We start from the raw sequence: 57,671 nt of genomic DNA, 5'->3' as shown, positions 1-57,671 counted from the left end.
GTACTCCTCTGGTGCTATTGGCGCCACATATGGCCAAGTTTTGGGCTATGAAAGCAGCCTTGCCGCAGGGCATTACGACCTTACCTTCTCAGGCACAGCATCAAGAGCCGGTAACTTCGTAGTGGCCTTGGCCGCACCAGTGCCAGAACCCGAAACCTATGCCATGCTGCTGTCGGGTTTGGCACTGCTTGGCGTTGTGGCACGTCGGCGCAAAAAGCACCAAGACACGCTCGCGGCTTAAAACCCCGCCGCTCTTAAAAAGGATTGCGCTGCAATCCTTTTTTTTCGCCTGCACCCACCATCAAAACAACTTTATGGCGTGAAAAAGCCCATCGCCACACACAATCAGATACAAGTCGTAAGTAAATAGAAACGCCCAATCGACCATGCATAATGACATGCAATTAGGTCAAACCCGTACCCGATACCCTGCAAGTCAGGTCTGAAAAAATAGCCACAAGGGAGCGCTAGAATTTTGAAAGCGATACAGCATCGCCCTGCCCCAAGAATCTACCTTCGGCCCCAAACCTAAAATCCAACCATCTAAAGCATGTTTGCCCAACGCGTTTGTTCTCTTGCAGTGGCACTGCTAACTTGTCTCTGCATGGCACACGCCAGGGCAGAAGGTGACGACACACTAACGCTCAATGCAGCCTACGCGCTGCAAACCGACAGCAACCTATTTCGCCTGCCGTCCAGCACACGCTCCAGCACACCCAACGCCTCGGAAAAAATTGGGGTCACCACATTCGGACTCAACCTCAACAAAGCCTATAGCCTGCAACGCGTTGAACTCGCCGTCAGCCTGATTGACTCGGAGTACCAAAACAACAGCTACCTCAGCTTTGTGGCACACAACTACGCCGCCGCATGGCGTTGGAGCGCCAGCCCGGAACTCCAAGGCAACCTAACCCGAACCTACAAAGAAACCCTCAACAGCTTTGCCGACAACCCCGCCAGCAACATACGCAACCAGCGCACCGACACCAACACCCGTCTAGACGCCACCTACGGGCTTGGCGGCCCTTGGCGCGTGGTGGGTGGTTTTTCAACCACCGTTCAAAACAATGTGCAGCCCATCGCCGCAGAGGGCAACACATCCACCACAACGGCAGAAGCCGGGCTCAGCTACGTATGGGCATCCGGCAGCGCGCTAACCTACGCATTCAAAGAAAACAGCGGCGAATACACCAACCGCGCACTGCAACCGGTCGCCCTGTTTGACGACAGCTTTCGCCAGCACGACCATGAACTCAAGCTACGCTGGCTGATCAGTGCCAAAAGCACAGCCGAAATCACCGCCACCCACATCAACCGCACCCACCCACACTACGGGCAGCGCAACTACAGCGGCATCAACACCCGTGCCCGCATCGACTGGGCCATATCCAGCAAATACAAACTCACCGCCAACTGGACGCATGAACTGGCCAGCTACCAAACGGGCAATACCAACTACACCAGTACAGACCGCCTGACCCTCGGCCCTGTATGGCAAATCAGCCCCAAAACCACGCTACGCCTCAGCTATGAAATGGCCTTCCGCCACTACCAGGGAACGCCCACCAGCGCCGCCGCAAGCCAGCGCAGCGACACCGTGCGCGATGCCAGCCTGTCACTCGATTGGCAGCCCTACCAGTCGCTCATCTTGAGCACCACGCTGCAAAACTCCAAACGCACCTCAAACCAAGCCAACCTGGACTACGACAGCAACATGGCTACGTTTTCAGCCCAATACAGCTATTGACGTGCTAAAACCAATGGACATCCCCCGCAAACTGGTCCCCACACTCTTAGTGGCCGCCCTCACCCTCGGGCTGGCAGCATGTGAAAACAAAAACAAGCAAGAAGTCGTCACACAAGTAGCCGCAAAAGTGGGTTCTGAAGAAATATCGGTCCACCAGATCAACCAAGTACTTCGCCACGCCAACACCGACGCCCCCCAAACGATGGGCCCCGAAGTGCTGGAAAAGCTCATTGACCAGCAACTCGCCATCGGCCAGGCCATAGCCCAAAAACTAGACCGCGCCCCCGACGTAGTGGCCGACATAGAAGCCGTCCGGCGCGACATAGTGGCCCGGGCCTATTTAAAACAAATCACATCGGGCCTTACCCCATCCAGCGCAGCCGATGTCCAAAAATACTATGCCGAACACCCCGCCCTCTTCACAGAACGGCGCATATTCAACATAGAAGAAATTGTGACCCCCAACACCACCGACACGGAGGCGCAATTAACCCGCCTGGCAACAGACGCAAAATCCATAGCCGAAGTATCAGACTGGCTAAAAAGTAAAAACATCCAGTTCACCGGCGGCAACACCACCCGAACAGCAGAGCAGCTTCCATTAGAACTACTGGCAAAAGTGCACGCCCTGAAAGACGGCCAAAGCACCATATTAACCAGCCCCAAAACCATTACCTACCTGCGAATTGCATCATCCCAACGCGCCCCCCTGGCAGAAGCCGTGGCATTACCGCGCATAGAACAATTCTTAAATAACCAGCTAGCCGCTCAAGCCATCGCAACCAAGCTCAAAGAACTAAGAGCCAACGCAAAAATAAGCTACATGGGTGAATTCGCAAAAATAGATGCGCCGAAATCCCCAGCAACCGCCGCCACACCAACAGGAAACACCCCATGACACAGCGCCTACTTCAGCATGCCAAACTGGTATTTTCTTTACTGCTTATTCTGCTGCTGGGTCAACAAGCGCAAGCGCAAGCGCTACCCGACTACCCCTTAGGGGCTGGTGACTCCATTCGCATACAGGTTTTCCAAAATCCCGACCTTACGGTGGAAACCCGTGTATCTGAAAATGGCGCCATTACCTACCCCCTCATTGGATCGGTCAAATTGGGCGGAATATCCATCACAGAAGCCGAAAAAATCATTGCCAATGCTTTGCAAAAAGGTGGCTTCATTCAAAAGCCACAAGTCAACATCGTACTGGTGCAAATACGCGGCAACCAAGTTGCCGTACTCGGCCAAGTCAACCGCCCAGGCCGATTTCCACTAGAAACCGCCAATACCCGGCTCAGCGACATGCTGGCTATGGCCGGTGGCGCAACCCCCGTAGGCGACGACATAGCCATCGTCACCGGCATGCGCAGCGGCAAACCCTTCCGCCAGCAAATCGACATCCCCTCGATCTACCTGACAAACAAAGTACAAAACGACCTCGTTCTGCAAGGGGGCGACAGCATTTACGTACACCGCGCCCCGGTTTTTTATATCTACGGCGAAGCACAGCGCCCTGGGGCCTACCGCATAGAACGCGACATGACCATCATGCAAGCCCTGGCCCTGGGTGGCGGCCCTACCGTCCGTGGCACAGAAAAGCGCCTGCGCCTGCACCGCAAAACAGCTGACGGCAGCATCCAACAGCTTGAGCCACAGCTCACAGACCCGCTCCAGCCGAATGATGTGATTTACGTCAAAGAAAGCTTGTTCTGACCCGAACACCTATACCATGACACTGCAACAATTTCTACTCATACTGAGCGCGCGATACAGAATAATTTTATTAACGCTTTTACTGACGGTAACCGTAGCAACGTCTTTAAGCTTAATACTCCCAAAACAATACAGCGCAAATGCAGCCATAGTGGTTGATGTTAAGTCGCCAGATCTTGTTACAGGCCAAGCTATTCAAGGCCTCATTGCGCCAAGTTATATGGCGACGCAGATAGACATCATCAACAGCGACCGAGTCGCAGTAGCTGCCGTAAAACTCTTGCACATGCAAGAAAATCCATCCGTCAAAGAAAAATGGATACTGGCCACTGGAGGCACGGGAAAAATAGAAGACTGGCTTGCCGAATCTCTTCAAAGAAATCTTGACGTAAAACCTTCGCGGGAAAGCAATGTCATCAATATTTCATACACTGGCACAGACCCAAATTTTGCGGCGGCCGCAGCAAATGCATTTACCCAGTCATACATAGATGTCAATCTGGATTTGCGTCTTGCACCCGCACGCCAATATGCAGCATTTTTCGAGGAGCAAACCAAGACTGCCCGAGAAAAACTTGAAACATCACAACAAGCACTATCAAATTACCAGCAAAAAAATGGCATTACTTCTGCCGATGAAAAATTCGATTTTGAAACTGCCAAACTCAATGAGACTTCAAGTTTACTAACAGGCGTTCAAGGTCAAACAACTGATAGCCAAAGTAAACGTCAAAATATTAAAAGTGACACAGTCGCGGAGGTAATGCAGAGCCCCCTAATTAACGGCCTGAAATCAGATATTGCCCGCCTAGAAGCAAAACTTAATGAAAGCAATGGAAACCTGGGCAAGAATCATCCTCAAACCCTGCGAACAGAGGCTGAGCTTGCAACACTAAAAAATCAATTAAATACAGAAATCAGAAAAATAACAGCATCTATAGAAACTGCATACCAAGTTGGAAAACAACGTGAGCAGCAAATTCAGGGAGCATTAGCTGCACAAAAAGCTCGCGTACTCATACTCAACAAGCAACGCGACGAACTAAATGTATTGCGTCGAGATATTGAATCTGCACAACGGGCTTTTGAAGTCGTAAGTCAACGCGCCTCACAGACAAAAATAGAAAGCAAAACTGATCAAACAAATATTTCACTTCTAAACGCAGCATCACCCCCAAGAGCCCCATCCAAGCCGCGTGTTTTTCTAAACATTTTATTATCCATTTTTCTTGGAGGCTTCATGGGAATTGGTTTTGCGATTACAGCAGAATTACTTAAACGCCGAATTCGATCAACCAATGATTTGGTTGAGGCATTAAATATCCCGGTACTTGGTGCCATCGCATCCACTCCTCGCGCATTTAAAAAAACCAAAAATGGTGCTCGGGCATGACCAATTCAATTACAGGGCCAACCCGCTCCATTGGCGACATATTAATAGCCACTGGAAGATTAAGTACCGAAGATGCGTCACGTATCATGACGCTCCAGAAAACGGATAAACTAAAGTTTGGCGATGCTGCGCTTGCACTAAAGCTTCTAACAAAAGAAGACATTGACTACGCCCTCTCTCAACAGTTTGATTACGCATACCTCTCAGACCAAGATAAAAGCCTGAGTTCCGCACTAGTTGCCGCATACAAGCCATTTAGCCGCATCGGTGAAAATCTGAGGGCACTACGCAGTCAATTAATGCTGCGTTGGTTTAATACCGATCCTTCGAGAAAAATGCTGGCCATAGTAAGTCCAGGAAAATCCGAAGGCCGCAGTTTTATAGCCGCCAATCTAGCCGTGGTATTTGCACAGCAAGGACAACGGACCCTCTTGATTGATGCCGACTTACGTACGGGTAGCCAACACACGCTTTTTAAGCTGGGAAATAATGCTGGCTTATCCGGGGTATTGGCTGGGCGCGCAAGATTAGAAACCATTGTGCGCGTAGTTGGCTTACCTAGTTTGGCCGTCTTACCCGCAGGTGCCACCCCACCGAACCCGCAAGAACTGCTGGGTCGCCCTGCTTTTGAGGGCCTTCTGAGGCTGGTTACGCAACAGTTTGACGTTGTCATTATTGATACTCCCGCCGGTTCTGATTTTGCTGATGCAGAAATAATTGCCGCTCGTGCTGGTGCTGCGTTAGTGGTTGCACGAAAAAATAAAAGCTCACTTCCGCAGACGACTTTACTAGCCCATAGATTACAAAACAACGGCGTAACATTGGTTGGTTCAGTGTTGAATGATGATTGAACATCAACCAACAGTTTCAAAGCATCTAAAAGGCAACCAAAATCTTGCCGTTTTGGATGACTCAATACGACTAGGTGGGTGATGCTATTTTCCCGCGCACAAGCGCAGACCCTTCGCCCCTGGTTTGGTATTTTTCTCACCTTTTTACCCGTTATTTTTGGCATTTTTTTGCTGTACATCCCAAGTTTGATTGACCTTTTTCAAGGCATCTGGACTACAGAAACACAAATCCACGGACCTATTGTCTTGGGCATCTCATTGTGGTTACTTCACCATAACTGGGACGAGATGATTAAAAAAACAAAAAAAAATTCACCCCAACTATGGGGATGGATAGTAATTTCTTTAGGTTTATTGCTATATGCAATAGGTCGATCACAAGGAATATTAAGTCTTGAAATAGGCTCGGTTATTTGGTTTCTGGCAGGAACCATACTAATCTACCATGGCGCAGCAGCACTCAAAGTCCAATGGTTCGCACTATTTTTCATGCTGTTTATGGTGCCATTGCCTAGTGGATTGGTTGATGCCATCACAATGCCAATGAAACTTGCCGTCTCCTATGTGGCGGAACATTTTTTATACGGGTTGGGCTACCCCGTCGCACGCACAGGAGTCATGCTACAAGTTGGCCAATATATGCTGCTGGTGGCAGATGCATGTGCGGGCCTGCACACACTACTCACACTAGAAGCTCTTGGTTTACTCTATCTAAAATTAGTGCAGCGAAAATCCTCCATTCGCAATTTTGGTTTAGGTCTACTCATTATTCCAATATCCTTCACGGCCAATGTAATCCGCGTCATTACGCTCTGCATGATTACATACTATTTTGGTGACGCAGCAGGTCAAGGTTTTTTACATGGATTTGCTGGCATCTTATTATTTATTAGTGCATTGCTATTAATCATAGGAACCGATGCCCTCTTGCACACCTGCTTTTCCCCAAAGATTATCCCGAACACTGCTCCCCCCATGTACGGGCAACCGCGCTTAGCCTCAGAAGAAAATATACAGGCATTTCGCAAACCAATAAGCTATGCAGTGGCCTACGGGTTACTAATGCTATTAACTACTGGATTAGCTTGGAGCCTTACCCCTACACATCGCATTTCATCCATGAATCCGATTCGGATCGAAAAGGCTATCCCCGCAATATTTGGCGACTGGCAAATGGAGCCCAATACACTCCAAGCCATCGTTAACCCGCAACAAACGGAACTACTCAAGCAGATATATAGCCAAACCCTGTCTCGCAGTTACAAGAACACACGTACAGGCGAGAGAATAATGCTCTCTATCGCTTATGGTGAAGACCAACGCGACAGTATGCAATTGCACTACCCAGAAGTGTGCTATCCCGCCCAAGGCTTTCAGGTGCTAACGAACCATCAAGGCACCGTACAGACAGCGCAGGGGGATATACCGGTGCGACGACTGGAAACGGTGTTGAACAACCACCACTTAGAACCCCTTACCTACTGGGCCATGATCGGTAGCACCGTGGTGCTTGAGGGTACACACAAAAAGATAGCAGAATTACGTTATGGACTTCGCGGTCAAATCCCAGATGGCTTGGTATTTCGCGTGTCATCTATTGATACCGCAACCCCGCATGCATTCCTGCAACACGAAACCTTTATAAATGCACTGCTGAATACTTTACCAGCCGACTATAAACTTAGATTTGCAGGCATTACGGCAAAACGCGTCATCGCATCGGCAGCTATTGGGATCTAATATGGTGAATAAATTTTCCCACTGGCTTGCTGGAAAACCAAAAAAATTATTATCAACCCAACAACATACTGCAACAATAACATTATTTCTTATATTCGCGAACTGCTTAAATATCCTCCCCCCAAATTTCACATTTGATGGAGCATCAGAATCTGGAGTGGATGGAAGTTTTTTCAATCAAGCTTTTTGGCTAATAGTGTTAGCCACATCACTATTCACCCTTACAAACACATCCCGTATAGACAGCGGCTTTTATATAAAAGCTATACCATTATTTGTTTTTTGTGCACTGATGATTTTTAGTACATTTTGGTCGCTTGCACCAGAAATTACTTTTCGACGCGCCATCTTACAATTAATTGTAGTAGGAAGTATTTTAATAAACATATCAAAACTCCAACGCACGGAGCAAGTATTCATAATACTTTACCACGCCGCCTTTACTACATTATTTTTCGAGCTCATTATGGTAATGCGCCCCAATGGGTTTGACGAGGATGGACTTTTTCGAGGAATTCATCCTCAGAAAAATGTTTTAGGATTAGTAGGTGCAATATCAATTATTACAGGCTTCTGGATTCTTAAATCCGATGAACTCTGCAATAAAAAATGGAATATCATTTACTTACTTACATGGGTAGTACTTCTAGCATTATCTCGATCCAAAACATCTTTAGGCCTAATATTAATTGCACCAGCTATTGCACTCAGCTCACGAGAAATATCACGCCGTATCGGCATAGGGATTGGTGGATTGATATTTATTTTTACAGCAATTTTATACAGCATATTTTCAATATTTTTCATTCTTGGATTTGATGTCCTAAATGAAATTGGAAATATCATTCGTAAAATTGGATTTACTGGCAGAGATGGTATATGGCAATTCTTAATCGCGCGATTTCTTGAAAACCCTTGGATTGGTCATGGTTACGGTGGATTTTGGGACATCGGCCCTAACTCGCCAAATATTCGCTATGGCACAGGTTTTATTCCAATGATAAATCAAGCTCATAATGGATATCTCGACATACTACTATCTCTCGGCATGCTAGGCTACCTCACTTACACCATAGTTTTTATTGGCTTCCTTATCTGCCTAAACACTTCAGAAAAAAATAAAAAAAGCAGCGTCATATCTATTTCATGGACGCTCATGATATTTTCACTCTTGCATAATTTCACAGAAAGTTCACTAATTAGAGGGAACTCTTTAGCATGGATTATCCAAATTATTGCAATGGCAGTCATTTACAGAATGGCAAATAATGTACGAAATTGACGTGAAAATCTCGATATGCCTTTGCACATTCAAGCGGCCCAGCCTCATGGCAACCCTGGAAGGAATTGCGCAACAAGTTTTGCCGCCGGGCTTGGCCGTGGATGTGGTGGTGGTCGATAGTGACCTGGCAGGCTCTGCCCGGTCAATGGTGACCTTAGCCCAAGCACAACTACTGCCCACCATTCACTATGCGGTTGCAGCACGGCCTGGTGTGGCCGAAGCGCGTAATGCCGCCGTCGCGGCGGCCCAGGGAGATTGGCTCGCCTTTATTGACGACGACGAAGTTCCTAACGCCGACTGGTTGGCCGCACTGGTCGCCTGCGCAGCAAAGTACAAAGCACAAGTCGTATTCGGTGCCGTGCAAACCCTTTATCCAGAAGGCTGCCCAGACTGGATCAAAGCCAACGACTTGTTCGGCAAAACCATTGCCCCAACAGGTACGCCAGTGGCGCATGGCCCCACCTGCAACACCTTGGTGGCACGCGCAGCCTTGGCAGGCGAGAGCCATATATTTGACGTCGCATACGGCACTACAGGCGGAGAAGATACCGAACTGTTCAACCGCTTGTCGGGCAAAGGCATACGCATGGTGACCTGCCGCGAGGCCATCGTCAGCGAAACCGTAGAAGCCCACCGCCTGAACCGCACATTCCTGCTGCGCAAAGCCGTGCGCGTGGGGGAAACCTACTTCCGCATCTTTTTTGCCGATGCGCCGCCCTTGCGCCGCAACACACTGCTGCTCAAAGCTGGTGTGCAATGGCTGGTCGCCAGCGCCATCGCCTGGGGTATGCGCCCCTTCGGCTTAGGCCGCTCCATGCAGTTTCAAATCAAAGCAGCAGCCAACCTGGGCAAGCTGCGTGCGGCCACCGGCTCAGCCGCCGTAGAACTCTACAAAGGTTAGTAGATGCGCATTCTGCATATCGTTCGCCAATTTAGCCCCGCGATTGGCGGCCTAGAAAACTTCGTTCAGTGTTTGGCTAAAGCCCAATTAACCGCAGGGCACCAACCCGAAGTGCTAACGCTCAACACCGTATTCCACCTAGACAGGCCACCGTTAGCGGCCACGGAAACGATCCAGGGCATACCTGTTCGCCGCATTCCCTGGCGGGGTGGCAGCCGGTATCCGCTGGCCCCGTCCGTAGCGTCGCATCTGCAAGGCTACGACATCATCCATGTGCATGCGGTCGACTTTTTTGCCGACTTTCTACCCCTGATCCGCCCACTGCACAAAACACCCTTGGTGCTATCGACCCACGGCGGGTTTTTCCACTCCACCTATGCGTCGCGCCTGAAGAAAATTTTCTTCAACACCGTGACCCGCTGGAGCGTGCGTGGCTACCAACTTGTGATTGCATGCAGCGAAGGCGACCACGCCATGTTTCTACCCCTCTGCCAGCCTTGGCTGCGGCTCATTGAAAACGGGGTAGATATTGAGAAATTTGCCGACCTGGGTGCACCCCACTTCGCCAACCGCCTACTGTTCATTGGCCGATTTTCCAACAACAAGCGGCTAGACCTACTGCTACAAACCCTGCACCACCTCAGACAACAGGCACCGGATGCCTACCTGACCATCATTGGCCGCGATTGGGACAACAATTTGCAGCAAATGCAGCAGCGCATCAGCCATCTGGGGCTGCAAGCACATGTCAGCATCTTGCTGAACCTGGACGACAACGCCATCCAGGCCCAGATTGCCCAGCACTGCTTCATCGCCAGTGCCTCCGACTACGAAGGCTTTGGCATGACCCTGGTAGAAGGCATGGCCGCCGGCCTAGTCCCCATTGCATCGCCCATCAGCAGCTTCAAAAAAATTATTGACGCAGCGGGTATTGGCCATTTGGTGGACTTTCATGCACCCGAAGCCGCTGCAAACAGCATATTTACCTACACCCAGCAGCTAAAGGCGCACTACCCAGCCGCACGCGCCAAAGCCATGCATGCTGCCGCCCGCTACGGATGGCCGGGCACCGCTGCGCGATTCATGCAGATATACGAAGAAGTGCTGGGCACACACACACGCAACATACAAGGTGTGGCCATAGATGCCCGCAGCGGTGCCGAGGTCATACAGGCCATTGAACAAGCCGTAGAGCAACGCAAGCCACTGCACATCGCCATTGCCAACGCACACACCATCAACCTGGCACGCCAAATGCCAGCCTACCGCGACCTGCTGAAACACACACTGGTGCTCAATGACGGTGCAGGCGTCAATATTGCAAGCAAGTGGAAATACCGTCGGCCATTTTGTGAAAACCTCAATGGAACCGACTTTGTGCCACGCCTGCTAGCCACCACCCAGCGGCCACTTCGCATTTTCTTGCTCGGCGCACGGCCAGATGTGGTCGAGCGTGCGCACACACAATTTTCACAACGCTATCCACAGCACCAATGGCTGGGCTACCAAGACGGCTTCATCGCCCCCGCAGACGAAGCCGCCGTGTGCGCCCGCATCCGCGCCACCGTCCCCGACCTGCTACTGGTAGCAATGGGCAACCCACTACAAGAAAAATGGATAGCACGCTGTGCAAGCAGCACGGGCGCTAGCGTATGTATTGGCGTAGGAGCCTTGTTCGACTTTACCGCCGGGCAGGTCCATCGCGCACCGCTATGGATTCGCCGCATCCAGTGCGAATGGGTGTACCGCCTACTCCAAGAACCTGGCCGCATGTGGCGCCGCTACCTAGTTGGCAACCTCACATTTTTATGGGCCGCAGCACGCGACAAAGTATGAACACATCCAACCCCAAACCCTTGGTGCTGCACCTGGCAGTCGATTACCCCAACACATACCGGCCTGAAAACACCCTTGCAGTGCGCAACTTTGTGCAGGCAAATGAAGAGCTTGACTACCTCGTGATCGCCTTGACCCGCACCGCCAACCCCATGCTGGCAAGCCAAACCCAAGGGGACGGCAAAGGCGACGAGCGCGTCATCTCTATGCGCTATTGGGGTTTGCCATTTGGCATATTGCTGGCACTGTCCATGTTCATCGTGGCTTGGCGCGTGCACCGCGAAATCAAGCGCAGAGGCCTACAGCCCGCACTGGTACATGGCCACAAACTCACATTTGAAGGCTTGGCCGCATGGTGGCTGGCCCGCTGGCTACACATCCCCCTGGCCTTATCCATCCGTGGCGAAGCCGAATCCAAAATCCTGCGCTTCAAGCCGCACTACCGCCCGTTTCTGCAAAAAATCTTGTCAGACGCCGTGCGCGTGTACTACGTATCGGCCTGGTTCAAGCCGGTGCTCAACCAGCATTTCCGCATGCGCGCCGACCAGCAACGGCTACTACCCAACTTTGTCGCCCGCAGGCCCGCAGGCGAACCCGCGCCGCTGCAGCCAGACAGGCTGCTCACCGTGCTCGACATAAACGTCTACCGCAAAAAAGGCCTGGACCGCTTGCTACCCGCCTTCCGCGATTGCCTAGCCACCTACCCCCATGCGCATTTGGATGTAATTGGGCGTGGAGAGCCCGCCGCCATCAACGAAGTGAAAGCATTGATTGAAAAGCTGGGGCTGAACGACTCCGTATCGCTATTAGGCCCCATGCCCAACAGTGCATTGCAAACCAAACTTCCCGCCTATGCAGGCATGGTGCTGCCTAGCCACAACGAAACCTTTGGCATGGTCTATGTAGAGTCGCTATTGGCTGGTGTCCCTATACTGCATTCAAAAAACACTGGGATTGATGGATTTATTAATTCTGTTAGTGCAAGGGTCGCAGTAAATCCGCTAGAACAATCATCCATATATAACGGACTTATTAAATTACTTGAAAATCAAATTTTTTTCAGAAAATGGTTAACAAAAAATTCAATTAATATAGCCCAAGAATTTCACGCAGATCAATACAAAAAAGATTATCTTGAAATTTTCAATAAAAAACTAATAAATAAAAATGACTGAAAAAAAAATAAAAAAAAGAATAATAGATGGCCTCGACTCTCTTCGTTTCATTGCCGCAATTTGGGTGATATTTTCACATGGAGCACGACTACCACTAGCGGAAATTTTAAAAAAAGAAAATCCTCTAGAACTAGTTTTAATCTCAATAAATAATGGCTTATTTAACGGGGTTGCAGCAGTAGTAGTCTTCTTCATAATATCAGGCTTTGTAATACATTGGCCCAACATACAAAAATCTGAATTCGATACATCAAGTTACTACAAACGAAGACTAATAAGAATAGCCCCCCCGGCATTAATTCTTTATTTAATTTGCTTTGCAAATGGGCCAATCATAGCGCATCAAGCAGAAGAAGTCTTATGGAGCATTTATTGTGAAATCGCATACTACTTACTTTATCCGGCACTACACAAATTATTCAATAAATTTAACATCAAAAACATCCTCGCACTAACATTTATAATATCGCTTGCAGCAATATCACTAAACCTTAAAACCCTTTACTTCGGATCTCTATATTTTCCGGCCCTAATATTAATAGGATTACCAATATGGATTTCAGGCTGCCTCTTAGCTGAAGTTGTTTTTTTACAAAAAAAAACAACTTCCATTGGATTAAAAATATGGCAATGGAGATTGTTAGCAATTATTATTTCCGCAGCATTAAAGGTGCCAGTTACACATGGATCAATAAAATTAGGGTACCCTGCAACCCATTGGATTTTTGCCATTTACGCATTCTTTTGGATAAAAAATGAAATTGAATACTACTCACAGAATCCAACCAATCGCTTCACAGAACTGGGTGGCAGAGCATCATACTCACTTTACTTAGTCCACAATCCAATAATATACATATACTCAGCCACAGGATTTTTAGGCATTTACTTTTATGAAAATATAGAAAAAACAATAGCAACCATAACAATCCTCTGGATAATTAAATTAATTTCAATCTTAATAGCATCATATGCATTCTATTCCATGATAGAAATCCCATTCCACAGGATGGCCCGAAATTTCGGAAAAGAAAAACAAAAAAATCAATGAGAAAAAAAATTGCGATCTCCATTTTCGACCAAGCCGTTATTTCCGCATTCAACTTCGGATTAACCTTGTACTTGATTAGATTATGGTCACCAGAAGATTTTGGAGTTTTTGCATTAATTACTGCGGCATCTATTTTTGTAGCCATGCTGCAAAATGCATTGGTCAACACGCCCCTGGCGGTACACCTGCCCCTGGCCCACTTAGAAGCAGATAAAGATGTATTGCGTCGGGTTTTTTCTGCTGCAAATATAGTTTTATCGCTACTGATTTTGCTTGTCAGTGGGGGCGGCTTACTGGCTTGGCTTGGGGCATCGCACATGGCGCTCGTGCTCGGAGCCAGCCTGTATATGGCGACCCAAAGCGTGCGGGAGTATTACCGTGGATTACTAGCGGTAGAAGGCAAACTAGACGCATTGCTGCTGGCAGACTTGGCCTACGTGATTGTGTCTATAGCTTGCCTAGGCTATCTGCACTGGCGGGGTGACGCACTTTTACAAACTGTATCAACTTTTTTATGGGTGCTGGGTGCGGCAGGCTTTTTGACCATATTGCGCCACCTAGTTCCACGCAGCATGCCTGCACTGCGGGCTCTACCAAAAGAAATAGTGGGCGTTTTCAGGCCACAAATGCATGAAATTCGCTGGAGTTTGTTAGGGGTAATCACAACCGATGTGCAAAATAGGGGTTATATTTTTATTGCTGCGGCTGTTTTTGGCCCCGCAGCCGTAGCGCATTTGCAGGCCGGTCGAATTTTCTTTGGCCCGCTTAATTTGATTACGGGTTCTTGGGCGCGCATTGCCCGCCCCCAGCTGGCAGGAATGATTGGTAAGGGTGAGATTGAAAAATTCCACGCCACATTACACCGGGCTTTATGGGCATTTTTTGCTTTTAATATTTTATTTTTGGTTTTTTTATGGGTGGCATGGCCACATTTATCAACCCTTGTTTTTGGAAACAAATACCAAGGCTTAGGCACCATGATCGCTGCTTGGGGCGTGGCCAACATAGCATTTCAAATTCGATCGTGTCTTAGCATTGGCGTACAGGCCTTACGGCGCTTTCGGGATTTGACGCTGGCCACAATTTATGGTGCTGTTGTTTCCGTGGCGCTGGTGGCCGTGGCATGCTATGTGCATCAACAAGAATGGTTAATTGCGTCAGTCATCGGAGGCGAGTGCATTGCAATTTTTGTAGTGGTTAATATTTTGCGACGCCATGTACCAAAAAGTTAAAAAATAATTTCTTCAAAAAGTTGCATATTTACGATTGCACATTTCATATAGAAATTATTTTCCATCAGAAAAAATATAATTTAAAGCCAGCGGTGCAATCTATGGTCAATTATCGGGGTTGTGTGTCCGGCCACAGCCGCTCTCTTAATCGGTGCAACGGGTGCCGATTGGGTTATTTTGCCGGACATGGAGAAATCTCATGAAGATACGAATCTCTAGGGTTCTTTTGTCTGCGGCACTGGTGTTTGCCCCTCTGGCGTCTGCATACGCAACTTGTGCCGCCCCGATACGCGGCATTAATTTAGTGCCCTTACCCACCGGTTGGTACAACGGTGCTGTGGAGTTAAAATTTCCTTCTGCCGCACATATTGCTTATTACAAAAGTGTTGGCATAAATACCATCCGCCTGCCTATTGTTTGGGAAACCATTCAACCCACCTTAAATGGTGAGCTCAACGCCCGTTATCTTAAGAATGCAGTTGATTTTCTGGATATTGCCAATGCCCAAGGCATGAAAGTGCTAATTGATTTGCACAATTATGGCCGCTACCAAGAGAAAATCATTGGAACAGCAGATGTCCCTGCTACGGCCTTTAATGATGTATGGAGGCGCTTGGCAGGTGCATTTATATTGCATCCTGCTGTATATGCCTACGGATTAATGAACGAGCCACATGACACCAACGGTCTATGGCACACCGTGGCGCAATCCGGAGTCAATGGTGTTCGTGCCATTGATACAAAAAAACCTATTTATGTTGGCGGCGACAGCTGGAGCAACTCGCAACGCTGGCCCCAAGTCAACCCCACACCATTTGTCAATGATCCTTCCAATTTGATTGTTTATGAGGCCCATATTTATTTTGACGATGATTTCAGTGGCCGTTATAAAACACCCATTGGCAGCACCGATATGACAGCCCGCGCCGCCCAGCGCCTGCAACCATTTATCACGTGGCTGGCCACTACCGGACAACGCGGTGCAATAGGGGAAACAGGTGTCCCTATGGATGACCCACGCTGGTTATTAGCATTGAAAAAATTTTTAGATATGAGCGATGCAGCCTGTTTAGACTGGTTCATTTGGGCCGGAGGTGGATGGCGTGAAACCTATGAGTTGTCACACGAACCGATTGGGGGTGTTGATCGCCCTCAAATGACGTTAATCCGTTCTTGGATAAAAAACAAATAAACTACTATAAATCTGCAATTCCAACTACGGGATTGCAGATATTAAAAACCCAAAGGGAAACATGTACTCAGGAACTAAAAAACTACTTATCGTCGCCCCCTATCGGGATGAAGATGCTTTTTTAGAAAAAATGGCGCAAAAACTTGGCGCAAAAATTGACTTCCTAAATTATAAAACTAATTTAAGTGTATCGCGTAGCACTTGGCGCAGACACCTCGTCATATTAGCAATGGCTTACAAATCCACCCAAGTCAGCAAAGACAAAGATTACATTATTTTTGGCGAACAATTTGTAGGTTTGTATTACGCATTTTTCAAGAAGATTTTATTCTGGCAAAGTAGCAAATCTCGCAGCATGGTTCTGCAATTAATTTATAATCGAAAAAATGGGTTTTTAGGCAGTGTTTATAAAAAAATATACAAATGGCTAATATCATCATCTGATCTTAATTTCCTCATCTGCCACGCATCCCTGGAACGCGAATATTACAATAATGAATTCGGGAAAAAAGTAGGCGAAAAAATATTCTTCGTACCCTTCGGCAGAAACGAATCCATTAAAACCCCTGCGATTGAAGTGTCCGCTAAAAATAGCTACTTTTTCTCAGGCGGTACAAGCAACAGAGATTACAAAACCCTCATCAATGCATTCAGGGGTATTTCTGAAAACCTCACCATCGCATGCCATGCCAATGACATCAAGGGTATTGAATTACCTCACAACGTAACGGCATTGCACAATGTGTTTGGCGCCGACTTTCAGAAATATATTGATGGAAGTTATGCAGTGATACTACCCATCTTGCATACCGATGTTTCGGCCGGTCAGCTTGTTTTAATAGACGCCATGCGGTCGGGCAAAGCATCTATTGTGACCACTGGCAGTTGTATGGATGACTATATTGATACCACATCTGCAATTGGCGTACCCAAGCAAGATGTAAATGCACTGCGTGCGGCAGTGGTGTCTTTGGGTAGCAATGCCGAATTTTGCAAATCTTTGGGTACTTCTGCAAAAAAACAATACCATCAAAGCTTTACCCGACGTGCTTTTGCGGAGCGGCTATGCGATGTAATGCAAGCACAAAATTAATATTCATTTCTGCCCCATTCAAGTGAATAAACTTGACGGCAATAATTAACTGGTTTTTCGTTTTCAACAGGATGATTTCATGAAAATTACTGTCATTGGCACTGGCTATGTTGGCCTGGTATCAGGTGCATGCCTCGCCGAAGTCGGCAACGACGTTCTCTGCCTAGATGTAGACCCCGCCAAGATCAAGACGCTGGAAGACGGCGGTATCCCGATTTTTGAGCCGGGCCTGCAAGAAATGGTGCACCGCAACGTCGCTGCGGGGCGCTTGCACTTCACCACCGATGTGGAAAAGGCGGCGCACTTTGGCACTATCCAGTTCATTGCGGTGGGCACACCACCGGGTGAAGATGGTTCGGCTGATATGCAATACGTTACGGCGGCCGCACGCAATATCGGCAAGTACATGACCGACTACAAGGTGGTGGTCGATAAAAGCACGGTGCCGGTGGGCACGGCCGATGCGGTGAAAGCGGCCATTGCCCAAGAGCTGCAAAAGCGCGGTGTAGACACGCCTTACAGCGTGGTGTCGAACCCCGAGTTTCTGAAAGAAGGCGCGGCCATTGAAGATTTCATGAAGCCAGACCGCATCATCGTGGGCTGCGACGACGAACAAGCCGCACTGAACATGCGGGCGCTGTACGCCCCGTTTCAACGCAACCACGACCGCCTGATCGTGATGGATGTGCGCAGTGCCGAGCTGACCAAATACGCGGCCAACGCCATGTTGGCCACGCGCATCAGCTTCATGAACGAGCTGGCCAATCTGGCCGAAAAGCTGGGTGCCGATATTGAGCAGGTGCGCAAAGGCATTGGCAGCGACCCGCGTATTGGCTACGACTTTTTGTACGCGGGCGCGGGCTATGGCGGCTCTTGCTTCCCCAAGGATGTGAAGGCGCTGATCAAAACAGCGGCTACCGACGCGGGTATCGACATGCAGGTGTTGATGGCCGTAGAGCTGGCCAACGATGCGCAAAAGCATGTGCTGGGCAACAAGGTAAAAGCGCGCTTTGGGGCCGACCTGACAGGCAAGCACTTTGCACTGTGGGGCCTGGCTTTTAAGGCCAACACCGACGATATGCGCGAAGCCACTAGCCGCGAGGTGATTAAGGATTTGCTGGCCGCCGGTGCCACGGTTACCGCCTACGATCCGGTCGCCATGCCAGAGGCCCAGCATTGCTTTCCCAACGAGCCGCGCCTGCGCTTTGCCGACAGCCAGACGGCGGCGTTAGAGGATGCAGACGCCCTGGTGATCGTGACCGAATGGAAAGAATTCCGCAGCCCCGACTTCGCCACCATCAAGGCCAAGCTCAGGCATCCCTTGATTTTTGATGGCCGCAACATGTACGACCCCAAGCTGGTGCGTGCGATGGGCTTTGAATACCTGGCAATTGGGCGCTAGTTGGGCGCTAGCCGCACAAAAAGTTACCCAATATGGGGGAAAACCGCCTTGCATTTATCCATATTGCGGTAACTTCAACGCCAAGCTTGGGGCATGATGCCGAAGCTTCGTTCACGGAAGTTTGTACAACTTGTAAGGAATAACAATGGCTAAGGGAATGATTCTGGCGGCTGGTCAAGGAACGCGCGTACGCCCCCTGACCAAGAACATGCCCAAACCGATGGTGCCGATTCTGGGCAAGCCGGTCATGGAGTACCTGATCGAGCATTTGGCCAACTACGGCATCAAAGAGATCATGGTGAATGTGGCCTACAACCACTACAAGATTGAGCAGTATTTTGGCGACGGCCACCGCTGGGGCGTGCAGATTGGCTATGCCTACGAGGGCGTGCGCGAGCATGGCGACGTGATCCCGAAGCCGTTTGGCTCGGCCGGTGGCATGCGGCGTATCCAGGATTTCAGCGGTTTCTTTGACGAGTCCACGCTGGTGCTGTGTGGCGATGCGCTGATTGACCTGGACATTGGTGCGGCGCTGCACGAGCACAAGTCCAAGGGGGCGATTGCCAGCGTAGTGACGCTGGATGTGCCGCGATCGGACGTTTCCAACTACGGCATTGTGGTGGCCGATGCGGAGGGGCAGATCCAGTCTTTCCAAGAAAAGCCCTCGCCCGAAGAAGCCCAGTCCACCCTGGCCAGCACGGGTATCTACATCTTCGAGCCCGAGGTGATCGACATGATTCCGGCGGGCAAGGTGTACGACATCGGCTCTGAGCTGTTTCCGCAGCTGGTGGCAGAAAAGCTGCCGTTCTATGCCCAAAAGCGGTTTTTCAACTGGATCGACATTGGCCGTGTGAGTGACTATTGGGCGGTGTTGCAGCGGGTGTTGCGCGGCGAGGTGGCGCAGATGAATATTCCGGGCCGCGAGGTAAGGCCGGGTATCTGGGTGGGGCTGAATACCGCGATCGCCTGGGACCAGTGCAATATCCAGGGCCCGGTGTATCTGGGGTCGAGCGTGCGGGTGGAGCCCGGCGCCACCATCATCGGCCCCTGCTGGATTGGCCACGGCAGCCATATCCGCTCGGGCGCCAAGGTGACCCGCAGCATTCTGTTTGAGTACACCCGCATTGCGGCGGACATGCATTTCAACGAAATGATCGTGTCGCCCAACTACTGCGTAGACCGCAACGGCGACACCTTGTACCGTGGCGACGAAACCGCCCAGCTGCGTTGGGGGGATGCCCGGGCCTGATTGGGCACGCACCGTAGGTGGCGGCCCGCCCCTCACCCCAAAACCCTCTCCCCGAAGGGGCGAGGGAGCCATACCGGGGCCCGCATGACTCCCTCCCCTCCCCGGGGGAGGGTTGGGGTGGGGGTTTGCCAGGCTCCACTACGGCATTGCAGGAAGGTAAATCTCATGCCTTTTATGCCGCTAGCGAATATAGCGCCTACGCAAGCAGCTACTTAATTTGTAGCACCCCGGTATTAGCAATGATCTGGCTTTTGGCGGCAGGCAGAACGGGTTTTGCTAGCACCCCTTCGGGCCAAAATAGGCACGCACCGTGTATGCCCGCCCGCCCCCACCCCGGCCCTCCCCCGAAGGGGGAGGGAGCCACACGGAGTCCGGCTTCACTCCCTCCCCTCCCGGGAGAGGGTTGGGGTGGGGGGCTGCCAGACTCCACTACGGCATAGCAGGAAGGTAAGTCTCATACCTTTTAGGCCGCTAGCGCATATTCCACCTGCGCTAGCAGCTATCTAATTTGCAGCACCATGACCGATGGCACTATCTGTGTCTTTCTCACTTTCAAAGCCTGCTTGTTGTAGGTTTTTTTTCATGGTTTGTGGTGCGGCAGCGAGCAAGCGCCCCTCTCCAGCAATCACAATACACCACTGAATGTACCGATATATAGGCACAATATAATACATTTTGTGCTAATATATCGGTATGCCTAAAGCCACCAAAGCCATCCAACAGCTGCCTCCGGCCACCTTGGGCGCCCTCCAGAAACTGGGGGCCGACCTAGCGGTGGCCCGTTTACGCCGCAAGGAATCGTTGCGCACCTGGGCAAAGCGTTTGGGCGTCACGCTCTCCACGCTCCAGCGTCTTGAAGCGGGCGACCCGACGGTGAGCATCGGCATCGTCGCAAGTGCCTTGTGGCTCATCAACCGCGATGGCGGGCTGGGCAACCTGGCCACACCGGAACATGACCAGGGCGCGATTGAGCTGAGCGTTCGAGAAGCGGTAGCACTAGGCCTTGCCCGTGCGCAGGCCTCTGCGGACGCCCGCATGCGCGCAGCACCCCCCAACAACCACCCAAAGGACGGACATGCGCCTAGATGACTTGTACCTTTGGTATCTGGGAGACCCTGCGCCTCGCTACGTGGGTGCGTTGAAGCTGGTTGCGGCTGGCAAGGGCGTTTCGCTCCACTACGCCGGAGACTGGCTGGCCCATGGGTTCGCGCTCAGCGAGGACCTGCCCCTTGTAGACAACGAGTTCTCCCCGCCCGGGCGACTGAGCGCCAACGCGCCACGCGCAGTCGGTGCGGTGGATGACGCACGCCCGGACCGCTGGGGAGAAAAAGTCATCCGGTTCGTCGATAAACCCAAGCGCATGTCGGTGATGGAGTTGCTCTATTACGCGGGTGATGACCGCTTTGGTGCGTTAGGAGTCTCCACCTCGCCCACCACCTACGCTCCCCGAAAAGGCGGTCCCCTGCCACGCTTGGCGCAAGCCCAAGCACTCAGCGAGGTTGTGGCCAAGATTGAAGCGGGCGATGCCTTGACGGCGCTCGAAGCCAAAATCATGGAAGGTGGTGGCAGCCCTTTAGGCGGCGCGAAGCCCAAGGCGCTGATCGACATCGAGGGCGAGCAGTGGGTCATCAAATTCTTCAACAACGAGTACGTTGACGCTCCGCTCATTGAGCACGCGACCATGACGCTGGCAGCCCAGGCCGGCATCTCCATCGCCCAGACCCAGGTCATTCGTCTTGTGGCGGCGAATGCCGTGGCTATTCGGCGATTCGACCGCGTGGACGGTCGGCGGATTCACAGCATCTCGGCGGGCACTGCGATCCGAGCCGCCACTCCGGCCGGTAACGAACCCGAAATGGGATATCCGCAGCTCGCCCGCATCCTGCGCAGAGTCGGTGTCAGCCAGGGCGACGCGCATCTGGCCGATGCCCAAGAGCTGTTCCGCCGAATGGTGTTCAACATCCTGATCGACAACACCGACGACCACGAAAAGAACCACGCGCTGTTGGTCGTGGACCCCACCGCCCATGGACGGCTAAGGCTGGCACCGGCGTATGACGTACTCCCCACCAACTCCGGCCAGGGCTATCAAGAGTTCATCTGCGGGGCGGACGGACAAGAGTCCACACTGGCCAACGCGATGTCCCAGTGCGATGCGTTTGGGCTTCAGCCGGCCCAGGCCGCCGCGCAGGTGGTCCAAGTCATCGGGGTGGTCAACACTTGGCGCGCGCACTTTGCATCCATCGGGGTATCGAAAAGCGACCTGGACAACCTGGCAGAACGCCTGGACGGCGACGCATTGCGGGGCCAGCGACAGACGTTTGATGCCAGCCAATACCAGGGAGCCGCGCCTAAACACAAACCGACAAGCCCATTTCGCCGGACTTGACGCGAAGGCGAGCGTGTGTCGCCATTCCGATCGGCGGCAGACGCAAAAAAGCCACCTCGCGGTGGCTTTTTTGGGGGTGCTAACTAGGGATTAGTTCAGCGCGACCTTCTTGCCGTCTTTGTAGACGGACAAGGTGATCGATGGGTTCTTCAGTTCGCCGTTGGACTCGAAGGCGATGGTGGTGGTAACGCCCTTGTAGTTGGTTTTCAACAGTTCGGGGGTGTAGACCTTGGGGTCCGTGGAGTTGGCACGCTTCATGGCATCGACCAGCACCATCGTGGCATCGTAGGTGTACGGGCTGTAGATCTGGAACTGGCCAGGGTACTTGGCGTCGTAACGCTTCTTCCACTCTACGCCGCCGGGCATCTTGGCCAGCGATGCGCCGCCTTCGGCGCAGACCACGTTTTCCAGCGTCTTGGCACCGGCTGCCAGCTTGGCAACTTCGTTGGTGCACAGGCCGTCACCGCCAAAGTACTTGACGTTGCTCATGCCAAGCTGTTCCATCTGGCGCAGCATGGGGCCGGCTTGGGGGTCCATGCCGCCAAAGAAGATGGCGTCAGGGGCCTTGGCCTTGATGGAGGTCAGGATGGCCATGAAGTCGGTGGCTTTGTCGGTGGTGAATTGTTCGTCCACCACGGCCATACCCTTGGCCAAAGCGGTTTTCTTGAACACTTCGGCAACACCTTGGCCGTAGGCGGTACGGTCGTCGATGATGGCGACTTTTTTCAGCTTCAGCGCGTCAATGGCGTAGAAGGCCAGTCCTGCACCCAACGAGTTGTCGTTGGCGATGATGCGGAAGGTGGTTTTGTAGCCTGGCTTGGTCAGGTTGGGGTTGGTAGCCGCGCCGGTAATGTGGGGGATACCGCAGTCGTTGTAGACCTTGGATGCAGGAATGGTGGTGCCCGAATTCAGGTGGCCCACTACGCCGTTGACCTTGGCATCGCACAGTTTTTGTGCGGCAGCGGTGCCTTGTTTTGGATCGGCGGCGTCGTCTTCGGCCATCAATTCAAACTTGATCTTCTTGCCACCGATCACCACGTTTTGGGTGTTCAGGTCTTCCACGGCCATGCGGGCACCGTTTTCGTTGTCTTTACCGTAGTGGGCTTGTCCGCCCGACATGGGCGCGACGTGGCCGATCTTGACGACCTGCACGTCTTGGGCAGAAGCCATGCCTGCCACCGCCGTAATGGCAGCAGCTACCGTCAATTTCAACTTCATTTGCATAAAAACTCCAATAGACAAAATGGCTGGTTAGCGTGATCGCTGTGAATGGAAAAATCCACCGCCGAACCATACCGCAATTTTTAGGCCCGAAACATAGGGAACACACGGACAACCCTTTTTGCACCCACTTTGGGCATACAAAAACTGTTTTTCAGGGGGTTTTGGGGGCTATGTCGGGCTGCGGGTGGCCAATTCGTCGGCCACCGCATCGGACACCGATTGGCGCACCACAAACTCGATTTCTTCGCGCAGGCGGGGCACCAAAGACTGGGTTTGCTGTAGCACCATCGCGGCTACGGCATCGTGCAGGCGGCGCTCTAACGACAGGTCGATGCGCTGCATCACGCGGTGGATGATTTGGTCTTCCAGGTGCTCAGTGGAGATGAAGCCCGGCGGTGTCGCGGGAGCGACAGGCACCGGTTTGGACTGCACCACTTCGGTGAGTGTGGGCACAAAACGCGGCGGCTGGCGGGGCGGGGTCGTCGTCATGCGGGGTCTTTCAGCTCTAAATCTTTGCGTTGGACCGCGTAGCCACGGCCTGCGTAATGCTTCCAGCGCTGGCGGGCCAGGATGCGGTCGTCCTCATCCAGAGTGACCACTTCGATCAACCGCTCAAAGCGCTCGAATCCGGCGGGCACCGCGTCGCCCAGTTGCAGCAAGACCTGCTGGTGCGGGGCCTCCAGCGCCGTCTCCAGCAGCAGCACGGGCGAGGCGGCCAGCAGCGTGGCGTCGGTTGTGGCCAGGGTGTGGGCCACAAAGTCGGTGCCGCTAAAGCTCCACAAGGCGGCGTCCAGCGCCTGCAACACAGGGGCCTCGGCCACCACTACCACCCGCCCGCCCTGGCGGCTGGCCTTGCGCAGCAAACGGCAGGCGTAGGCGATTTTGTCGGGCGCGTTGAAGTGGAACTCTACGTGGGTCATGTGCGGGCCGTCGGACTTACTTGGCCACCGTTTTACGGGCCGCCTTGGCGGGTACAGCGCTGGCGCGTTTAGCTACTGTTTTAGTAGCTGCCTGCGCAGGTACAACGTGCGCCAGAGGCTGATTTAGCATGTAATCTAGCAGCAAGCCCACGGGCCGCCCGGTGGCCCCCTTGGCGGCCCCGCTCTTCCAGGCGGTGCCCGCGATGTCCAGGTGGGCCCAAGGCATTTTGGCGGTGAACTTCTGCAAGAACTTTGCGGCGGTGATGGCCCCACCGGCGCGCCCGGCCACGTTGGCCATGTCGGCAAAGTTGGATTTCAGGCCTTCGCCGTATTCGTCGTCCAGCGGCAGGCGCCAGCAGGGGTCAAGCGACGATTCACCGGCAGCTTGCAGGGCAGCGGCCAGCGTGTCGTCGGCCGAAAACATGCCGCTGCGCACGTTGCCCAGGGCCACCACGCAGGCCCCGGTCAGGGTGGCGATGTCGATCACGGCGCGGGGTTTGAAGCGGGCGGCGTAGGTGAGCGCGTCGCACAGCACCAGGCGGCCTTCGGCATCGGTGTTGAGGTTTTCAATGGTCTGGCCGCTCATGCTGGTGACCACGTCGCCGGGCTTGACCGCGCCGCCGTCGGGCATGTTTTCGCAGGCCGGAATCAGGCCCACTACGTTGATAGCGGGCTTCAGGTCGGCCAGGGCGCGGAACACGCCCAGCACGCTGGCGGCACCGCACATGTCGAACTTCATTTCGTCCATTTCGGCGGCAGGCTTGATGGAGATGCCGCCGGTGTCAAAGGTGATGCCCTTGCCCACCAGCACGGTGGGGGCCACCGATTTGGCCGCGCCGTTGTAGTGCAACACGATGAAGCGCAGCGGCTCTTTGGAGCCCTGGGCCACCGACATGAACGAGCCCATGCCCAGTGCCGCAACTTCTTTGGGCCCCAGCACCTCGCACTGGATTTTGGGGAAGCGCGCCAGGGTTTTGGCGGCCGTGCCCAGCAGGGTGGGGGTGGCGTGGTTGGCCGGGCGGTTGGCCCATTCTTTGGCCAGTTCGACACCGGCCACGGTGGCCATGCCCAAAGCCAGCTCGGCCTGGGCGGCTGCCGCATCGGGTGCGCAGAGCCAGACGGTGCGCAGGGTGCGGCCTTCGGGTTTGGACTTGGTGGTGGTGTAGACGTAGGTGGCCTCGGCCACGGCTTGCACCACGGCGCGCACTGCGGGCTGGGCGGCGGCGGCAAAGCTGATCAGGATTTTGTGCAGCGCGGGGCCTTTGGCGGCGGCAACCGCTGTGGCCACCGCCTGGCGCACGTGGCGCACCGAGCCATCGCCCACGCCCACCAGCAGCACCCGCGTGGCGGCGGCAGCGGCCGGGCGGTACATCTGGAGCAGCTTGCCCGGTTTAGACTCTAAATCCCCGGACGTGCGGGCCTGTGCAATCAACTGAGACAATGCGCCCTTGCCGGGCAAAAACGCCTCGGACACCAGCACAATCAGCGCATCACATTTCTCGGCAGCGCAGGCAGCCAGATCCAACGATTTCAGTTCAAAGTTCATAAAATTTAGTGTGTTGTCTTGTGGATGGAGCCAAATCTGGCCAGTCACTTGCATAGCTTGCAATCCGCCAACGATGTTATTCCATTCTTCTATACGCAAAGAGCTGGCACGCGGTTTCGGTGCCACGCTGGTGGCGCTGGTCACCATCGTGATGACCATGATGCTGATCCGCACCCTGGGCCAGGCCGCCAAAGGCTCGGTCAACCCGTCCGAGGTGATGATGGTGCTGGGCTACACGGTGCTCGGCTACTTGCCCACCATCCTCACGCTGAGCCTGTTTGTGGCCATCGTCAGCACGCTCTCCAGGATGTACAGCGACAGCGAAATGGTGATCTGGTTTGCCAGCGGCCAGGGCTTGTTTGGCCTGCTGCGGCCGCTGTTTCGCTTTGCCTGGCCGATTTTGCTGGCCGTGGGGGCGCTGGCGCTGGTGGTGTGGCCCTGGTCCAACCAGCAGATCCAGGACATGAAAAACCGCTACGAGCAGCGTGGCGACCTGGAGCGCATTGCGCCGGGGCAGTTTCAAGAGTCGGCCAACGGCAACCGGGTGTTTTTTATCGACAAAGACTCACCCGACAAACGCAGCGGCAACAACGTGTTTATCTCGTCCCTGGAGCACGGCAAGGAAACCGTCACCTCGGCCCGCAGTGCTTCGATTGACCGCATCGACGCGCAGACGTTTTTGATTCTGCGCAACGGCCAGCGGCTGGAATCCACCGTGGGCCAGACTGACCTGAAGGTCAGCGAATTTAAAGAATACGGCACCCGCATCGGCAGCAACGCGATGGGCAACGTAGATGCCCCGACCTCGCGGGCGCGCTCCAGCCTGGAGCTGCTGCGCGAGCCCACGCCGCTGCACCTGGGCGAGCTGGCCTGGCGGCTCAGCCTGGCGCTGGCGGCGATGAATTTTGTGGTGATTGCGCTGGCCTTGTCGGGCGGCAACCCACGCTCGGGCCGGGGCGGCAATGTGCTTTTCGCGCTATTTGCCTTTGTGGTGTATTACAACTTGCTGAACCTGGGGCAGAACTGGATTGCCAATGGTGCCGTTCCGTTTGGCCGCTTCATGCTGGGCCTGCACGGCGGCGTGCTGGTGCTGGCATTGGCGTGGTTGTTGGCCCGGCATAACCATTGGACGTGGCGCAACCTGCTGCCCCGCAACCGCACCGGAGCCGCAGCATGAGGACCATCCGCCAGCTTTTGTACAAAGAAATCCTCACCGCCGTGGGCTTTGTGACGCTGGGCTTTTTGGCGCTGTTTTTCTTTTTTGACTTTGTGGACGAACTGCGCTGGGTGGGTAAAGGCGGGGCCAACGGCTACCAAGTCAGCCACGCGCTGATGGTGGTAGGGCTGATGGTGCCAGGCCATTTGTACGAATTGCTCCCCATTACCGTGCTGATCGGCACCATCTTTGTGATGGCCCGGCTGGCGCAAAGCTCGGAATACACGATTTTGCGCACCAGCGGCCTGGGCCCTTGGCGGGCCTTGCACACCTTGCTGCTGCTGGGGCTGGCGTTTGTGCTGCTGACCTTTGCGATTGGCGACTACCTGGCCCCGGTGTCGGGCCGGGCCGCGCAGCTCATCAAAGCCCGCTACCAGGGCGGCATCACCATCGGCCAGACGGGGGCCTGGCTCAAGGAAAAGCAAAACGACCATTCGTTTGCCGCCAACGTCAGCGCCCTAGGGACCCAAGGTTTGATGCAGGGTGTGCGGATTTTTGAGTTTGATGCCAACGGCCTGCTGGTGTCGCTGATGCACGCCGAATCTGCCGAAATCGCCAGCGGGGGTGCCTGGACGCTGACCAACGTAGAACGCAGCAGCTTCCACACCCAAGACACGCAAGCCACTGACACCGCCAGCGTGGAGCGTTCGCGCCTGCCCAGCTACCGCTGGCCCACCGAGATCAGCACCGAGATGGTGGCCACCGCCTTGCTCAAGCCCGACCGCATGGGCACGCTGGATTTGTTCCAGTACATCCGCCACCTCAACGCCAATGGCCAGTCGGCCCAGCGCTATGAAATCGAGTTCTGGCGCAAGGTGTTCTACCCCCTGAGCTGCCTGGTGATGGTGGTGCTGGCCCTGCCATTTGCCTACCTGCACTTTCGCGCCGGGGGCATCACCACCTACGTATTTGGTGGCGTGATGGCGGGCATCAGCTTCTTTTTGCTGAACAACGTGTTTGGCTACATCGGCAACCTGCAAAACTGGCAGCCGTGGCTGACGGCTGCTGCGCCAGGGCTGATTTATTCGTTTTTATCGCTAGCCGCATTCGGCTGGCTTGTTTTAAGGCGTTGACATGCAAAGAGCAGTGATTTTGTTTGCCCACGGGTCGCGTGATCCCCTCTGGCACCTGCCCATGCAGGCAGTGGCCGCCCAAGTGGCCGCCAACGACCCGCAGGTGCAGGTGGTGTGTGCATTTTTGGAACTGACCACGCCCGATCTGCCCACGGTTGCCGCCCAGTTAGTCGCACAGGGCGTACAGCAGATGACCGTGGTGCCTATGTTTCTGGGCGTGGGCCGGCATGTGCGCGAAGACCTGCCCGTGCTGATGGCCGGCTTGCGCCAGCAGCACCCCGGTGTGGACATCGTGTTGCAAGCAGCCGTGGGCGAAAACCCGCAACTCGTAGCCCTGCTGGCCAAAATCGCGCTAGAACCCGTTCTATAGACACATCCGGCATAATGAATTTCAATTTTTATTGAAATTTGATATGAACCTCCACCAATTTCGCTTCGTCCAGGAAGCCGCCCGGCGCGGCCTGAACCTGACCGAAGCCGCCAAAGCCCTGCACACCTCGCAGCCCGGGGTGTCCAAAGCCATCATCGAGCTGGAAGAAGAACTGGGCGTAGAAATTTTCGCCCGCCACGGCAAGCGCCTCAAACGCATCACCGAACCCGGCCAGCACGTGCTCAGCAGCATTGAAATCATCATGCGCGAAGTGGGCAACCTCAAGCGCATTGGCGAACAGTTCAGCGCGCAAGACAGCGGCACCTTGTCCATCGCCACCACCCACACCCAGGCGCGCTACGTGCTGCCGGTGCCAGTGGCCAAGCTGCGCGAGGCCTACCCTAAGGTGAATGTCAGCCTGCACCAGGGCGCGCCCGACCAGGTGGCCCGCATGCTGATCGACGAGGTGGCCGAAATCGGCATTGCCACTGAATCGCTGGCCAACTACACCGAACTGGTCACCCTGCCCTGCTACGAATGGCAGCACGTGATCGTCTTCCCGGCCAATCATCCGCTAGCAAAAAAAGAGCGCCTCACGCTGGAGGATATTGCGCTAGAGCCCATAATCACTTACCACCCGTCGTTCACCGGCCGGACCAAGATCGACCAGGCTTTTGCTGCCCGCAAGCTGGTGCCCCGCATCGCCCTGGAAGCCATCGACTCGGATGTGATCAAAACCTATGTGCGGCTGGGCCTGGGCATCGGCATCGTGGCCGAAATGGCCGTGCGTGACGACGTGAACTCGGATTTGGTGGTGCGCCCCGGCGGCATTTTGTTCGGCACCAATGTGGCCCGTGTGGCCTTCAAGCGCAGCGCCTATCTGCGCAACTTTGTCTATAAGTTTGCCGAGTTGCTGAGCGACCGGCTGGATCGCAATTTAGTCGCCCAAGCCATGAGCGGCCACGTCAACGACTATGAGCTTTGATATGAACCCACGCACCCCGGTCATCCAAACCAAACTCCCGTTAGTGGGCACCACGATCTTCACCGTGATGTCGGCGCTGGCCACCGAACACCACGCGGTGAACCTGGGCCAAGGCTTCCCCGATTTCAACTGCGACCCCGCCTTGGTGCAGGCCGTAACCGATGCCATGCAGCAGGGCCTGAACCAGTACCCGCCCATGCCCGGCATCCCGGCGCTGCGCGAGGCGGTTGCTGCAAAAATAGAAGCACTCCACGCCCGAAAATACAGCGCTGCCACCGAAATAACCATCACCGCCGGGGCCACCCAAGGCATCATCACCGCCATCCTGGCTGTTGTGCATCCCGGCGACGAGGTCATTGTGCTGGAGCCCTGCTACGACAGCTATGTGCCCAATATCGAACTGGCCGGTGGCACGGTGGTGCGGGTGCCGCTGACGCCCCACACGTTCCGCCCCGACTTCGACAAGATCGCGGCCGCCATCACGCCAAAAACCCGCGCCATCTTGGTCAACTCGCCGCACAACCCCAGCGCCACCATCTGGTCACGCGCAGACATGCTGCAACTGCAAGAGCTGCTGGAGCCCACCGAGGTGCTGCTGATCAGCGACGAGGTGTACGAGCACATGGTCTTCGACGGCCGCCAGCACGAAAGCGCGGCCCGCTACCCCGGCTTGGCGGCGCGGGCCTTCATCGTCAGCAGCTTTGGCAAGACATACCACGTCACCGGCTGGAAGGTCGGCACCGTGGCGGCCCCCGCCCCGCTGATGGCCGAGTTCCGCAAGGTGCACCAGTTCAACGTGTTTACCGTCAACACCCCCGTGCAGCACGGCCTGGCCCGCTACATGGCCAACCCCGCGCCCTATCTGGAACTGCCAGCCTTCTATAGCGCCAAACGCGACCTGTTCCGCGCCGGGCTGGCCACCACCAAATTCAAGCTACTGCCCAGCGAAGGCAGCTACTTCCAGTGCGTGGATATCTCGGATGTCAGCGACCTCAGCGAGGCCGATTTCTGCCAGTGGCTAACCAAGGAAGTCGGCGTGGCCGCCATTCCGCTGTCGGCCTTTTACGGCGATGGGTTTGACCAGCGCGTGGTGCGCTTTTGCTTTGCCAAGAAGGATGAGACGCTGCATGCCGCACTGGCACGCTTGGCCAAGCTGTAAAAAATGCTCTTATTTTTACCATCAAAAATAGGAGCATTTGGCGCAGACAATATATGCGCTAGAAGGTCTTTAGTCACATAAAAACTGCGCGTTTTTATGCTTTTCCGGTTGATCCGTAGCCGCCCTCGCCGCGCACCGAGGCGGGGAACTCGGTCACCACGTTGAACTGCACTTGCAGCACCGGCACGATGACCAGCTGGGCCAGCCGCTCCATCGGCTCGATGGTGAACGGCACGCTGCTGCGGTTCCAGGCGCTGACCATCAGCTGCCCCTGGTAGTCGCTGTCGATCAAACCCACCAGATTGCCCAACACGATGCCGTGTTTGTGGCCCAGGCCGGAGCGCGGCAGGATCATGGCGGCAAAGCCCGGGTCGGCCAAGTGGATGGCGATGCCGGTGGGCACCAGCTTCCAGGCGTTGGGGGCCAGCAGCAGGGATTCATCCAGGCAGGCGCGCAGGTCCAGGCCGGCGCTGCCGGGGGTGGCGTAGGCCGGCAGCTGGTCTGCCATGCGGGGGTCGATGATTTTGAGGTCGATGATCATGGAAAAAATTAGGCTAAGCGTTTTGCAATCTCGGCGACCAGTTGGCGCGCCAGGGTGAGTTTGGAGGCACGGGGCAGTTCGGTGGCGTTGTGCGCATCGACCAGCAGCAGCGCGTTGTCGTCTTTGCCAAAAGTGGCCGGGCCGATGTTACCCACCAGCAGCGGCACGCCTTTGCGCGCGCGCTTGGTTTGGGCATTGGCCAGCAGATCTTGGCTCTCGGCCGCAAAACCTACACAGAACAAGGCACCACTGAGAGCGCGGGCCGATTGGGCCAGCGTGGCCAGGATGTCGGTGTTTTCCACAAACTGCAGCTGGGGCGTGGCGCCAGACCCGTCTTTCTTGATTTTGTGGTCCGCCGCCACGGCGGGCCGCCAGTCGGCCACGGCGGCAGTTGCTACAAATATAGTAGCCTTCTGCGCATATGGAATAACGGCTTCAAGCATATTTTGTGCAGATTTCACATCCACACGGGCGACACCGCGCGGGGTCGGCAAGGCCACCGGCCCGGCCACCAGGGTGACCTCGGCCCCGGCCTCGCGGGCGGCGCGGGCGATGGCAAAACCCATCTTGCCGCTGCTCAGGTTGGTGATGCCGCGCACCGGGTCGATGGCTTCAAAAGTCGGCCCGGCGGTGACCAGCACGCGGTGCCCGGCCAGGGTTTTGGGCTGAAAGAAGGCGATCACGTCCTCCAGCAGCTCAGCGGGCTCCAGCATGCGGCCATCGCCGGTTTCGCCACAGGCCTGGTCGCCCGTGCCCACGCCCAAAATCACCGCGCCGTCGGCTTGCAACTGCGCCATATTGCGCTGGGTGGCGGGGTGGCTCCACATTTCGCGGTTCATGGCAGGCGCAACCAGCAGCGGCACGGTAGCGATGGGCCGGGCCAGGCACAGCAGGCTGAGCAGCTCGTCGGTGCGGCCCTGCACCAGCCGGGCGATGAAGTCGGCGCTGCACGGCGCAATCAGGACCAGATCGGCCTCGCGGCTCAGGTTGATGTGCGGCATGTTGTTAGGCTCCCGCGCATCCCACTGCGAGCCATACACGGGCCGGTTGCTCAGCGCCTGCATCGTCACCGGGGTGATGAACTGCGTGGCCGCCTCGGTCATCACCACCTGCACGGTGGCGCCTTGCTTGAGGAGCAGGCGGCACAGCTCGGCCGATTTGTAGCAGGCAATGCCGCCGGTCAGGCCCAGCACGATGTGCTTGCCCGCCAGATCGCCAGCGGCCAGGGGAGAGGTATTGGGGTTCATGGCGGGCAATGTAGCAGAGCCAGAGTGCCCATTTGTCGCCCTTATAATCTTGTTTTACCACCTCCCCCGGGATCACCTCCCGACTTTGAGATGACCAAATTTGTCTTCGTCACCGGCGGTGTCGTGTCTTCCCTCGGCAAGGGAATCGCTTCAGCCTCTCTTGCAGCACTCCTCGAATCGCGGGGACTCAAAGTCACCCTGATCAAGCTGGACCCCTACCTCAACGTAGACCCCGGCACCATGTCGCCGCTGCAACACGGTGAAGTTTTCGTCACCGACGACGGCGCAGAAACCGACCTCGACCTGGGCCACTACGAGCGCTTCATCGAGACGCGCATGCGCAAGTCGAACAACTTCACCACCGGCCAAATCTACAAAAGCGTGCTCGACAAAGAGCGCCGGGGCGACTACCTCGGCAAAACCGTGCAGGTGATTCCGCATGTAACCAACGAAATCCAAGAGTTCATCAAACGCGGTGCGCGTTTTGGCGAGCCCGACGCGGTGGATGTGGCGCTGGTGGAAATTGGCGGCACCGTGGGCGACATCGAATCGCTGCCCTTCCTGGAAGCCGTGCGCCAAATGAGCCTGAAACTGGGCCCGAACAACACCGCCTTTGTGCACCTGAGCTACGTGCCCTGGATCGCCGCAGCCGGTGAACTCAAAACCAAGCCCACCCAGCACACCGCCAAGCAACTGCGCGAAATCGGCATCCAGGCCGATGTGCTGCTGTGCCGCGCCGACCGCCCGATTCCGCAAGAAGAGCGCTCCAAGATCTCGCTGTTTTCCAACGTGCCCGAATGGGGCGTGATCTCCATGTGGGACGTGGACACCATCTACAAAGTGCCGCGCATGCTGCACGAGCAAGGCCTGGACGGCCTGATCTGCGACAAGCTGCGCCTGAACACCCCGCCCGCCAGCCTCAAGCGCTGGGACGACCTGGTGTATGAAACCGCCCACCCGCGCGGCGACGTCAACATCGCCATGGTCGGCAAGTACGTGGACCTGAGCGACAGCTACAAGTCGCTCAACGAAGCGCTGCGCCACGCCGGTATGAAGAACCATGTGCGCGTCAAGATCAGCTACATCGACTCGGAAACCATCGTGCCCGACACGGTGGACACGCTGGCCGCGTTCGATGCCATCTTGGTGCCCGGCGGCTTTGGCAAACGCGGCATTGAGGGCAAGATTTGCGCTGCCCAATTCGCCCGTGAGCACAAAGTGCCCTACCTGGGCATTTGCCTGGGCATGCAGGTGGCCACCATCGAATTTGCCCGCCACGTGGCCGGCATGGCGGATGCCAACAGCACCGAATTCGAGCCACTCACCCCGCACCCGGTGATCGCGCTGATCAACGAATGGAAAGATGCCGACGGAACCATCAAGACCCGCGACGAAAACTCCGACCTCGGCGGCACCATGCGTCTGGGTGCGCAAAGCTCCGACGTGGCCCCTGGCACCGTGGCGCACAGCATCTACGGCGACGTGGTCACCGAGCGCCACCGCCACCGCTATGAAGCCAACGTGCACTACCTGGACCGCCTGCGGGCAGCCGGGCTGGTGATCTCGGCCCTGACGCAACGCGAGCAGCTGACCGAAATGGTCGAGCTGCCACAAAGCGTCCACCCCTGGTTTGTGGGCGTGCAGTTCCACCCCGAATTCAAATCCACCCCGTGGGACGGCCACCCGCTGTTCAATGCGTTTATCAAAGCCGCCGTGGTGCACCAAGGAGATAAAAAATGAAACTGTGCGGATTTGACATCGGCCTGGACCAGCCCTTCTTCCTGATCGCAGGCCCCTGCGTCATCGAGTCTGAGCAACTGCAAATGGACACCGCCGGTACGCTGAAAGAAATCACCAGCGCTCTAGGTATTCCGTTCATCTTCAAAAGCAGCTTCGACAAGGCCAACCGCAGCAGCGGCAGCACCTTTCGTGGCCCCGGCATCGACAAAGGGCTGGAGATTCTGGCCAAGGTGAAACGTGAACTGGGCGTGCCGGTGCTGACCGACATCCACGACGAATCGCAGATCGCCCAGGTGTGCAGCGTGGTCGATGTGCTGCAAACGCCCGCATTTTTGTGCCGCCAGACCGACTTCATCCGCGCCGTGGCCCAGTCGGGCAAGCCGGTGAACATCAAAAAGGGCCAGTTTTTGGCCCCTGGCGACATGAAGAACGTGATCGACAAAGCCCGCGCCGCCGCCCGCGAACTCGGGCTGGAAGAAGACAACTTCATGGCCTGCGAACGCGGCGCCAGCTTTGGCTACAACAACCTGGTCAGCGACATGCGCAGCCTGGCCATCATGCGCGACACGCTGGCCCCGGTGGTGTTTGATGCCACGCACTCGGTGCAATTACCCGGCGGCAACGGCACCAGCAGCGGTGGCCAACGCGAAATGGTGCCGGTGCTGGCGCGTGCGGCAGTTGCCGTGGGCGTGGCAGGCCTGTTCATGGAAACCCACCCCAACCCCGCCGTGGCCATGAGCGACGGCCCCAACGCCGTGCCCCTGAAGCACATGCGCGCCCTGCTGGAAACCCTGGTGGCGCTGGACCGCGTAACCAAGAAAAACGGCTACCTCGAAAACAGCTTTTCAGCCTGATCTGGTCGGGATAGCGGTTACGTACCCCAAACAATCAGAACCTGGCGCATGCGCGACACAAAAGCCATGCAAAAATCGAAAGCCAAGGCCCGTGCATGCCACGGGCCTGATTTTTAACTACTGAGGAAGACAAAAATGAGTGCCATTGTTGACATCGTCGCCCGCGAAATTCTGGATTCACGCGGCAACCCTACCGTCGAATGCGATGTGCTGCTGGAATCCGGCACTATGGGCCGTGCGGCCGTGCCGTCGGGTGCGTCCACCGGTTCGCGCGAAGCCATTGAGCTGCGCGATGGCGACAAGAAGCGCTATTTGGGCAAGGGCGTGTTGAAGGCCGTTGAGCACATCAACACCGAAATCGCTGAAGCCATTCTGGGCCTGGACGCGGCTGAACAAGCCTTCCTGGACAAGACCCTGATCGACCTGGACGGCACCGAAAACAAATCCCGCCTGGGCGCGAACGCCATGCTGGCCGTGTCGATGGCCGTGGCCCGCGCCGCTGCCGAAGAGTCTGGACTGCCCCTGTACCGCTACTTTGGCGGCATGGGCGGCATGCAAATGCCCGTGCCCATGATGAACGTGGTCAACGGCGGCGCGCACGCCAACAACAACCTCGACTTGCAAGAGCTGATGATCATCCCCGTGGGTGCTCCGAGCTTTCGGGAGGCTCTGCGCTACGGCGCCGAAGTGTTCCACGCCTTGAAGAAAATTTTGCACGACAAGGGCATGAGCATTGCAGTCGGCGACGAAGGCGGCTTTGCCCCCAACGTGCCCAGCCACGAAGCTGCTATCCAGATGATTCTGCAAGCCATCACCGACGCGGGCTACGTGCCCGGCGAGCAAATCGCCCTGGGCCTGGACTGCGCAGCCAGCGAGTTCTACAAGAATGGCAAGTACGAGCTGGCCGGTGAAGGCTGGTCGCTGACCAGCCAGGAGTGGACCGACATCATGGCCACCTGGGTCGATAAGTACCCCATCATCAGCATCGAAGACGGCATGGCCGAAGGCGACTGGGACGGCTGGAAGATTTTGACCGACCGCCTGGGTAAAACCGTGCAAATCGTGGGCGACGACCTGTTCGTCACCAACACCAAGATCTTGCAAGAAGGCATCGACAAGGGCATCGCCAACTCGATCCTGATCAAGATCAACCAGATCGGCACCCTGACCGAAACCTTCGCCGCCATCGAGATGGCCAAGCGCGCCGGTTACACCGCCGTGATCAGCCACCGCTCGGGCGAAACCGAAGATTCGACCATTGCCGACATCGCTGTGGGCACCAATGCGGGCCAGATCAAAACCGGCTCGCTGAGCCGCTCGGACCGCATGGCCAAGTACAACCAGCTCTTGCGCATCGAAGAAGACCTGGGCGACGTGGCCACCTACCCCGGCCGCAAAGCGTTCTACAACCTGAAGTAAGGTTAGTTCATGGCTTCCCGTGTCGTACCGATAGTGCTGCTGGCATTGCTGGCGATACTGCACGGGCAGCTGTGGTTTGGGCGTGGCAGCATTCCCGAAGTGACGCGTCTCCAGCAAAAACTGGAGACGCTCAAAGAACACAACGCACAGGCGCAACTGGCAAACGACCAGCTCAGCGCCGAGGTGCGAGACCTGAAAGAGGGTCTGGAAATGGTCGAAGAACGTGCCCGCTTCGAGCTGGGCATGGTCAAATCGAACGAAATTTTCGTCCACATCTCCACCAAGTAAGTTGATCAAAATTGCTTTGCTGGGTGCCGAGAGCACCGGCAAAACCCAGTTGGCTCTAGGTCTTACTGCTGGCTTGCGCAGCCAAGGGCACAGCGTCTCCCACATCCCCGAGTTTTTGCGCCTGTGGTGCGACACCGCTGGCCGCACACCGCGTACGGACGAGCAACAAGGCATTGCCCTGGCGCAGACCGCGCAGATCGCGCAAGCCCCCTCCTCCACATATTTGCTAGCCGACACCACCGCGCTGATGACGGCCGTGTACAGCGACCTGCTGTTTGGCGACGATTCGCTGTATGCATCGGCCTTGGCGCAGCAACGGGGTTTCGACCTGACCCTGCTGACCGGCCTGGACCTGCCCTGGGTGGCCGACCCGCAGCGCGACGGCCCGCACAGCCGCGCCCCGGTGGATGCCGCCTTGCGCGCCGCACTGGCCCGGGGACATCTGCCCTACCAGGTGGTTTACGGCAAAGATGTGGCCCGCACCCGCAACGCCTTGCATGCTATTGAATCAATAGCTACTAGCGCAGGAGGAATAAGCGCTAGAGGCCGATTTTCTTTAAACCAAGGCCCGGACTGGAAATGGAACTGCGAGAAGTGCAGCGACCCCGAGTGCGAGCACAAACTGTTTAGCGGCTTATTGAACAGATAACGGGCCGGGCAACGTGGCATCCGGCGTGGTGAATAACTGCGCCGCATCCACCGCGTCAAAGCGGTACTGCTTGCCGCAGAACTCGCAGCCCACCTCCACCTCGTTGCGCTCGGCCAGGATGCCCTCGACCTCGTCGGTGCCCAGGCTGCGGATCATCGCGCCCACGCGCTCGCGGCTGCAACTACAGGCAAACTTGGGCGCGGTGGGGCCGATGTGCGGGCTGAACATCAGCACCTGCTCTTCCCAGAAAAGGCGGCGCAGTATGGTGTCCACGTCCAGCGTCAGCAGCTCTTCGCGCTTCAGGGTACTGGCCAGGGTGGCGATGCGGTTGTAGTGCTCGTTGCGGCCAATTTCGTCCTCGTTGGCCTCACTGGTCACGCTGCCCGCCAGGTTGTTTTCGCCCTTCACCGGCAGGCGCTGGATCAGCAGCCCGGCGGCGACCTTGTCGTCGGCAGCCAGCACCAGCAGGGTGTCGAGCTGCTCGCTTTGCAGCATGTAGTGCTGGAGCACGTCGCTGAGCTTTTCCAGCTTTTCATGCTGGTCGCCAAACAGCGGCACCACGCCCTGGTAGGGCTGCTGGCCGGGGAACTTGTCTTTGGGGTCCAGCGTAATCGCGCAGCGGCCCTGGTTGTCCACGTTGACCATCTGGCTCAGGGTGGCATCCAGCGGCACCTCGCCCATCACGCTGGCGGTGGTGCGCACGCTGAAGTCGGGCTGCACTTCCACCACGGCCAGCTTGACCGGGCCATCGCCAAAAATCTGCAACACCACCGCACCATTGAACTTGATGTTGGACTGCATCAGCACGCCCGCTGCCGTCATTTCGCCCAGCAGTTCGGCCACCGGCGCGGGGTAGGCCCCGGTGGTGGTGTTGGAGGCGCGGCGTTGCAAGATTTCTTGCCAGGCATCGGTGAGGCGCACGATGCAGCCACGGACGGGCAGGCCGTCGAATAAGAATTTATGGAGTTCAGACACGGTGGTCCTTTTGCAAAACCCCAATTGTAAGAACGCAGGCGGAATCAGTCCGGCAGCAGCGCCGGGGCGGGGCCGCTCTCATCCTTCAGCCCCACGCCGCTCAGGCCCAACTGGCCCGCCCGGCCCAGCAGCCAGGCCAGCTTGTGCGCCGCAGCGGCGTACGACAGACCCTCGGGCCGCACGTTGGAGATGCAGTTGCGCTCGGCATCCGAGCGGCCCCGGCGGGGTGCGTGGGTGAGATAAATGCCTAGGCTGTCAGGTGAGCTTAAGCCGGGGCGCTCGCCAATCAGCATGACCAGCAGGCGTGCGCCCCAGATTTCGCCAATCTCGTCGGCCACCGCCACCCGGGCCTGGGTGACCAGCACCACCGGGGCGATGGTCCAGTCAGGCGGAAGCAGCGGGCGCAGGGCGGCCAGCAAGGGGGCGGCGTGGCGCTGCACCGCCAGGGACGACAGGCCGTCGCCGACCACCAGGCACAGGTCTACCGGCTTGGTGCTGCCGCGCTGGGTGTGCAGCTGCTGGGCATCATCCAGGCGCAGCTGGCGGCCCAGGTCGGGGCGGCGCAGGTAGGTGGTGCGGTCGTCGGCCTGGCTGCGGGCGTGCAGCACGCTCCAGCCCTCTAAGCCCAACCGGGCGTGCAGGGCCGGTGCATCCAGCGGGGCGTGGATGGCATCGCGGGCCATCGCGTGGGCCCAGCCAAAGCGCAAGGATTCATCGGTAGGAATGGCGGCCCCGGCCCGGCCCAGGGCGATGCGGGCGGGGGTTTGGCTGCGCCAGGCATCCCAGGGATTCAAGGTGAGGCCCGTGTCCACGGGCTTGGGTACGGTCATGCGGCCACCAAGCTATCCATGCCTTGCAGCAGCCCGTGCCCGGCACCCGCAGGCAGCATGCGCCCTGCCCCGTCGCTGATCTGCATGCGTTGCAGCCAGGCTTCAAATTCAGGGGCGCGGCGCAGGCCGATGGTGTCGCGCAAAAACAGTGCGTCGTGGAACGAGGTGCTTTGGTAGTTGAGCATGATGTCGTCGGCCCCGGGCACGCCGATCAAAAAGGTGAGCCCGGCGTTGGCCAGCAGCACCAGCAGGGTGTCCATGTCGTCTTGGTCGGCCTCGGCGTGGTTGGTGTAGCACACGTCGCAGCCCATCGGCAGACCCAGCAGCTTGCCGCAGAAGTGGTCTTCCAGCCCGGCGCGGATGATTTGCTTGCCATCAAACAGGTATTCGGGGCCGATGAAGCCGACCACGGTGTTGACCAGCAGCGGCTGATAGCGCCGGGCCAGGGCGTAGGCGCGGGCCTCGCAGGTTTGCTGGTCTACACCGAAGTGGGCGTTGGCCGACAAGGCGCTGCCCTGGCCGGTTTCAAAGTACATGACGTTTTGGCCCAGCGTGCCGCGTTGCAGCGACAAGGCGGCGGCATAGGCTTCGTCGAGCAGTTCGGGGGTCACGCCGAAAGAGCGGTTGGTTTTTTCGGTGCCGCCTATCGACTGGAACACCAGGTCTACCGGTGCACCGGCGTCGATCAGCTGCAAGGTGTTGGTCACGTGGGTCAGCACGCAGGTCTGGGTGGGGATCTCGAAGCGCTGCACCACCGCGTCCAGCATGTGCAGCAGGCCGCCCAGGGTGGCCAGGTTGTCGGATACGGGGTTGATGCCGATCACCGCATCGCCCGCACCAAACATCAGCCCGTCCAGCGTGGAGGCGGCCACGCCGCGCAGGTCGTCAGTGGGGTGGTTGGGTTGCAGGCGCACCGCCAGGTGGCCGGGCAGGCCCAGGGTGTTGCGAAAGCGGGTGAGTACGGTGCATTTGCGGGCCACCGCGATCAGGTCCTGGTTGCGCATCAGCTTGGATACCGCCGCCACCATCTCGGGGGTCAGGCCGGGGGCCAGCGCGGCCAGGGCGGCGGTGGTGGCCAGCGGGCCGAGCAGCCAATTGCGAAAGTCGCCCACCGCCATGTGGGCCACCGGGGCAAAGGCGGCGGCATCGTGGCTATCGATGATCAGGCGGGTGATGTTGTCGTCTTCATAGGGCACCAGCGCCTCGGTGAGGAACTGCTTCAGCGGCAGCTCGGCCAGCACATGGCGGGCGGCCATGCGCTGCTGGGCGGTGGCCGCGCCCACGCCCGCCAGGTAGTCGCCTGAGCGGGCCGGGCTGGCCATCGCCATCACCTGGCGCAGGTCGTCAAAGGCATAGACCTGGGACGCGATGGTGCAGCGGTAGCGCATGGTGCTCCTGGTTCAATGCTGGGTGCCGAGCATGGCATCCACCGGTGCATCGTTGCGCGACTGGCGGGTGAGTAAAAAGTAGCCATAGGCCAGGGCCATCAGGCCCAGGAACAACATTGTCAGCATGGTGTTGAACCATACCATCGCCCCCAGGCACACGCAGCCAAGGCCCAGCGCGATGATCGGGAACACCGGGTAGAACGGAGCCCGGTAAGGGCGCAGCAGCAGGGGTTCGCTGCGGCGCAGCTTGAGCAAAGAAGCCATGGAAATCATGTACATCACGATCGCGCCCAGCACCGACAGGGTAACGATGTTGGCGGTCAACGTCTGGCCGCCAAACTGGATGAATTCGTCGCTAAAAATCGCCGCTATGCCCACCACGCCACCGGCCAGCAAGGCGCGGTACGGGGTGTTGAAGCGCGGGCTCAGTTTGGCAAAGTAGGCGGGCAAATAACCGGCCCGGGCCAGGGCAAAAATCTGCCGCGAATAGCCCATGATGATGCCGTGGAACGAGGCAATCAGGCCAAACATGCCTATCCACACCAGCATGTGCAGCCAGCCGCTGTTTTCGCCCACCACCACCTTCATGGCCTGGGGCAGCGGGTCGTTGATATTGGCCAGCTTGCGCCAGTCGCCCACGCCACCGGCAAAAATCATCACCCCAAAGGCCAGCACCACCAGCGTCAGGATGCCGGTGATGTAGGCCACCGGAATGGTGCGGTGCGGGTCTTTGGCCTCTTCGGCGGCCATCGCCGCGCCTTCGATAGCCAGAAAGAACCAGATGGCGAACGGAATAGAGGCAAAAATGCCCGCCACCGCCGCACCGTTGAAGGTGTCGGTACCGGCCCAGCCGTTGGCCACAAAGTTGGCCATCGACCAGCCGGGGCTGACCACGCCCATGAACAGCAGCAGCTCAAAAATGGCCAGCAGGGTGACCACCAGCTCGAAGGTGGCGGCGATGCTCACGCCCACCCAGTTCAGGCCGATGAAGATGAAGTAGGCCGACACCGCAATCCACTTGGGGTTGAGCGTCGGAAACTGCACGTTCAGATACGCCCCGATGGCCAGCGCAATCGCCGGTGGGGCAAACAAAAACTCCACCAGCGTGGCAAACCCTGCAATAAAGCCGCCGGTAGGCCCAAATGCCCGCCGCGCATAGGCAAACGGCCCGCCCGCATGCGGAATGGCGGTGGACAGCTCGGTAAAGCTGAAGATAAACGTGGTGTACATGGTGGCCACCAGCATCGTGGCTACCAAAAAGCCCAGCGTGCCCGCAGTGTTCCAGCCGTAGCTCCAGCCAAAGTATTCGCCCGAGATCACCAGCCCCACGGCGATGCCCCAAAGTTGAACGGTGCCGAGCACTTTTTTCAGGTGCGGTGCGGGTGCGGATGTAGACATAGACGATTTCCTCCTAAAGTTGTACAAATTGGAGCAAAAGCGTGATGAATGTCCTATCCCGAATCGGAAATCTCCGTTCACTTATCTGATTTTTGCCATTTTGGGATAAACCAACACCTTGGCATTGGTTTTGCATAGACGGCGGTATGACCCTCGCACCCACCCCTATCGAACTCCCTGTGCGCTACCTGGCCCGCTCCAGTGCCGATGTGGACGAGCACGCCAGCCACCTGTCGCGCTGGCACCAGGAGTACGACCAGCTCAGCGGCGGCCGCTTCCAGGGCCAGGTGCGCGAGGTGTGGATGGAGGCCCCGCGCCTGCAAATCTTCCACGAGCACACGGCCCAGCCCACCAGCCAGCAATGCCGGCCCTGGCAGGGTTCGGTGTGGTTTGGCATCCCCGATGCGGTGGCCCCCGATGCATTGCACTTTTGCGGCCACAAACACGACCTGGCCCAGGCCCCGGCGATTTTGATGGCCCGCGCCAGCGAGGGCTTTAGCCTGCGCACGCCCCACAACTTCGGCATTTACGGCGTGGTGGTGGATGCCGCCTGGCTGGATGCCAGCTTGCCCAGCGTGCAGGCCACGCCGATCTCGCCCCACCACCACGCAGCGGTGTGCGCCAGCATCGAGGCCATCCTGCACTGCGGGGACCAGGCTGACAGCGTGGCATTGACCCGCCGCGTCCACCAGCTACTCACGCTGCTGTGCGCACCATCGCCACGCACGGTGCCCCCTGCCCCACTCGGCCCGCACGCCCACCAGCGCCGCTTTGCCACAGTGCTGGCGGCCCGCGCCCTGGTCAGCCAGCCACTGCACCAGGCCATCACGGTAGACGATGTGTGCGCCCGGCTACACCTCACGCGGCGCACGCTGCAAAACCATTTCCTCAGCGTCGTGGGCCTGTCGCCTGCCGACTTTTTGAAGGCCGTGCGCCTCAACGCCTGCCGCCGCCAACTGCGCGCCGCCAGCGCCCACGAGCGCAGCGTGCAGGATGTGGCCGCGCAGTGGGGCTTTTTCCACATGGGGCACTTTGCGCACGACTACAAAGAGATGTTTGGCGAGCTGCCCTCGCACACCTTGCGCAGTGCGGAGTGGCTGCACTGATGGTGGTTTCTACAATGGCGGAATGGAACTTAGAACCCTCGCGCTACAAGCCCTGCGCCTTAACGACCCAACACAAAAAGTGGCCGCAGCGCAATTAATATATGCGCAAGCAGCTACACTTTCGATAGCACCCCTACAACCCGAGCCCCACACCCCTGTGCCCGGCCGCCCGGCCCGTCCGGTACTGGTAGAGCGCGTCACCAAACCCCACCGCTCGCCCTTCACCCCTGACGGCCTGGCCACGCTACTGCACACCGTGGCGCATATCGAGCTGAACGCCATCAATTTGGCCCTGGACGCAGTGTGGCGCTTTGACGGCATGCCCGATGCGTACTACCTTGACTGGGCGCGGGTGGCCGGTGAAGAGGCACTGCATTTCAGCTTGCTGCGCACCCATCTGCAAAGCCTGGAGGGGCCAGGGGGCGAGAAGGGCCAGCGCTGGGATTACGGCGATTTTCCCGCCCACGACGGCCTGTGGACGGTGTGCGCCGCTACCGCAGGCGACGTGGTGGCCCGCATGGCCCTGGTGCCGCGCACGCTGGAGGCACGCGGGCTGGATGCCACGCCGCTGATCCAAGCCAAGCTGCGCCGGGTGGCCACGCCGCAGGCGTTGCGGGCAGTGGAAATTTTAGAAACCATCCTGAACGACGAGGTAGGCCACGTGGCGATTGGCAACCACTGGTATCGCTGGCTGTGCCAACGCGACGGGCTGGACCCGGTGGCACACTACCGGGTGCTGGCCGAGCGCTATGACGCGCCCACACCCAAACCGCCCTTTAATACCCAAGCGCGCCTGCAAGCTGGGTTTACCGATGAAGAACTGGCGATTTTGCTGGCATAGTGCAAACCCATAGTTCCCTATACCCGTTTCCCCTACTGTCCATGCCTGCCTCTCCCGATACCCCCACCGCGCCCGTAAATACCGGCGCCATCGTCATCGCCCGCCAGCCCATCATGGATGCCCAGCGTGCCGTGGTGGCGTACGAGCTGTTTGACCGCTCCACAGTCGCCCATAACGCGGCCAGTGATGTGGCCCTGGTGTTCAACGCCATGACCCACACCGGCAACGAGTCGCTGGTGGGCAAGATGAGCATCTTCGTCAACTGCACGCACGAAAGCCTGTCGGGCGGCCACCTGGACCTGATCCAGCCCGAGAAAGTGGTGCTCGAAGTCGGCCCCGTACCGGGCCATGCGCCCGCCGACATTGCGGCACGCCAGCAAACCCTGCTGGAGCTGCACCAGCGCGGCTTTCGGTTGGCCTTCAACCACACGGTGCTGGCCCCGGTGTATGCCTCGTGGCAGCCGCTGGCCGACTACGTCAAGCTGGACCTGATGGCACTCAAACCCGAGCAATTGCAGGTGATTGTGGGGGCCGTCAAATCCCGCACCCGGGCCGCTGTAGTGGCCGAAAAAGTAGAAACCGTGGAGCAGTTCAACGCGCTGCTGTCGTATGGGGCCACGCTGTTCCAGGGCTATTGGTTTGCCCGCCCGGATGTCATCACCACCAGGGTAGCCAGTGCCGCCCAGGCCCATGTGTTGCAGCTCATCAACCTGGTGCGCAGCCAGGCCAGCACCGAAGAGATTGAGGCCGTGCTGAAAAAAGATGCGGTGCTGGGCTTCAATCTGCTGCGTTTGATCAACTCCGCCGGCTTTGGCCTGGACCGCGAGATCACCTCGTTCCGCCAGGCCGTGATGCTGATGGGCCTGAAAAAACTGTTCCGCTGGGCGGCCCTGCTGCTGACCGCATCCACAGCCAATGGCACCCCGGCAGCGGTGGGCACTATGGCGGTGGTGCGCGGCCGCATGATGGAACTGCTGGCCACCGGCAGCTTATCGCCCGACGAATGCGACGGGGCTTTTGTGGTGGGCATTTTCTCGCTGCTCGACGTGATGCTGGGCATGCCGATGAACCAGGCGCTGGCACTGCTGTCGCTGCCCCAGGCCGTCTCTGAAGCCTTGCAACACGGCACAGGTATTTACGGCCCCATGCTGGCCCTGACCAAGGCCTGCGAAAGTGGCGACGATGATGCCTTTGGCAGCGCCGCCAACGCCTTGAAGTTCAGTAGCCACCATATCAACATGGCCCACATGGAGGCGCTGGTCTGGGCCGACAGCCTGACCATGTGAGCCCAAAATACCGTCCTTTGCAACCATTTTCCGTCCTTTTGCAGGACGATCTTCTCTAAAATAGAAATCAAGCGCCTCCGTGGCCCGTAGAACTTACAACGCCATGTCCTCTATACCAAACCCCATCCAAGACCCACAGCCATCCACCGCACCCGATGCCAGCCCCGAGAGCCAGGTGCTGATTGCGCGCCAGGCCATCGTGGACGAAAACCGCGCCGTCTTTGGCTACGAGCTATTTGACCGCTCCTCCCCGGTGCACAGCTATACCGCCGACAGCGATGCCGCCCTGCTGGTCAACGCCTTGTCGTTCACCGACATCGAAACCCTGGTGGGCAAAAAGCTGGTGTTCATCAACTGCACACTGGAAAGCCTGGGCGGCGGCCACCTGGAGCTGGTCCACCCCGACAAAGTGGTGCTCGAAGTGCCCGGCGTGCCCGGCAACGAGCCCGAACTCATCGCCAGCCACGCCCTGGTGCTGGAAGACCTGCGCAAACGCGGCTTCCGGTTTGCCTTCAACCACACGGTGCTGACCCGTGGCTACGCCTCCTGGCGGGCACTGGCATCGTTCGTCAAGCTGGACCTGATGGTGCTCAAGCCCGAAATGGTGCTGCCCTTCGTCCAGTTTGCCAACAAGAACACCACCGCCCAAATCATTGCCGAAAAGGTAGAAACTGCCGAACAGCACCAGCTACTCACCAGCTATGGCATCAAACTGTTCCAAGGTTACTGGTTTGCCAAACCCGCGCTGGTCAAGGCGCAAACCCTGCGCCCCTCGCAGGCCACCATCCTGCAACTCATCAACCTGGTGCGCAAACAAGGCAGCACGGCCGAGATTGAAGAGCTGCTCAAGCGCGACCCCACGCTGTCGTTCAACCTGCTGCGCTTCATCAACTCGTCGGGCTTTGGGCTGAACTGCGAAATCACCTCGTTCCGGCATGCGGTGATGATCCTCGGGCTGAACAAGCTCTTCCGCTGGGCCGCCCTGCTAATGACTACCTCGCGCACCGGAAAAGACGGCCCGGGCCCGGTAGTGGGCCAAACCGCCGTGGTGCGCGGCAAGCTGATGGAGCTGCTGGCGGCCGAAATGCTGTCGCCCGAAGACTGCGACAACGCCTTTGTAGTGGGCGTGTTTTCCATGCTCGACGTGATGCTGGGCGTGCCGCTGGCCAAAGCCCTGGAATCCGTCGCCCTGCCCCAGCCAGTGCTGGATGCCCTGCTGCACCGTACGGGCGTGCTGGCCCCGTTTTTGGCCCTCACCGAAGCCTGCGAAAGCGGCAACGACGAAGTCTTTGCCCGCACCGCCGAAGCCCTGCATTTGTCCAATAAACAAGTCAACTGGGCGCACCTGCAAGCCCTGGCCTGGGCGGAAACGATGGGCGCATAGCGCTACACTTTTTAAGATAAAAAACCATAGCAGCTAGCGCAGTTAGAACCTGCGCTAGCTGCTTTTTTTACGCCTTAAAAATGACCGTTATTTGCATATCTATGATGCTGCACTGCAATATCGATTGTTGTTGACTGCCCCATCCAAGCCCTCCTAGAATCGTCTTTCATAATACCAAAGACACTTTGGGCTGGAGACAAAACGTGGCAGGCATTCAACTGAACCGGGTCAGCAAGCATTACGGCAACGTGGTGGTGATGAGCGACCTTTCGCTGGACATCGCGCAGGGCGAGTTTCTGGTGTTCCTCGGCCCCTCGGGCTGCGGCAAATCCACGCTATTGCGCATGATGGCCGGGCTGGAGCCGGTGACCAGCGGCAGCATCACCATCAACGGCAAGGACGTAACCGACCTGCCCCCCGGCCAACGCGGCGTGGCCATGGTATTCCAGCACTACGCGCTGTATCCGCACATGACGGTGTACGACAACATGGCCTTCGGCATGCGCAACATCGGCCTGGCCGAGGCCGAGATCACCACCCGCATCACCGACGCGGCCCGCATGTTGGAGCTAGACGCACTGTTGCAACGCAAACCCGGCCAACTCTCGGGCGGCCAGCGCCAGCGGGTGGCGATTGGCCGGTCTATCGTGAAAAACCCCAGCGCCTTTTTGTTTGACGAGCCGCTGTCCAACCTGGATGCCGCCCTGCGCACCCGGACCCGGGTCGAGCTGGCACGGCTGCACCAGCGGCTGCAATCCACCATGGTGTTCGTGACCCACGACCAGGTCGAGGCCATGACGCTGGCCACCCGCATCGTGGTGATGCACAAGGGCTGCATCGAGCAGATCGGCGCGCCGATGGAGATTTACCGCCGCCCGGCCACCCGCTTTGTGGCGGGCTTTATCGGCCAGCCTGCGATGAATTTTTTGGACACCGAACGCGTGGCCCCGCAGATGGGGCGGCTGTGCCTGCGCATCGCCCACGGCAGCGTTTTCCAGACCGGCCTCTTGGACGCGGATGTACCGGCAGGCCCGCTGACACTGGGCATCCGCGCCGAATCCATCACGCTGGACCCGCAAGGCATGGATGGAGGATTGCCCGGCCGCGTGGACGTGGTGGAGCGCCTGGGCGACCGCACCCTGGTGCACGTGGGCCTGGCCGACGGCAGCAACGTGGTGGCCGAGGCGCACCGCGACAGCGGCGTGGCTTCTGGCGAAACAGTAGCGCTGCGCATCGACAGCACCCGCCTGCATGTGTTTGACGCGGCGGGCCTGGCCCACCATGCACCGCAGTGAGCTAGCAATGGCACGCAAGCAACCCAAACATTGGCTGAACGGCCTGTTCGTTCTGCCCTATCTGCTGGTCTACGTTCTGCTGCTCGTCCTGCCGCTGGTGCTGGGCTGGTGGCTGAGCCTGCGCGACGTAGACATGCTGGCGGACACCAGCGACTTCATCGGCCTGAAGAACTACGCCGACCTGTTGCACGACGACATTTTCATGGGCGCAGTACGCAATACCTTCTACTTTGTCGGCATGACCACGCCGGTGTTCGTCGCCCTGGGGCTGGCATTGGCACTGGCTTTAAACCGACCTGGGCGCACCGGTGCTGCGCTACGCGCTATCTTTTTTGGATCGTCCGTACTGTCCGTCACCATCGTCACCCTGGTGTGGCGGCTGGTGCTGATGCCCGACAAGGGCTTGCTGTCGAATCTGATGATCGGCGCAGGCATGCAACCGCTAGCCCCGCTGGTCACCGAATCGCTGGCCCTGCCCTGCGTGGCGCTGGTTACCGTGTGGTGGATCATTGGCCTGCCGATGATGTTGTTTCTGGCGGCGCTACAGCAGATTCCGCAAGAGATGTACGAGGCTGCCGCTCTCGACAACGCGGGCCGCTGGCGCACCTTTGTGTCCATCACCCTGCCGTCGATCAAGCGCACGGTGGCGCTGGTGGCGGTGATCGAAGTGATCCAGCAGTTTCAGCTGTTTGGCCAGTCGTACCTGATGACCCAGGGCGGGCCGAACAATAGCTCACGGCCCATCGTGCAGTTCATTTACGAGACCGGTTTTACCCAGTGGGCGCTGGGCTATTCGGCCGCCTCGGCCCAGGTGCTGTTCGGTTTGATGCTGATCGGCGTGAGCGTGCAAGCCTGGCTGGGTCGCCAGCGCGCTGTTGAGGAGCAAAAACCATGAGCCGTATGTTGAAAACCGGCTGGGGCGACCGTCTGATTCTGGCCGCCGCCATCGCCCTGGCCTGCGTGTGGGTGGCCCCGCTGTTCTGGATTTTCATGCTGTCGTTCAAGCCCAACGCAGCGCTGATGGCGCGCACCGACGTGTTGTTTGCGCCGCCGTTCACGCTGAAGAACTACACCGACATCCTGGGCACCTCGCAGGTGTTCCGCTGGCTGCTCAACAGCGCCATCGTCTCGCTGGGGCAGACCTTTTTGACCCTGGTGATTGCCTCGCTAGCGGGCTACGGCTTTGCGCGCACCACGTTTCCGGGGCGGCGCATCTTGTTTGCCTGCGTGCTGGCCGGGCTGGCCGTGCCCGAGCAGGCCATTCTGGTGCCGCTGCACCGCCTGTTTGCCGACCTGGACATGCACAACACCTACAGCGCGCTGATTTTGCCCAAGCTGGCTGCACCGTTTGGGGTGTTTTTGATGGCACAGTATTTCCGGGGCATCCCGGTGGAGCTGGAAGAGGCTGCGCTGCTAGACAACGCCTCGCGCCTGAAGATCTTCTGGCGCATCATCCTGCCGCTGTCGGTACCGGCGCAGGCCACGCTGGGCATCTTCACCTTTCTGAACGCCTGGAACGACTACCTCTGGCCGCTGGTGTCGGCCTCCAAATCAGAGATGTACACCATCACCCTGGGGCTGGCGTCGAGCCAGTCGAACTTTGCCCAAAGCGAGGGCATTGGCTACCTGATGTCGCAGGCCGTGTTTGCCGGGCTGCCGCTGTTCATCCTGTACCTGTTTTTCCAGAAGTACATCGTCACCGCCGTGGCGGGCACAGCGGTGCGCTAAGAACTTTCTATAGGTTTCAACGGGGCAGCGCCGATCCGCTGCACATCCAAAAAATGGCTACGGCCTGAAAACGAGGAGACAAGCATGAGACTGAAGACACTAGCAGCCAGCCTGGTTGCGATCACGCTGGCCACCACCAGCGCCCTGTGCGCGGCGCAGGCCAAGACCGAGATCACCGTGGCCCGCTTCTTTGGTGCCTGCGATGCAGACTACGGCAAGGCCGTGGATGCCAGCAAGGCGCGCGGCGAGTGCGGCATCATCACCACGCTGATCAATGAATTTAACGCCACCAACAAAGACGGCATTGTGGTCAAGCCGCAAATCGCCGAATGGGGCCCGTACTACGACCAGCTCAGCGCCCGCATCGTGGCCAAAGACGTGCCCACCATCACCGTAATGCACGAATCCGTGCTGGGCGACTACGTGGCCCGCAAGCTGGTGGAGCCGCTGGACGACGGCTTTAAGTCGGTCGGCATCAGCACCGACCAGTTCAGCGAACAGGCCAAAAAAGGCACGCAGATCGGCGGCAAAACCTACGCCCTGCCCTTCGACACCTGGTCCTGGCTGTGGCACATCAACGGCAACCTGATGAAGAAAGCCGGGCTGGCCAACGCCGACGGCTCGGCCATGCTGCCGCAGAGCCCCGAAGAACTGCTGGCCCAGGCCCGCAAGTTCAAGGCCGCCACCGGCAAAGCCTACCTGGGCTGGCCCGCCGCCGACACCTCGGCCAACTTCCGCAACCTGGTAACCCTGGTGGCGCAGCAAAACGGCACGCTGTTTGCCGCCAACGGCAAGCAGATCGATATGCATTCCAAGCCCGCCCGCAATGCGCTGGAGCTGATGAACACGCTGTACGCCGAGGGCCTGATCAAGCCCAACATGGACTACGGCGCAGCCAACCAGGCCTTCATCAACGGCGATGTCGGCGTGCACATCGTCGGCACCTGGACGATTGGCGACTTTGTGGATGCTGCCGACAAGGCCGACTCGCCCCTGAAAGGCGGCTACTCGGTGGTGCCGTTCGCCAAAATCTACGCCAAGAAAGCCGCATTTGCCGACGGCCACAGCTGGGTGATGCTGAAGGGCGGCGCCAAAGACGACAAGACCCGCCAAGCCGCGCTGACGTTTATGAAGTTCTTGTGGGAGCGCGACTACGAATGGGCCCGTACCGGCCACTTGCCCGCCAACAGCACCGCCACAGCCCGCGATGACTTCAAGAAGCTGCCCTTCCGCAGCAACATTCTGGAAATCAGCAGCATCGGCGTGTCTGTGCCGAGCAACGTGCCACGCCAGCGCGCCATCGAGGCCATCGTCGGCGAAGAAATGGTCAACATGCTGCTGACCAAAAAGCCCATAGCCGCAGTGCAAAAGTCGGCCGAAGAACGCGTCAACAAGTTGCTGGCCAGCGTTCGCTAAACCACCCCTTTGTCCCGGGGCCGCGAGGGCGGCCCCACCCCCCTTTTTTACACAGGAAGCACACCATGATCTCCACCCGCCTGGTCGTAGACCGCGACTTCGCCGTCTCCGAACTTGATCGGCGCATCTTCGGCACTTTTGTCGAACACCTGGGCCGCGCGGTCTACACCGGCATTTTTGAGCCAGGCCACCCCACGGCTGACGCACGCGGTTTTCGCGGCGACGTGATGGAGCTGACACGCGAACTCGGCCCCACCATCGTGCGTTACCCCGGCGGCAACTTTGTCTCCGGCTACGACTGGGAAGACGGTGTCGGCCCCGCCACAGACCGCCCGGTGCGCCTGGACCTGGCCTGGGCATCGACCGAGACCAACCAGTTCGGCACCAACGAATTCATGGAATGGTGCGAAGCCACCAACATCGAACCCATGTGGGCCGTCAACCTGGGCACCCGGGGCCCCAATGAGGCCCGCGCATTTCTCGAATACTGCAACCACCCTGGCGGCACTGCCTTGTCGGACCTGCGCAAATCCCACGGCGTGGCAGCCCCGCACGACATCAAGTTCTGGTGCCTGGGCAACGAGATGGATGGCCCCTGGCAGATCTGCTCCAAAACCGCTGACGAATACGGCCGCATCGCCCACGAAACCGCCAAGCTCATGCGCCTGGTAGACCCGACCATCCAGCTCGCCGCCTGTGGCTCGTCGGCCCACAACATGCCCACCTACGGCCAGTGGGAAGACACGGTGTTGGAGCACTGCTTTGACGACGTGGACTTCATCTCGCTGCACACCTATTTTGAAAACCGTGGCGACTCCACGCCCGAGTTTTTTGGCTGCATCGAGCAGATGGACCAGTCGATCAAGGAAATCGTCGCCGTGGCCGATGGCGTGGCGGCGCGCAAGCACTCGGCCAAGCGCATCATGCTGTCGTTTGACGAGTGGAACGTCTGGTACAAGGCCCGCTCCATCAACGACCTGCGCCAGCCCGGCTGGCCCGAGGCACCCCGCCTGCTGGAAGAAATCTACAACACCGAAGACGCCCTGGTGGTGGGCGGCGCGCTCATCGTGATGATGAACAACGCCGACCGCGTCAAAGTGGCCTGCCTGGCGCAACTGGTGAATGTGATTGGCCCCATCATGACCGAGCCCGGCGGCCCGGCCTGGCGCCAAACCATCTTCTACCCCTTTGCCCAGGCCACCCGCTTTGCCCACGGCAAGGTGCTGCGCCCGGTGATCGACTCGCCCAGCTACGAGGCCAAAAGCCACCCGGAAATCCCCTACCTGTGCGCCTGCGTGGTGGACGACGAAGCCACTGGCACCACCACGGTGTTTGCGCTGAACCGCCACCTCACCGAAAGCATGCAACTGCGCATTGAACTGCGCGGCCTGGGCACGAGCCGCACGCTGGACCACGCGCTGGCACTGCACCACAGCAATATGAAAGCCACCAACACCAAGGACGCGCCCAACACCGTTGTGCCCGAAAATAACCCCCACGTGCAGGTAGACGGCGAAACCATCCTGGCCGAGTTGAAGCCCGGTTCGTGGAACGTGATCGTGACGACGGCAACAGGTCGTAAATAAATAAGGGGGGCACGCGATGCCCCAAAAGGAAACCGCATGTTTGAACGTGAACCGCTGGTCGGCACCATGACCGCCCAGGTGGCCAAAATCATCGGCATGCGCGTCGTGGGCGGTGAGTTTTTGCCGGGCGACGTGCTGCCGGTGGAGGGCGACCTGTGCAGCGCCTACGGGGTTAGCCGCACCACCGTGCGCGAAGCCATCAAGCAGCTATCGAGCAAACGGCTGATCGACGTGTCGCCCAAAATCGGCACGCGGGTGCTGCCGTTTGCCGACTGGAACCTGCTGGACCGCGACGTGCTGGCCTGGCGGCTGCACGCCCAGTTCGACACCAAGATCATCGAAGACATCTACGAGATGCGCCTGTGCTTTGAGCCACGCGCCTGCTTTCTAGCCGCCCAGGCGGGCAATGCCGCCGACATGCAACTGCTGGACAGCCGCTACCACGCGCTGGCCGCCGCCTACACCACCAACGAGGTGCGTGCCGCCGCCGAGGCCGACCTGGCCTTCCACATGACCATCATCGAGGTGTCGCGCAACGGCATGTTCATCACCATCGGCAACGGCATCAAGGCCGCCTTGCGGGTGTCTTCCGAAATGCTGCTGCGCCACGCCACCCGCCCCAGCGAAGACCTGGACCTGCACGCCGCCGTGCACCGCCACATCCTGGCGCACGAGCCGGATGCGGCGGCCAAGGCGATGACGGCATTGCTGTCGGCATCGCGAGCGCGGCTGCTGCCTTACACCGTGAAGCCGTAAGTATCTTGGCGGCGACGAACACTACCCGGCCACCATTGACCAACCTGACGGCCTCCAGCCTGAATTTCAGCGTGTACTTGGCTCATCGCTCCACTCATCACGTTCTTTTTGAACTGACTTTTAACCATTAGTTAAGCAGCACGGTTTTCGGGTGGAGCAAGGTCAGTTTGTGCGGGTGGCGTGGGATAGACTGGAAGCAGGAGATTTGCACCGATGTTGACATCTATACGTATTAAAAATTTTAAGGCTTGGCGCGATACAGGGTCTGTCCGCCTCGCGCCCCTTACCGTGATATTTGGGGCCAATAGCGCTGGGAAAAGTAGTCTCGGACATTTGCTCTTGGGCTTAAAACAAACAGCTATTTCCACTGATCGAAAACGTGCGCTGCACTTGGGTGACACAAGCTCCTTGATTGACTTGGGCACTTTTTCAGATTGCTTGAATGGTCATGATTTAACCAAGGAACTTGAATTCGAGTTGGGTTGGGATCTACCAAAAACTATGGACGTAAAAGACCCATTGGATGGCGCACTGCGTTATTCCGGGAATCAGCTTAATTTAGCTGTGACATTATCAGCGGGAAAGTCAGGGCAACCAGAAGTTAGGGCATTGAAATATGACCTCAAGAACGCGAATGGTGTTGTATTGGATGTCAATTTATCGCGGGATTCTGACCGCAAGTTTTCTTTGCAATCTCATACATACCAATTCAAAATGGCGGATGGTCGAAAATGGCCTCTGGATGAACCAGAAAAGTTTTACCGTATCTCAGACTTGAGTATTGCCAGGTTCAAAAATGCTGGGTTTCTGACAGACTTTGCCCTTGCAACAGAAAATTTGCTTGGCAGTATTGCGTATTTGGGACCATTGCGAAACCATCCGCAGCGCACCTATCAATGGTCTGGCGATACGCCTGAGGGTGTTGGGCAAACGGGTGAAGCCACAGTGGCTGCCATTTTGGCAGCCGAAAACGAGGGGCGTATGCTGAATCGAGGCCCAAAGCGCACCAAGCAGGCGTTCACGCCATTTATTGCCTCCTGGTTGAAAGACTTAGGAGTTATTCAGAGTTTTACGGTGACACCCGTGGCGCAAGGGCGAAAAGAATATGAGGTGTTGGTTAAAACTCATACGGGTGCGCCTGAAGTAAAAATTACTGACGTAGGGTTTGGAGTGTCACAAGTATTGCCAGCTTTGGTGCAGGCTTTTTATTGCGCACCCAACTCAACGGTATGGATGGAACAACCAGAAATTCACCTGCACCCGCAAGTACAGGCAGAGTTAGCAGACGTTTTTATCTCGGCAATTAAAGCCCGCGAGAATGGAAAACCACGTAACGTACAAATTATTATAGAAAGTCACTCGGAACATCTTCTTAATCGCCTCCAACGACGAATTGCGGAGGGCGAATTAACACCAGAGGATGTCGCCATCTATTTCTGTCGCCGATCAGGTTCCAGCACTGAACTGGAGCCATTACGATTAAATATATTTGGAGAAATCGAAAACTGGCCAGATAATTTTTTTGGTGATGAAATGGTTGATATTTCGGGGCGAACATTGGCCGCAATGGAGACAAAGAAGAAGCATCTCAGTGTTGGAAGTACTTGATGCGGGCGGTAATTGATACCAATGTTTTATTGGTGGCCAACGAACAGCACAAGGATGTGTCACCAGACTGTGTGATCGCATGTGTTCGCAGACTCATGGACATGCAGGTGAATGGAATAACAGTCATTGATGACGCCTTCCTTATTTTGAGTGAATATCAAAACAAAACTCGCATCAAGCCGCCCAGGGGCGTTGGTGATCTGTTCTTGAAGTGGCTCTTGCGCAATCTCTCCGACCCACGGCGAGTAGAGCAGGTCACGGTTACAGAGATTACCGAAAATTTATTCGCAGAATTTCCGGATACAGATTTACAGCCTAAGTTTGATGCGCCAGACCGCAAATTTGCGGCGGTTTCGAACGCGCATCCCGACAAACCTGTAATCTTGCAAGCGGCCGACTGCAAGTGGCTGGACTGGTGGCCAGCGCTTCAGGCCAAGGGGGTCGAGGTGGATTTTTTGTGCTCCGAAGATGCCTGTCGTTTTTATAAAAAGAAATTCCCCAAACAGGAAGTACCCGTGTTGCCAAGGCGTAAAAGGTGACCGACTTCTTCCGCTTCCCCCATACGCCCCACCTCGCCTGGTTGGCGCAGGGCGCACCACGTGATGACAAGGTGCTGTCGCCCCAAGAAGCAACAGAACTGCTAAGTGCCGGTGTGGTAGTGGAAGAAAAACTGGACGGGGCCAACTTGGGGATTTCACTTTCGCCTGACGGTAAATTGCGCACCCAAAATCGGGGGCAGTATTTGTGCCCCCCCCTTGCAGGCCAGTTTGCACGATTACCTGATTGGTTGGCCTTGCATGGGGATAAGTTGCGCCAAAATCTGGCACAGCACAAACAGTCAAATTTAATGTTATTTGGAGAGTGGTGTGCAGCCCGTCATTCGCTGAACTATGACCACTTGCCAGACTGGTTTTTGATGTTTGATGTGTATGACCGTACGCTGAGTCGGTTTTGGAGCACATCCCGGCGCAATGCACTTGCGGCAGTTCTGGGTTTGTCTGCGGTGCCAGAGTTGCTGCAAGCAAAATGTACTTTGCAGCAACTTAAGCTCTTGCTGAGCTGCCAGCACAGCCAGTTTAGGCAAGGGACACTAGAAGGAATAGTGGTTCGAGGCGAGTCAGCCGACTGGTGCGAATCGCGCGCTAAGCTGGTCCGTCCAGATTTCACGCAGTCCATCGCCGAGCACTGGAGCCGCCGTCAAATTGAGTGGAACCGCCGGGCTTGACCCCTATATTGCTACGCAATGGATGACTCGTTCATTGCACGCCCAGCTTCATTAAAAATGCATCGAGTATCCATGAAATGCATTCGAGCCAGATGAGCAACGAGTGGTACTTTTGCATGAAAACCCAACGAGGTGCGTGCCGCCGCCGAGGCCGACCTGGCCTTCCACATGACCATCATCGAGGTGTCGCGCAACGGCATGTTCATCACCATCGGCAACGGCATCAAGGCCGCCTTGCGGGTGTCTTCCGAAATGCTGCTGCGCCACGCCACCCGCCCCAGCGAAGACCTGGACCTGCACGCCGCCGTGCACCGCCACATCCTGGCGCACGAGCCGGATGCGGCGGCCAAGGCGATGACGGCATTGCTGTCGGCATCGCGGGCGCGGCTGCTGCCGTACACCGTGAAGCCGTAATACGCGTGCCAAAAAGGCATCTAGCCTATATTTGATAGGCGGTAGTAGCTATTTTTTATGTAGCAAAAAACACCCATTCCGTCAATCCGTTGCGCGCGCGGGCAACTTCCAGCCCGGGCGGGCAAAGTGGCAGGTGTAGCCGTTGGGGCGGTGTACCAGGTAGTCCTGGTGCTCGGGCTCGGCATCCCAGAAGGTGGGCGCGGGCAGCACCTCGGTGATCACTTTGCCGGGCCACAGACCGGAGGCATCCACGTCTTGGATGGTGTCCAGGGCTACGGCTTTTTGCGCTTCGCTGGTGAAGAAAATGGCCGATCGGTAGCTGCTGCCCACGTCGTTGCCCTGGCGGTTCACGGTGCTGGGGTCATGGATCTGGAAGAAGAATTCCAGCATCGCGCGGTAGCTGGTGGCCACGTTGTCAAAATCTATCGCCACGCCCTCGGCATGGCCGGGGTGGTTGCGGTAGTTGGGGTGGTCGTTGGTGCCGCCCACGTAACCCACGCGGCTGGCGACGACTCCGGGCAGCTTGCGGATCAGGTCCTGCATGCCCCAGAAGCAGCCTCCGGCCAAAACTGCAGTTTCAATAGCCATGGTGTTGCCCTTTTTTGATTGAGATTTTGAGACGAACTTTTAGGTGGCGGCAAAGGCGCTGTTTTCAAGAATCTCATAGTGTTTCAGGCCTCTAGCGCATATTTCGCCTGCACAAGCAGTTATCAAATGTATAGCTACCCAGTGATCAACATCCTCGCGATCACTTTCCCTTTCTGGCTCTCTTCCGTTTCGGGTGGCACACCACTACCCCCACTCAGATCATGGACGAATCCTTGCTTTTTGAAGCGGATTGGGCGGTAAGTGAGAAAGCTTGCCAGCAATCAAGAAGGCCATAGCGATGAAGTGGTCGGTTGTGCCGTAGCCACGGGCCTTGGCTTTGGCCGCTTGCAGCAATGAATTCACAGCCTCTACG

53 protein-coding genes and 2 pseudogenes (1 of these 55 running past the window's edge) are annotated in these 57,671 nt (G+C 57.2%); 43 read left to right on the top strand and 12 right to left on the bottom strand.

All coding sequences use genetic code 11. The features are described from left to right. From AC0969_RS16990 to AC0969_RS16900, 19 genes and pseudogenes are all read left to right on the top strand, one after another. Window positions 1-241 (top strand): annotated as a pseudogene (locus AC0969_RS16990) (FxDxF family PEP-CTERM protein); its annotated part reaches 251 nt to the left of the window's first position; the annotation flags it as partial. 309 nt (window positions 242-550) lie between these two features. Continuing rightward, window positions 551-1,747, top strand: coding sequence for an XrtB/PEP-CTERM-associated polysaccharide biosynthesis outer membrane protein EpsL (gene epsL, locus AC0969_RS16985; protein ID WP_479625341.1), 1,197 nt, complete (start codon window positions 551-553; stop codon window positions 1,745-1,747). Window positions 1,748-1,760: 13 nt separating this feature from the next. After that, window positions 1,761-2,645, top strand: a complete 885-nt coding sequence (locus AC0969_RS16980) for an EpsD family peptidyl-prolyl cis-trans isomerase (protein WP_479625340.1) — start codon at window positions 1,761-1,763, stop codon at window positions 2,643-2,645. Then, window positions 2,642-3,457, top strand: coding sequence for a polysaccharide export protein EpsE (epsE, locus tag AC0969_RS16975; protein WP_479625339.1), 816 nt, complete (start codon window positions 2,642-2,644; stop codon window positions 3,455-3,457). Before AC0969_RS16980 ends, epsE begins: the two co-directional genes overlap by 4 nt. A gap of 16 nt (window positions 3,458-3,473) precedes the next feature. Continuing rightward, the gene (gene epsF / locus AC0969_RS16970) at window positions 3,474-4,850 is read left to right on the top strand and encodes a chain length determinant protein EpsF (protein ID WP_479625338.1); all 1,377 of its coding nucleotides are present in this window, start codon (window positions 3,474-3,476) and stop codon (window positions 4,848-4,850) included. Further along, a complete protein-coding gene (gene epsG / locus AC0969_RS16965) occupies window positions 4,847-5,701 on the top strand; it encodes a chain length determinant protein tyrosine kinase EpsG (RefSeq protein WP_479625337.1) in 855 nt (284 codons plus the stop codon). The genes epsF and epsG overlap by 4 nt, the downstream gene beginning before the upstream one ends. Window positions 5,702-5,782: 81 nt before the next feature. After that, window positions 5,783-7,441: an exosortase B gene (gene xrtB / locus AC0969_RS16960; RefSeq protein ID WP_479625336.1), complete on the top strand. Its 1,659-nt coding sequence runs from the start codon at window positions 5,783-5,785 to the stop codon at window positions 7,439-7,441. Window positions 7,442-7,445: 4 nt separating this feature from the next. After that, entirely contained in the window at window positions 7,446-8,723 is a 1,278-nt protein-coding gene (locus tag AC0969_RS16955; RefSeq protein ID WP_479625335.1) for an O-antigen ligase family protein, read from the top strand. Then, entirely contained in the window at window positions 8,710-9,624 is a 915-nt protein-coding gene (locus AC0969_RS16950; RefSeq protein ID WP_479625334.1) for a glycosyltransferase family 2 protein, read from the top strand. Before AC0969_RS16955 ends, AC0969_RS16950 begins: the two co-directional genes overlap by 14 nt. Before the next feature lie 3 nt (window positions 9,625-9,627). Beyond that, window positions 9,628-11,460, top strand: a complete 1,833-nt coding sequence (locus tag AC0969_RS16945) for a WecB/TagA/CpsF family glycosyltransferase (protein ID WP_479625333.1) — start codon at window positions 9,628-9,630, stop codon at window positions 11,458-11,460. Continuing rightward, the gene (locus AC0969_RS16940; protein ID WP_479625332.1) at window positions 11,457-12,635 is read left to right on the top strand and encodes a glycosyltransferase; all 1,179 of its coding nucleotides are present in this window, start codon (window positions 11,457-11,459) and stop codon (window positions 12,633-12,635) included. Before AC0969_RS16945 ends, AC0969_RS16940 begins: the two co-directional genes overlap by 4 nt. Further along, complete coding sequence (locus tag AC0969_RS16935) at window positions 12,628-13,686, top strand: acyltransferase family protein (protein ID WP_479625331.1); 1,059 nt, start codon at window positions 12,628-12,630, stop codon at window positions 13,684-13,686. Before AC0969_RS16940 ends, AC0969_RS16935 begins: the two co-directional genes overlap by 8 nt. After that, window positions 13,683-14,918, top strand: coding sequence for a lipopolysaccharide biosynthesis protein (locus AC0969_RS16930; RefSeq protein ID WP_479625330.1), 1,236 nt, complete (start codon window positions 13,683-13,685; stop codon window positions 14,916-14,918). The genes AC0969_RS16935 and AC0969_RS16930 overlap by 4 nt, the downstream gene beginning before the upstream one ends. 199 nt (window positions 14,919-15,117) lie before the next feature. After that, entirely contained in the window at window positions 15,118-16,110 is a 993-nt protein-coding gene (locus tag AC0969_RS16925; protein WP_479625329.1) for a glycoside hydrolase family 5 protein, read from the top strand. 61 nt (window positions 16,111-16,171) lie between these two features. Next, window positions 16,172-17,203 (top strand): glycosyltransferase, encoded by a 1,032-nt coding sequence (locus AC0969_RS16920; RefSeq protein WP_479625328.1) that lies wholly within the window; start codon window positions 16,172-16,174, stop codon window positions 17,201-17,203. 79 nt (window positions 17,204-17,282) lie between these two features. Beyond that, entirely contained in the window at window positions 17,283-18,605 is a 1,323-nt protein-coding gene (locus AC0969_RS16915) for a UDP-glucose dehydrogenase family protein (protein WP_479625327.1), read from the top strand. A gap of 157 nt (window positions 18,606-18,762) precedes the next feature. Then, window positions 18,763-19,854: a nucleotidyltransferase family protein gene (locus AC0969_RS16910; RefSeq protein ID WP_479625346.1), complete on the top strand. Its 1,092-nt coding sequence runs from the start codon at window positions 18,763-18,765 to the stop codon at window positions 19,852-19,854. A gap of 693 nt (window positions 19,855-20,547) precedes the next feature. Beyond that, complete coding sequence (locus AC0969_RS16905; protein WP_479625326.1) at window positions 20,548-20,943, top strand: XRE family transcriptional regulator; 396 nt, start codon at window positions 20,548-20,550, stop codon at window positions 20,941-20,943. Then, window positions 20,930-22,243 carry a type II toxin-antitoxin system HipA family toxin gene (locus AC0969_RS16900; RefSeq protein WP_479625325.1) on the top strand — a complete coding sequence of 438 codons (1,314 nt, stop codon included), beginning with the start codon at window positions 20,930-20,932 and terminating at the stop codon, window positions 22,241-22,243. Before AC0969_RS16905 ends, AC0969_RS16900 begins: the two co-directional genes overlap by 14 nt. Window positions 22,244-22,333: 90 nt before the next feature. Here AC0969_RS16900 and AC0969_RS16895 read toward each other — a convergent pair whose 3' ends face one another. The 4 genes from AC0969_RS16895 to AC0969_RS16880 form a co-directional block, all read right to left on the bottom strand. Further along, a complete protein-coding gene (locus AC0969_RS16895) occupies window positions 22,334-23,467 on the bottom strand; it encodes a branched-chain amino acid ABC transporter substrate-binding protein (RefSeq protein WP_479625324.1) in 1,134 nt (377 codons plus the stop codon). Window positions 23,468-23,635: 168 nt separating this feature from the next. Then, window positions 23,636-23,956 carry a hypothetical protein gene (locus AC0969_RS16890; protein WP_479625323.1) on the bottom strand — a complete coding sequence of 107 codons (321 nt, stop codon included), beginning with the start codon at window positions 23,954-23,956 and terminating at the stop codon, window positions 23,636-23,638. Further along, a complete protein-coding gene (locus AC0969_RS16885) occupies window positions 23,953-24,387 on the bottom strand; it encodes a DNA polymerase III subunit chi (RefSeq protein ID WP_479625322.1) in 435 nt (144 codons plus the stop codon). Before AC0969_RS16885 ends, AC0969_RS16890 begins: the two co-directional genes overlap by 4 nt. 16 nt (window positions 24,388-24,403) lie before the next feature. Then, window positions 24,404-25,933: a leucyl aminopeptidase gene (locus AC0969_RS16880; RefSeq protein WP_479625321.1), complete on the bottom strand. Its 1,530-nt coding sequence runs from the start codon at window positions 25,931-25,933 to the stop codon at window positions 24,404-24,406. A gap of 73 nt (window positions 25,934-26,006) precedes the next feature. Here AC0969_RS16880 and lptF point away from each other — a divergent pair, with 73 nt between their 5' ends. Genes lptF through AC0969_RS16855 form a run of 5 tightly spaced genes read left to right on the top strand, consistent with a single transcriptional unit; the run spans window position 26,007 to window position 30,736 of the window. Further along, window positions 26,007-27,110, top strand: a complete 1,104-nt coding sequence (gene lptF / locus AC0969_RS16875) for an LPS export ABC transporter permease LptF (protein WP_479625320.1) — start codon at window positions 26,007-26,009, stop codon at window positions 27,108-27,110. Further along, window positions 27,107-28,222 (top strand): LPS export ABC transporter permease LptG, encoded by a 1,116-nt coding sequence (gene lptG / locus AC0969_RS16870; protein WP_479625319.1) that lies wholly within the window; start codon window positions 27,107-27,109, stop codon window positions 28,220-28,222. The genes lptF and lptG overlap by 4 nt, the downstream gene beginning before the upstream one ends. Before the next feature lies 1 nt (window position 28,223). Beyond that, complete coding sequence (locus AC0969_RS16865; RefSeq protein ID WP_479625318.1) at window positions 28,224-28,592, top strand: sirohydrochlorin chelatase; 369 nt, start codon at window positions 28,224-28,226, stop codon at window positions 28,590-28,592. 43 nt (window positions 28,593-28,635) lie between these two features. Next, window positions 28,636-29,577 carry a CysB family HTH-type transcriptional regulator gene (locus AC0969_RS16860; protein ID WP_479625317.1) on the top strand — a complete coding sequence of 314 codons (942 nt, stop codon included), beginning with the start codon at window positions 28,636-28,638 and terminating at the stop codon, window positions 29,575-29,577. Beyond that, window positions 29,567-30,736: a pyridoxal phosphate-dependent aminotransferase gene (locus AC0969_RS16855; RefSeq protein WP_479625316.1), complete on the top strand. Its 1,170-nt coding sequence runs from the start codon at window positions 29,567-29,569 to the stop codon at window positions 30,734-30,736. The genes AC0969_RS16860 and AC0969_RS16855 overlap by 11 nt, the downstream gene beginning before the upstream one ends. Window positions 30,737-30,830: 94 nt before the next feature. Here the strand turns inward: AC0969_RS16855 and dut are convergent, their stop codons facing one another. Then, window positions 30,831-31,277: a dUTP diphosphatase gene (gene dut / locus AC0969_RS16850; RefSeq protein ID WP_479625315.1), complete on the bottom strand. Its 447-nt coding sequence runs from the start codon at window positions 31,275-31,277 to the stop codon at window positions 30,831-30,833. 8 nt (window positions 31,278-31,285) lie between these two features. After that, on the bottom strand, window positions 31,286-32,524 hold the full coding sequence (coaBC, locus tag AC0969_RS16845) for a bifunctional phosphopantothenoylcysteine decarboxylase/phosphopantothenate--cysteine ligase CoaBC (RefSeq protein WP_479625314.1): 1,239 nt from the start codon (window positions 32,522-32,524) through the stop codon (window positions 31,286-31,288). Window positions 32,525-32,614: 90 nt separating this feature from the next. Between coaBC and AC0969_RS16840 the strand changes: the two genes are divergently transcribed. The 5 genes from AC0969_RS16840 (at window position 32,615) to AC0969_RS16820 (ending at window position 37,474) form a co-directional block, all read left to right on the top strand. Next, a complete protein-coding gene (locus tag AC0969_RS16840; RefSeq protein ID WP_479625313.1) occupies window positions 32,615-34,264 on the top strand; it encodes a CTP synthase in 1,650 nt (549 codons plus the stop codon). Beyond that, complete coding sequence (kdsA, locus tag AC0969_RS16835) at window positions 34,261-35,118, top strand: 3-deoxy-8-phosphooctulonate synthase (protein ID WP_479625312.1); 858 nt, start codon at window positions 34,261-34,263, stop codon at window positions 35,116-35,118. The genes AC0969_RS16840 and kdsA overlap by 4 nt, the downstream gene beginning before the upstream one ends. Before the next feature lie 135 nt (window positions 35,119-35,253). Continuing rightward, window positions 35,254-36,537: a phosphopyruvate hydratase gene (gene eno, locus AC0969_RS16830; protein WP_479625311.1), complete on the top strand. Its 1,284-nt coding sequence runs from the start codon at window positions 35,254-35,256 to the stop codon at window positions 36,535-36,537. Window positions 36,538-36,546: 9 nt separating this feature from the next. Then, complete coding sequence (locus tag AC0969_RS16825; RefSeq protein WP_479625310.1) at window positions 36,547-36,825, top strand: septum formation initiator family protein; 279 nt, start codon at window positions 36,547-36,549, stop codon at window positions 36,823-36,825. Between the two features lies 1 nt (window position 36,826). Then, complete coding sequence (locus tag AC0969_RS16820) at window positions 36,827-37,474, top strand: AAA family ATPase (protein ID WP_479625309.1); 648 nt, start codon at window positions 36,827-36,829, stop codon at window positions 37,472-37,474. On the opposite strand, the gene hslO is transcribed toward AC0969_RS16820, so the two are convergent. Genes hslO through eat form a run of 4 tightly spaced genes read right to left on the bottom strand, consistent with a single transcriptional unit; the run spans window position 37,460 to window position 42,065 of the window. Next, window positions 37,460-38,449, bottom strand: coding sequence for an Hsp33 family molecular chaperone HslO (gene hslO / locus AC0969_RS16815; protein ID WP_479625308.1), 990 nt, complete (start codon window positions 38,447-38,449; stop codon window positions 37,460-37,462). The two genes, AC0969_RS16820 and hslO, sit on opposite strands and share 15 nt — an antisense overlap. 44 nt (window positions 38,450-38,493) lie before the next feature. Next, window positions 38,494-39,279, bottom strand: a complete 786-nt coding sequence (gene eutC / locus AC0969_RS16810) for an ethanolamine ammonia-lyase subunit EutC (RefSeq protein ID WP_479625307.1) — start codon at window positions 39,277-39,279, stop codon at window positions 38,494-38,496. Next, on the bottom strand, window positions 39,276-40,667 hold the full coding sequence (locus AC0969_RS16805; RefSeq protein WP_479625306.1) for an ethanolamine ammonia-lyase subunit EutB: 1,392 nt from the start codon (window positions 40,665-40,667) through the stop codon (window positions 39,276-39,278). Before AC0969_RS16805 ends, eutC begins: the two co-directional genes overlap by 4 nt. Window positions 40,668-40,679: 12 nt before the next feature. Then, on the bottom strand, window positions 40,680-42,065 hold the full coding sequence (gene eat / locus AC0969_RS16800) for an ethanolamine permease (protein WP_479625305.1): 1,386 nt from the start codon (window positions 42,063-42,065) through the stop codon (window positions 40,680-40,682). 146 nt (window positions 42,066-42,211) lie between these two features. Here eat and AC0969_RS16795 point away from each other — a divergent pair, with 146 nt between their 5' ends. The 14 genes from AC0969_RS16795 (at window position 42,212) to AC0969_RS16730 (ending at window position 56,710) form a co-directional block, all read left to right on the top strand. Next, window positions 42,212-43,171 (top strand): helix-turn-helix domain-containing protein, encoded by a 960-nt coding sequence (locus AC0969_RS16795; protein ID WP_479625304.1) that lies wholly within the window; start codon window positions 42,212-42,214, stop codon window positions 43,169-43,171. A gap of 22 nt (window positions 43,172-43,193) precedes the next feature. After that, window positions 43,194-44,012, top strand: coding sequence for a ferritin-like domain-containing protein (locus AC0969_RS16790; protein ID WP_479625303.1), 819 nt, complete (start codon window positions 43,194-43,196; stop codon window positions 44,010-44,012). A 41-nt stretch (window positions 44,013-44,053) separates the two neighbouring features. Next, on the top strand, window positions 44,054-45,298 hold the full coding sequence (locus AC0969_RS16785; protein ID WP_479625302.1) for an EAL and HDOD domain-containing protein: 1,245 nt from the start codon (window positions 44,054-44,056) through the stop codon (window positions 45,296-45,298). 103 nt (window positions 45,299-45,401) lie between these two features. Further along, on the top strand, window positions 45,402-46,682 hold the full coding sequence (locus AC0969_RS16780) for an EAL and HDOD domain-containing protein (RefSeq protein WP_479625301.1): 1,281 nt from the start codon (window positions 45,402-45,404) through the stop codon (window positions 46,680-46,682). A 203-nt stretch (window positions 46,683-46,885) separates the two neighbouring features. Next, the gene (locus tag AC0969_RS16775; RefSeq protein ID WP_479625300.1) at window positions 46,886-47,977 is read left to right on the top strand and encodes an ABC transporter ATP-binding protein; all 1,092 of its coding nucleotides are present in this window, start codon (window positions 46,886-46,888) and stop codon (window positions 47,975-47,977) included. Between the two features lie 7 nt (window positions 47,978-47,984). Then, window positions 47,985-48,872 (top strand): carbohydrate ABC transporter permease, encoded by an 888-nt coding sequence (locus AC0969_RS16770; protein WP_479625299.1) that lies wholly within the window; start codon window positions 47,985-47,987, stop codon window positions 48,870-48,872. After that, window positions 48,869-49,705 (top strand): carbohydrate ABC transporter permease, encoded by an 837-nt coding sequence (locus tag AC0969_RS16765; protein WP_479625298.1) that lies wholly within the window; start codon window positions 48,869-48,871, stop codon window positions 49,703-49,705. Before AC0969_RS16770 ends, AC0969_RS16765 begins: the two co-directional genes overlap by 4 nt. A gap of 84 nt (window positions 49,706-49,789) precedes the next feature. Next, complete coding sequence (locus tag AC0969_RS16760; RefSeq protein ID WP_479625297.1) at window positions 49,790-51,121, top strand: extracellular solute-binding protein; 1,332 nt, start codon at window positions 49,790-49,792, stop codon at window positions 51,119-51,121. A 65-nt stretch (window positions 51,122-51,186) separates the two neighbouring features. Beyond that, complete coding sequence (gene arfA / locus AC0969_RS16755; protein WP_479625296.1) at window positions 51,187-52,707, top strand: arabinosylfuranosidase ArfA; 1,521 nt, start codon at window positions 51,187-51,189, stop codon at window positions 52,705-52,707. A 36-nt stretch (window positions 52,708-52,743) separates the two neighbouring features. Then, window positions 52,744-53,463 (top strand): FadR/GntR family transcriptional regulator, encoded by a 720-nt coding sequence (locus AC0969_RS16750; RefSeq protein ID WP_479625295.1) that lies wholly within the window; start codon window positions 52,744-52,746, stop codon window positions 53,461-53,463. 213 nt (window positions 53,464-53,676) lie between these two features. Then, window positions 53,677-55,071 carry a DUF3696 domain-containing protein gene (locus AC0969_RS16745; RefSeq protein WP_479625294.1) on the top strand — a complete coding sequence of 465 codons (1,395 nt, stop codon included), beginning with the start codon at window positions 53,677-53,679 and terminating at the stop codon, window positions 55,069-55,071. Next, window positions 55,071-55,610 (top strand): hypothetical protein, encoded by a 540-nt coding sequence (locus AC0969_RS16740; RefSeq protein ID WP_479625293.1) that lies wholly within the window; start codon window positions 55,071-55,073, stop codon window positions 55,608-55,610. The genes AC0969_RS16745 and AC0969_RS16740 overlap by 1 nt, the downstream gene beginning before the upstream one ends. Further along, on the top strand, window positions 55,607-56,296 hold the full coding sequence (locus tag AC0969_RS16735) for an RNA ligase family protein (protein ID WP_479625292.1): 690 nt from the start codon (window positions 55,607-55,609) through the stop codon (window positions 56,294-56,296). Before AC0969_RS16740 ends, AC0969_RS16735 begins: the two co-directional genes overlap by 4 nt. Window positions 56,297-56,428: 132 nt before the next feature. After that, window positions 56,429-56,710, top strand: coding sequence for a FadR/GntR family transcriptional regulator (locus AC0969_RS16730; protein WP_479625291.1), 282 nt, complete (start codon window positions 56,429-56,431; stop codon window positions 56,708-56,710). Between the two features lie 81 nt (window positions 56,711-56,791). On the opposite strand, the gene msrA is transcribed toward AC0969_RS16730, so the two are convergent. Both msrA and AC0969_RS16720 read right to left on the bottom strand, forming a co-directional pair. Further along, window positions 56,792-57,298, bottom strand: a complete 507-nt coding sequence (gene msrA, locus AC0969_RS16725) for a peptide-methionine (S)-S-oxide reductase MsrA (protein WP_479625290.1) — start codon at window positions 57,296-57,298, stop codon at window positions 56,792-56,794. Between the two features lie 219 nt (window positions 57,299-57,517). Beyond that, window positions 57,518-57,671 (bottom strand): annotated as a pseudogene (locus tag AC0969_RS16720) (ISL3 family transposase); the annotation flags it as partial.

The sequence above is a fragment of the Rhodoferax sp. LB1P47 genome (assembly GCF_056521445.1).
The sequence above is the reverse complement of the archived record's forward strand: the minus strand, read 5'-3'. Positions and strand labels throughout refer to the sequence as shown.

What these genes read in the sequence shown, in the direction of transcription:
- AC0969_RS16930 (WP_479625330.1), top strand. Translation starts at nt 13,683, where the DNA reads ATGAGAAAAAAAATTGCGATCTCCATTTTCGACCAAGCCGTTATTTCC.
- kdsA (WP_479625312.1), top strand. Translation starts at nt 34,261, where the DNA reads ATGAAACTGTGCGGATTTGACATCGGCCTGGACCAGCCCTTCTTCCTG.
- eutC (WP_479625307.1), bottom strand. Translation starts at nt 39,279, where the DNA reads ATGACCGTACCCAAGCCCGTGGACACGGGCCTCACCTTGAATCCCTGG.
- lptG (WP_479625319.1), top strand. Translation starts at nt 27,107, where the DNA reads ATGAGGACCATCCGCCAGCTTTTGTACAAAGAAATCCTCACCGCCGTG.
- AC0969_RS16780 (WP_479625301.1), top strand. Translation starts at nt 45,402, where the DNA reads ATGTCCTCTATACCAAACCCCATCCAAGACCCACAGCCATCCACCGCA.
- AC0969_RS16920 (WP_479625328.1), top strand. Translation starts at nt 16,172, where the DNA reads ATGTACTCAGGAACTAAAAAACTACTTATCGTCGCCCCCTATCGGGAT.
- AC0969_RS16765 (WP_479625298.1), top strand. Translation starts at nt 48,869, where the DNA reads ATGAGCCGTATGTTGAAAACCGGCTGGGGCGACCGTCTGATTCTGGCC.
- AC0969_RS16890 (WP_479625323.1), bottom strand. Translation starts at nt 23,956, where the DNA reads ATGACGACGACCCCGCCCCGCCAGCCGCCGCGTTTTGTGCCCACACTC.
- AC0969_RS16865 (WP_479625318.1), top strand. Translation starts at nt 28,224, where the DNA reads ATGCAAAGAGCAGTGATTTTGTTTGCCCACGGGTCGCGTGATCCCCTC.
- epsG (WP_479625337.1), top strand. Translation starts at nt 4,847, where the DNA reads ATGACCAATTCAATTACAGGGCCAACCCGCTCCATTGGCGACATATTA.
- AC0969_RS16860 (WP_479625317.1), top strand. Translation starts at nt 28,636, where the DNA reads ATGAACCTCCACCAATTTCGCTTCGTCCAGGAAGCCGCCCGGCGCGGC.
- AC0969_RS16805 (WP_479625306.1), bottom strand. Translation starts at nt 40,667, where the DNA reads ATGCGCTACCGCTGCACCATCGCGTCCCAGGTCTATGCCTTTGACGAC.
- msrA (WP_479625290.1), bottom strand. Translation starts at nt 57,298, where the DNA reads ATGGCTATTGAAACTGCAGTTTTGGCCGGAGGCTGCTTCTGGGGCATG.
- arfA (WP_479625296.1), top strand. Translation starts at nt 51,187, where the DNA reads ATGATCTCCACCCGCCTGGTCGTAGACCGCGACTTCGCCGTCTCCGAA.
- AC0969_RS16745 (WP_479625294.1), top strand. Translation starts at nt 53,677, where the DNA reads ATGTTGACATCTATACGTATTAAAAATTTTAAGGCTTGGCGCGATACA.
- AC0969_RS16760 (WP_479625297.1), top strand. Translation starts at nt 49,790, where the DNA reads ATGAGACTGAAGACACTAGCAGCCAGCCTGGTTGCGATCACGCTGGCC.
- AC0969_RS16840 (WP_479625313.1), top strand. Translation starts at nt 32,615, where the DNA reads ATGACCAAATTTGTCTTCGTCACCGGCGGTGTCGTGTCTTCCCTCGGC.
- dut (WP_479625315.1), bottom strand. Translation starts at nt 31,277, where the DNA reads ATGATCATCGACCTCAAAATCATCGACCCCCGCATGGCAGACCAGCTG.
- AC0969_RS16825 (WP_479625310.1), top strand. Translation starts at nt 36,547, where the DNA reads ATGGCTTCCCGTGTCGTACCGATAGTGCTGCTGGCATTGCTGGCGATA.
- AC0969_RS16885 (WP_479625322.1), bottom strand. Translation starts at nt 24,387, where the DNA reads ATGACCCACGTAGAGTTCCACTTCAACGCGCCCGACAAAATCGCCTAC.
- AC0969_RS16905 (WP_479625326.1), top strand. Translation starts at nt 20,548, where the DNA reads ATGCCTAAAGCCACCAAAGCCATCCAACAGCTGCCTCCGGCCACCTTG.
- eno (WP_479625311.1), top strand. Translation starts at nt 35,254, where the DNA reads ATGAGTGCCATTGTTGACATCGTCGCCCGCGAAATTCTGGATTCACGC.
- epsL (WP_479625341.1), top strand. Translation starts at nt 551, where the DNA reads ATGTTTGCCCAACGCGTTTGTTCTCTTGCAGTGGCACTGCTAACTTGT.
- AC0969_RS16750 (WP_479625295.1), top strand. Translation starts at nt 52,744, where the DNA reads ATGTTTGAACGTGAACCGCTGGTCGGCACCATGACCGCCCAGGTGGCC.
- AC0969_RS16925 (WP_479625329.1), top strand. Translation starts at nt 15,118, where the DNA reads ATGAAGATACGAATCTCTAGGGTTCTTTTGTCTGCGGCACTGGTGTTT.
- AC0969_RS16880 (WP_479625321.1), bottom strand. Translation starts at nt 25,933, where the DNA reads ATGAACTTTGAACTGAAATCGTTGGATCTGGCTGCCTGCGCTGCCGAG.
- AC0969_RS16895 (WP_479625324.1), bottom strand. Translation starts at nt 23,467, where the DNA reads ATGCAAATGAAGTTGAAATTGACGGTAGCTGCTGCCATTACGGCGGTG.
- xrtB (WP_479625336.1), top strand. Translation starts at nt 5,783, where the DNA reads ATGCTATTTTCCCGCGCACAAGCGCAGACCCTTCGCCCCTGGTTTGGT.
- AC0969_RS16900 (WP_479625325.1), top strand. Translation starts at nt 20,930, where the DNA reads ATGCGCCTAGATGACTTGTACCTTTGGTATCTGGGAGACCCTGCGCCT.
- AC0969_RS16950 (WP_479625334.1), top strand. Translation starts at nt 8,710, where the DNA reads ATGTACGAAATTGACGTGAAAATCTCGATATGCCTTTGCACATTCAAG.
- AC0969_RS16945 (WP_479625333.1), top strand. Translation starts at nt 9,628, where the DNA reads ATGCGCATTCTGCATATCGTTCGCCAATTTAGCCCCGCGATTGGCGGC.
- AC0969_RS16980 (WP_479625340.1), top strand. Translation starts at nt 1,761, where the DNA reads ATGGACATCCCCCGCAAACTGGTCCCCACACTCTTAGTGGCCGCCCTC.
- lptF (WP_479625320.1), top strand. Translation starts at nt 26,007, where the DNA reads ATGTTATTCCATTCTTCTATACGCAAAGAGCTGGCACGCGGTTTCGGT.
- eat (WP_479625305.1), bottom strand. Translation starts at nt 42,065, where the DNA reads ATGTCTACATCCGCACCCGCACCGCACCTGAAAAAAGTGCTCGGCACC.
- AC0969_RS16740 (WP_479625293.1), top strand. Translation starts at nt 55,071, where the DNA reads ATGCGGGCGGTAATTGATACCAATGTTTTATTGGTGGCCAACGAACAG.
- AC0969_RS16935 (WP_479625331.1), top strand. Translation starts at nt 12,628, where the DNA reads ATGACTGAAAAAAAAATAAAAAAAAGAATAATAGATGGCCTCGACTCT.
- coaBC (WP_479625314.1), bottom strand. Translation starts at nt 32,524, where the DNA reads ATGAACCCCAATACCTCTCCCCTGGCCGCTGGCGATCTGGCGGGCAAG.
- AC0969_RS16770 (WP_479625299.1), top strand. Translation starts at nt 47,985, where the DNA reads ATGGCACGCAAGCAACCCAAACATTGGCTGAACGGCCTGTTCGTTCTG.
- epsE (WP_479625339.1), top strand. Translation starts at nt 2,642, where the DNA reads ATGACACAGCGCCTACTTCAGCATGCCAAACTGGTATTTTCTTTACTG.
- AC0969_RS16910 (WP_479625346.1), top strand. Translation starts at nt 18,763, where the DNA reads ATGATTCTGGCGGCTGGTCAAGGAACGCGCGTACGCCCCCTGACCAAG.
- AC0969_RS16795 (WP_479625304.1), top strand. Translation starts at nt 42,212, where the DNA reads ATGACCCTCGCACCCACCCCTATCGAACTCCCTGTGCGCTACCTGGCC.
- AC0969_RS16915 (WP_479625327.1), top strand. Translation starts at nt 17,283, where the DNA reads ATGAAAATTACTGTCATTGGCACTGGCTATGTTGGCCTGGTATCAGGT.
- AC0969_RS16940 (WP_479625332.1), top strand. Translation starts at nt 11,457, where the DNA reads ATGAACACATCCAACCCCAAACCCTTGGTGCTGCACCTGGCAGTCGAT.
- AC0969_RS16785 (WP_479625302.1), top strand. Translation starts at nt 44,054, where the DNA reads ATGCCTGCCTCTCCCGATACCCCCACCGCGCCCGTAAATACCGGCGCC.
- AC0969_RS16855 (WP_479625316.1), top strand. Translation starts at nt 29,567, where the DNA reads ATGAGCTTTGATATGAACCCACGCACCCCGGTCATCCAAACCAAACTC.
- epsF (WP_479625338.1), top strand. Translation starts at nt 3,474, where the DNA reads ATGACACTGCAACAATTTCTACTCATACTGAGCGCGCGATACAGAATA.
- AC0969_RS16790 (WP_479625303.1), top strand. Translation starts at nt 43,194, where the DNA reads ATGGAACTTAGAACCCTCGCGCTACAAGCCCTGCGCCTTAACGACCCA.